Below are 57,671 nucleotides of genomic sequence, written 5' to 3'. Positions count from 1 at the left end.
CGGCAAGAGCGCTCACCGTGGAACAGGCCGAGGAAATATCGAAGAGACCATCCTCCCTGATGGCGACCACGGAAGGCCCGATGCCGGGGCGCCAGACGCGTCCGACAAGGGCCCCTTGGAACCCGTCGGCCGGCAGAATTCGGGCTATGTTCGTCGAAGACAGGTGGTCCATCGGCTGGCGCTCGCTTTCTGTTAAGGGCCGTTTCCGCCCTCTCCCCTTATGCGCCCTTGATATAGCGAGCGGGGCGTAAGGGGCTATAGGGAAAATGAGCACGACGGCCATGCACCGGGGAAACCTCGGAACAAAGCGGGTTCTTTCTCCATAACGAAGCGCAGTTACAAAACCTGCTGCCTCGAAGTCGGTCGAAAAGTCCACCTCATGGACCTTTGGAGGATCCGACCGGACCGACAGAGAGTTAACCCGGCCCTGAAAGTATGCTTTGTGCACAGCCGAGTTAAAGGAGTGCTCCTTATGAACGACGGCAAGCCATCGAACGCAGCAAGCCTCGCCTCTCCCTCCTATCGGCTGGCGGCGATGGATCAGGATTTCCTCCTGGGCGATTCCATGCGCGGGGTCCGATTCCAGCTGGAATATGCCAAAGCCGAAGAGTATCTGCGCACCTGGGGCGTGCGCTCCACCATCGTCGTGTTCGGCAGCGCCCGCGTGCGGGAGGATGGACCGGGAAAGCATCGTTTCTGGTACGAGCAGGCCCGCCTGTTTGGCGCCATTGCCTCAGAGCGCGGCGGTGCGATGACCATCACCAGCGGAACCCGGGACAACGTGATTGCGACCGGTGGTGGTCCCGGCATCATGGAGGCGGCCAACAGAGGCGCCTTCGATGTCGGCGCGCCCTCCATCGGCTTCAACATCACCCTGCCGCACGAACAGGAACCCAATGCCTATTCGACCCCTGACCTGACCTTCCGCTTTCACTACTTCGCCATGCGCAAGATGCATCTGGCGATGCGGGCCAATGCCCTCGTCGTATTCCCCGGCGGGTTCGGCACCCTGGATGAGTTGTTCGAGATCCTGACCCTGCGCCAGACCGGCAAAGCACCTCCTCTGCCGATCGTCCTCTTCGACAAGGCCTATTGGCAATCGGTCATCAAATTCGACGCCCTGCTCGACCATGGCATGGTGAGCGAACACGACCGCACGCTCTCCAACTTTGCCGACACGGCCGAGGATGTGTGGACCGCGCTCATCGAGAACGGTCTCGTGGTGCAGACCCTGGAACGCGATTCCGAGCAGGACTTCTGACCCTCCGATTTGATTTGACAAAGCCGAAGGGTTGAATTTTGATTTCCCTCATGGGGATTGCGATCTCCCCACGAGGCGACATGCCCAAGCATCGCATCCGCTCTGAACCTTTACGGATGCAACCATGTCGTCATTCAACACCATCTCCCCTGAAAAGCTCGCGCGCCTTATCGGCACGCCCAAGTGTCCTCTTCTCATCGATGTGCGCACCGATGAGGACTTTGTAAGCGATCCCCGCCTGATTCCCGGATCCAGGCGTCGACCCTTCGAGACCGTCGCGGACTGGGCGCAAGACCTCGATGGTCATTCCGTCGTCGTGATCTGTCAGAAAGGCTTGAAGCTCAGCCATGGGGTAGCCGCTTGGCTGCGCCATGCCGGATTGTCGGCCGATACTCTTGAGGGCGGAACATTGGCCTGGGCGCAAGCCGGTTTGCCCATGGTCCCAACCGAGCGGATTCCACCGCGTGACCCACAGGGACGGACGATCTGGGTCACGCGCTCGCGGCCCAAGATCGACCGGATCGCCTGCCCCTGGCTGATCCGCCGCTTCGTCGATCCCGATGCCGTTTTCCTGTTCGTCCCGACCTCGGAGGTCCAGGGTGTGGCGGAACGCTTTTCAGCCACGCCTTTCGACATCGAGGGCGATGATGTCTTCTGGAGTCATCGCGGCGAGCTGTGCACTTTCGACGTCATGGTCGAGGAGTTCGGGCTTTCCACCGAGCCCCTGAAGCATCTCGCCACCATCGTCAGGGGAGCCGATACCGCACGGCCCGACCTGGCGCCGGAAGTGCCCGGCTTGCTTGCTGCCTCGCTGGGACTGTCACGCATGTACGCGGACGACCTCGCGCAGCTCGGGGCCGGGCTTGTGCTCTACGATGCCTTCTATCGCTGGTGCCGCGATGCGACGGATGAAACGCACAATTGGCCTTCGAAGAAGCCAGGAACCTGACGTGAACGACACCTTGCAGAACTCGGACCTGCGCGGTGCTCAGGACACGCCCGACCATGGTGTCTCGTTGGGTGAGGCCTTTCGTGTCTGGCTGCGCATTGCAGCGCTCAGCTTCGGTGGGCCTGCGGGGCAGATCGCCGTGATGCATCGCATCCTGGTCGAGGAGAAGCGCTGGATTTCCGAGAGCCGGTTTCTCCACGCGCTCAACTACTGCATGCTGCTGCCGGGCCCGGAGGCCCAGCAGCTCGCCACCTATGTGGGCTGGCTGATGCACCGCACCCTCGGTGGCATCATGGCGGGCGGGCTGTTCATCCTGCCCGGCATCGTCGCCATCATGGGGTTGAGCTGGATCTATGCCCTCTATGGCAAGGTCGGCTTCGTTGCAGCGCTCTTCTTCGGCCTGAAGGCCGCCGTGCTCGCCATCGTGCTCGAAGCGGTGGTGCGGATCGGCAGGCGAGCGCTGAAGAATCGCATCCTCGTCGGGATCGCCGCGACAGCCTTCGTGGCGATCTTCTTTTTCGATGCACCGTTTCCGTTGATCGTTCTCGCAGCCGGACTGATCGGCTTTGTCGGCGGGCGCGCGGACCTGCCGCAATTCCAGACGGGCGGACATGGCGGCGATGCGCAGGACAATGACAACCTTCTGGGTGAGCATCTTCCTGCCCATGCTTCTCCAAACATGGGCCGCAGCATGCGAGTCGCCGCAATCTGGCTCGCGCTCTGGCTCGTGCCGGTTCTGGCTCTCCTGATGATCCTCGGTCGAGACGACGTCTTCAGCCAGATCGCGATCTTCTTCTCCAAGATGGCAATGGTGACCTTCGGCGGAGCCTATGCCGTCCTGGCCTATGTGGCGCAGCAGGCGGTGGAGACCTATGGCTGGCTGCAGCCCGGCGAGATGCTCGATGGCCTCGGCATGGCCGAGACGACGCCGGGCCCGCTGATCATGGTGCTGCAATTCGTGGGCTTCATGGCAGCCTTCCGGGAAGCCGGCGCGCTCAATCCGCTGCTGGCCGGAACGCTCGGCGGCCTTCTCGCCACATGGGTGACCTTTGCGCCCTGTTTTCTCTGGATTTTTCTCGGCGCACCCTACATCGAGACCTTACGCGGCAACCGGGCCTTGAGCGGAGCCCTCACCGCCATCACCGCAGCTGTCGTCGGCGTGATCCTGAACCTTGCGATCTGGTTCGGCATCCACACGATCTTCGGCAACGTTCAGACGGTCGAATGGGGCCCGTTCAGTTTCGATGCACCGGTATGGGATAGCGTCAATCTATGGGCGCTCCTGCTCTCGGGCGCGGCCATCGTCGCCATGTTCCGCTTGCATGTCGGGATGCTGCCGACGCTTGCCGCAACATCCGCGGCGGGAATCGTTCTTCATTGGGCGGGGATAATCGCTTGAACGGATGAGGTGAGACAACATCGCGTCTCACCTCTCCTTTTTGTCTTGCTTCAGGTCGAGGACGAGATCTGCCCGCCATCGACGCGCAGGATCCCGCCTGTCATGAAGGAGGCCTTCTCGCTGGCGAGGAAGACGGCCGCCGCCGCAAACTCTTCGATCTCGCCGTAACGGCCTGCCGGAATGCCGGCGCGGGCAGCCGTTGCCACATCTTCCACGGAACGACCGGTGCGCTCCGCATTGGCGGTGTCGAGCTGCTTCAGGCGATCGGTGGCGATGCGGCCCGGCGCGATGGCGTTCACGGTCACACCGGAGGACGCCACTTCACTTGCCAGCGTCTTGCCCCAGCCTACGAGCGCGGGCCGAATGGCGTTGGAAATCGCGAGGTTGGGAATCGGCTGGATCACGCCGGACGAGATCACGGAAATGATGCGACCGAACTTGCGCTCGATCATGCCGGGGAGAAGCTGATCGGCAATCCGCACGAGATTGACGAACATGGCGTCGAACGACTGGCGCCACTGGTCGGACGACACGCCCTGCGCCTTGCCGGGCGGCGGACCGCCGCTGTTGAGCACGAGAATGTCGACGCCACCGAGCGCTGCCGTCACATCCTTCACCAGAGCATCGACCTGATCGACCTTGCCGGTATCGCAGATGAACGGCAGGACGTCCTTGCCGATCCTGCCGGCGGCGGCATTCGAGCCTTCCATCGTGCGGCTGGCAATGGCGACACGGGCGCCCTCTTCCGCCAAGCCTTGCGCGATGCCGAACCCTAAGCCCTTGCTCGCGCCGAGAACGAGCGCGCGCTTTCCCTTCAATCCTGTTTCCATTCGTGAAAACTCCCCTTGCTATATTACGAGCGCTCGATGCGCTCCATCAGCCATTCGATCTCGGCAATGGTCTCCGGGCTCAGCTTCGGCCCCGGCTTGCGCAGCGTATCGGATGCGATGATGCCGCGCCGCTTCAGCACGTATTTGCGCACGGCGAGGCCGACACCGGGCTGCGTCTCGTAGCGCACCAGCGGCAGGTGACGGTCGAAGAGATCGTGCGCTTCCTTCCGCTTGCCCTGGTTGATGAGATTAACCACGCCGACCAGCATTTCGGGATAGGCGTAGCCGGTCATGGCGCCATCGGCCCCGCGCTCCATCTCGAAGGGCAGGAACATGCCGCCATTGCCGCAGAGAATGGACACGCGACGCACCTGACCGGCATCGCTGGCGCGGCGCAGAGTCGTGATCTTGTCGAGACCCGGCCAGTCTTCATGCTTGAGCATGACGCAGGAGGGGCTCTGCTCGATGATCCGCATGATCACCTTGGGCGTCATGATCACATTGGTGGTCAGCGGGTAATCCTGGATCACCCACGGCACATTCGAGCCGATGGCTTCGACCGCATCGGCGTAATAGGACACGATCTGGTCGTCGGTCTTCAGGGTCGAGGGCGGCGCGATCATGACGCCGGCGGCGCCCGCATCCATCACCTTGGACGACAGGCCCGACATGGCGGCGAAGCCCGCGGCCGACACACCGACGATGACGGGGATGCGGCCCGCCACCGTGGCAATGACCTGACGGGCGAAAACCAGCGCCTCATCCGCCGCCAGCTTGGGCGCCTCGCCCATGATGCCGAGAATCGTCAAGCCAGTGGCACCGGCTTTCAGATAGGCCTCGACCATACGGTCGGTCGAGGCAACGTCCACCCGCCCATCGCTCTCGAAGGGCGTGGGGCAGATGACATAGACGCCGGCGGCAGAACTCGTGAGCAAGGCTTCCTCCTGGACGAAGCGGGGTAAGAGAGATCGCGTCCCTCATACACCCGCTTTCCGCCCGGCGCACTACCTTAGCTGCGGCCGGCGATCCATCTTTAGCTACCCTTCTTGCCGCCGCCTTCCTGCTTGTTGACGGTGGCCCAGGCGCGCCGTTCGGCTTCCTTCTCGGAGACGCCACGGCTCTCGTAGGATTCCTCGATATGCTCGGCCTTGCGCTTCTGCTTGTCGGTATAGGCAGACTTGTCACCGCGAGGCATGGTGCTCTCCTTTCAATCGATGTCGCAGAGAGGCGCCAGGAGGCGCTTGCTCTCCCGGCGTCAACCGAACCGGAGAGGCCTGGTTCCGCAATCCTGTTGCGGGGAATTGGCGCATCGTGCGCGCCGAACGACGCGCCAACATAATGAAGAAGCATCGGATGGATCCCAAAAGCGGTGTCCACTTTTGGGTCCGATGCTCTAGCCGCTGTTGCGCAGCCCCGCAGCGATGCCGTTGATGGAGAGGTGGATGCCCTGGACGACCTGTTCGTCCGCATCGCCAGATCGGTGACGCTTCAACAATTCGATCTGCAGGTGATTCAGCGGATCGAGATAGGGAAAGCGGTTACGGATCGAACGGGCGAGGAGCGGGTTGCTGTCGAGCAGGGATTCCTGCTGCATGATGGAAAGCAGTTGCTTGATCGAATCCTCCCATTCATGGCGCAGGCGCGGGAAGATCCCATCGCGCAAGCTCTCGTCTGCGACGAGGTTTGCATAGCGCGAGGCGATGGCGATGTTGCTCTTCGCCAGCACCATGTCCATGTTCGAGAGCAGCGCCTGGAAGAACGGCCACTCGCGATACATCTCCTGCAGCAACGCCAAGCCGGTATCGGGCCGCTTTTCGAGCCATTCGTTGACGGCCGAGCCGAAGCCGTACCAGCCCGGCAGCATGAGGCGGCACTGCGCCCAGCCGAACACCCAAGGAATGGCGCGTAAGTCTTCGATGCGCCGCGAATTGGTGCGCGAAGCCGGCCGGCTGCCGATATTCAGGTTGGCGATCTCGCCGATCACCGTCGATTCCCAGAAATAGCGCTCGAACCCTTCGGTCTCGTAGACGAGCGCCCGATAGGCCTTGAAGGCGCTGTTCGAGAGCTCTTCCATGGCGTTCAGATATTCCTCGCGCGGCGCGGATTGCCCGGAATGCAGCAGCGAGGCTTCAAGGGTCGCGGAGGCGAGGATTTCGAGATTGCGCCGTCCGAGGTCCGGATTGGAGTATTTGCCCGCGATCACCTCGCCCTGCTCGGTGATGCGGATGGCGCCCTGCACGGCCCCGCCCGGCTGCGCCAGAATTGCCTGATAGCTCGGCCCGCCGCCACGGCCCACGGAACCGCCCCGGCCGTGGAAGAGGCGAAGCGCCACCTGATGGCGCTTGAACACCTCGACCAGCTCGATCTCCGCCTTGTAGAGTTCCCAGCCGGAGGTGAGGAAGCCGCCATCCTTGTTGCTGTCGGAATAGCCGAGCATCACCTCCTGCGCCTGACCGCGGCTGCGCAACAGGCGCATGTAATCGGGCAGCGCGAAGAGCGCATCCATCACGCCGCTGCAATGGCGAAGATCCGCGATGGTCTCGAAGAGCGGGATGATGTTCACATCCATCTCGCCATCGCGTGGACGCAACAGACCCGCTTCCTTCAGGAGCAGAGCCACTTCCAGAATATCGGACGGATCGCTCGCCTTGGAGATGACGTAGTTCGGCACGGCCGCGCGGCCGTAGCGGCGATGGGCCTCCGCCGCCTCATGCACGATGGCAAGCTCCGATGAGGTTTCCGGCGAATATTCGAGATAGGGCGATGTCAGAAGACGGGGCGTCCGGAGCTCTTCCAGGAGCAGAGCGACACGCTTGTCCTCCGGCAACCCTTCATAATCGGTGCCGGGATTTGCCTTCTCGAAGAGCTCGGCGACAACACGCTGATGAACATCGGAGTTCTGGCGCATGTCGAGGCTCGCCAGATGGTAGCCGAAGACATCGACGGCGCGGCGCAATTTGCGCAACCGGCCGCGCGTGAGGGACCCTGATCCGTTCGAGCGCAGGGAGCGATGCAGGATCGAGAGGTCGCCTTCGAACTCCTCGACGCTGTCATAGGCCGGCGCCTCGCCCACCGCGTGGCGGGCAACATCGCCGTGCCCCAATCGCGCCGCGGTTGCCGCAAGGCGCGCATAGATGCCCGTGATCGCCCGGCGGTAGGGCTCGTCCTGGCGATGGGGCGAGAGATCGGGAGAGGCCTTGGCGAGTTCCTGGACCTCGTCGGAAACGTTCACATAACGCCCGTCGAGGGACAACTCGGCGCCCAGGCAATGCAATTCTTCCAGATAGAAGCCGAGCGCATGCTTGCTCTGCAGCAACAGGGCCTGACGCAATGCATCCGCCGTCACGAAGGGATTGCCGTCGCGGTCGCCGCCGATCCAGCTCCCCATGCGCAGGAAGGACGGAACTTCCACCGTGCCCCAGGCGGGAACCATAGCCGCGAGCTGATCCTCCAGGGAGGCATAAACCTGCGGTAGCTCCTTGAAGAAGGTATTGTCGTAATAGGACAGGCCGTTCGTGACCTCGTCGATCACCTTCAGCCTGTTACGGCGGAGAATACTCGTCTGCCAGAGGGTGAGGATGGCACGCCGCAGGGATTCCTGGCACGCCGCCTCCTCCTCCGGAGTCAGGCGCTGACGGTCACGCCGTGCCAGAACCTGCGAGATCTCCATCTCCCGGTCGATGGTGCTCTTGCGGCGCACTTCGGTCGGATGCGCGGTCAGGACCGGACAGACGAGGGCTGAGGCAAAGAACGCCTGCAGCGCCGTGTGGCTGATGCCCGCCTCCTGGATCAGCTTGAGAGCCCGCCCCAAGGTTCCCTCGCGCGGCGCCGCAGCCTCCATAGCATGAGCGCCCGCCATCGCATGAGCCCGGGAGCGGCGGACATGGTGCTGGTCCTCGGCGAGATTCGCCAGATGCGAGAAATAACTGTAGGCGCGGATGATCTGGTTGGTGCGTCCGCGCGACAGGCTGTTCAGGATCGTCTCGAGCTCGCGGCGGGCAATCTCATCCTCATCGCGGTGGAAGCGGATCGAGGTCTGGCGGATGCGCTCGACGATCTCGAAGGTTGCCTCGCCCTCCTGCTCGCGAATCGTGTCGCCGAGGATACGTCCCAGAAGCCGGATGTCGTCACGAAGGGGGAAATCCTTCTCGGCCGTAACGTCGGGATTGATCAGGGACATGGGCGCGCTCGCTTCAGCCGCATTTTGCTGCACTGCGAAATAAAACCCTTTGCCACCACGCGGCAAGCGTAATTTTATTTTAAATTCAGCCTAATTCGTGACCGCCCAGCGCTCCGGCGCTTCCGTCTGGCCGATCAATGCCAGTCCATAGGCAATCGATTCGAACTGGTCGGCGGAGGTCAGGCGCGTTTCACCGAAGCGATCCACGAACAGGCGCCGGATGGCGGGGACGAAGGACGTGCCGCCCGTGAGGAAGACTCGCTCGATCTCGCCCGGCTTCACTCCGGCCCTGGACAGCGCCTCGTCGACCGTTCCTGCGATCCGATCAACATCCTCAGCAATCCATCCTTCGAAATCGGCACGTGTGATCTTGGCCTGAATATCGACGCCCTCACCCTGGAAGCGGAAATCCGTCTCCTCAGTGCTGGAAAGCGCTACCTTCGCCGAGGACACGGCGCGGTAGAGGGCAAAGCCGAGATCGTACTCGATGATGTCGATGAACTTTTCGAGCGGCTCAGGCTCGAGCGCTGTGCGGGCGAGCTCGCGCAGCTCCTTCAGATCTCCGCTGCCCTTCATCATCGCGAGCTGGTTCCAGCGCGCGAAATTCGCGTAGTAGTGGTTGGGGATCGACAGGATCTTGCCCATCGAGCGGTATTGCCCGCCCTTGCCGAGGCGGGGCGAGACGACCTTGTCGACGATGCGGTAATCGAAAGCGTCGCCGGCAAGGCCGATACCCGAATGGCCCAGTGGCTCGGCCCGCAGCACGCCGCCGGCCTTCGAAAATCGCATCACCGAAAAGTCGCTGGTGCCGCCGCCGAAATCCGCCACGAGCACCGTGGAATCGTGGTCGAGCTGCCGCGCATAGAAGAAAGCGGCCCCCACCGGCTCATAGACATAGCGGGCCTGCTCCGCTCCAAGACGGCCGAAGGCAGTCCGGTAGCGCTGCATGGCGAGATCGTCGTCCGGATTGTAGCCGGCGAACTGGACCGGCCGTCCGACGACGACGTTGCGGGCGCCCCAATCGAGGTGCGAGCCGCCATGGCGCATGAGCGTGCGCAGGAAAGCGCTCAGGAGATCCTCGAAGGCGTAGCGCTCGCGGAAAATCCGGGTTTCCTTGAAGGTCGCACTCGCCGCGAAGGTCTTGAAGGACTGGATGAAGCGGTGGGCGTGAAGCCCCTCCAGGAACTGGTCGATGGCCCAGGGTCCACCCTCGACCTGTGTCCTCAGGCCATTGCCGTGCCGCTCGTCCCAGAAGCAGAGCGCGGTGACATAGACCTTGAGCCGCTCGCTCCCGTGCTCGAAGGTCAGCGCCTCCACATGCCCGTCAGGGCCTGCGATGGCCACGACCGTGTTACTGGTGCCGAAATCGATGCCAATGGATAGATCGTGGGACGGGGGCATGGCGACCTCGGAGCACAGCTTGAAGGGCCGGACGGTCTATACGCCAAGGCCTGCCAAGCCAAGCGGAAATGTCGGATGGGCCGATATTCCCTATCGGCACTGCGACCCCGGCGCTGTGGACGAGCCGTTGACCGGGGGGCACCCCGCACCGTAGAAGCCGCGCCTTACGCCTTTTTCGGAGACTTTCATGCTATCCATCGGTCAGCGCATCGCGAACGAACTGAATGTTCAGGAATGGCAGGTCAAGGCAGCCGTCGATCTGCTCGACGGCGGTTCCACCGTTCCCTTCATCGCGCGCTACCGCAAGGAAGTCACCGGCACCCTGGACGATGCGCAGCTGCGCACCCTGGAGGAGCGCCTGCGCTACCTGCGCGAGCTGGAGGACCGCCGCAAGACGATCCTCGACAGCGTCCGCGAGCAGGGCAAGCTCACCGACGAGCTGGCACTTCAGATCAACACCGCCGACACCAAGGCGCGTCTCGAAGACCTCTACCTGCCCTACAAGCCCAAGCGCCGCACCAAGGCGCAGATCGCCAAGGAAGCGGGCCTGGAGCCCCTGGCCGACCTGCTCCTCGCCGAGCCGGCCCGCCAGCTGAAGGAGGCTGCCGCCGCCTTCGTGAACACGGAGAAAGAGGTCGCCACGCCCGAGGCCGCACTGGAGGGCGCACGGTCCATTCTGGTCGAGCGTTTCGCGGAAAATGCGGAACTCTTAGGCGCCTTGCGTGAAACCTATTGGGAGCGCGGCAGCCTGACCTCGAAGGTGCGCGACGGCAAGCAGAATGACGGCGCAAAATTCGCCGATTACTTCGACTTTGCTGAGCCGCTGACAAAGCTCCCCTCCCACCGCATCCTCGCGCTCTTCCGTGGCGAGAAGGAAGAGATTCTCGATCTGCGCATGGAGGAGGACAAGGATAGCGCCGAGCCGGGCTATATCAGCCGCTACGAAGGCCGCACCGCGCTCGCCTTCGGCATCGTCGATCAGGGCCGCCCGGGCGACAAGTGGCTTCTGGATACGGTGCGTTGGGCCTGGCGCACGAAGCTGCGCTTCTCAATCGAGCTCGACATGAAGATGAAGCTCTGGCAGCTCGCGGAAGACGAGGCGGTGAAGGTGTTCGCGGGCAACCTGCGCGACCTGCTGCTCGCCGCTCCCGCCGGTGCCCGACCGACCCTCGGCCTCGATCCGGGCTTCCGCACCGGCGTGAAGGTGGCCGTGGTCGATGCAACCGGAAAGGTTGTGGCAACCGATACCGTCTACCCGCACGAGCCGAAGCGCCAATGGGACGAATCCATCGCGACGCTGGCGCGTCTCTGCCGCGTGCATAAGGTCGAGCTCGTCGCCATCGGCAACGGCACGGCCTCGCGCGAGACCGACAAGCTCGCCGCCGAGCTGGTCTCGAAGCACCCGGATTTGAAGCTCACCAAGATCATGGTCTCGGAGGCCGGCGCCTCCGTTTATTCCGCTTCCGCCTTTGCGAGCCAGGAGCTGCCGGATCTCGACGTGTCCTTACGCGGCGCCGTCTCCATCGCGCGCCGCCTGCAGGATCCGCTGGCGGAACTCGTGAAGATCGACCCGAAATCCATCGGCGTCGGGCAGTACCAGCACGATCTTGCGGAATACAAGCTCTCCCGCTCCCTCGACGCGGTGGTGGAGGATTGCGTGAACGCGGTTGGCGTCGATCTCAACACCGCTTCGGCCCCGCTCCTCGCCCGCGTCTCGGGCCTCGGCGACTGGGTGGCGCAGAACATCGTCTCGCACCGCGATGCCAACGGTCCGTTCAAGACCCGCAAGGCCCTGACCAAGGTCTCGGGCCTCGGTCCGAAGACCTTCGAACAGGCGGCAGGCTTCCTGCGCATCCCGAACGGCGACGATCCGCTCGATGCCTCCGGCGTCCATCCGGAAGCCTATCCGGTCGTGCGCCACATTCTCGAAGCCACGAAGAGCGACATCAAGGTCGTGATCGGCAACGGCGCCGTTCTCAAGAAGCTCAACCCGCAAAACTTCACGGACGAGAAGTTCGGCGTGCCGACGGTGAAGGACATTTTGAGCGAGCTGGAGAAGCCCGGCCGCGATCCACGCCCGGAGTTCAAGACCGCCACCTTCATGGAAGGCGTGGAGAAGATCGGCGACCTGAAGCCTGGCATGATGCTGGAAGGCGTCGTCACCAACGTGGCGGCCTTCGGCGCCTTCGTCGATGTGGGCGTGCACCAGGACGGCCTCGTGCACATCTCGGCGCTGGCCGACACCTTCGTGAAGGATCCGCGCACCGTCGTGAAGCCCGGCGACATCGTGAAGGTGAAGGTGCTCGAGGTCGATGTTCCGAGAAAGCGCATCTCGCTCACCATGCGCATGAGCGACCCGGCCGAGAAGCGGCCTGCAGGGCGGCAGGACGACAATCGGGCGGCGTTCCAGAAGCACCGTCAGCAGAATGAGAGGAAGCCGGCCCAGCAGACGTCCTCCTCCGGTGGCGCTTTGGCCGATGCCCTGCGCCGGGCCGCAATGGCCAACGGCAAGGACAAGGGCAACCGGAAGTGATCCAAGGGGCGGCTTGTAGCCACCTCCGAAGTGATTTAGAAGCAAAGCGTCTCACGGGGAGCCTCACACGGGGCTGAGAGGTGGTCAGGCCACCGACCCGTCGAACCTGATCCGGGTCATGCCGGCGGAGGGAATGAGCATGCGACATCGCCATAAAAGCCATGCCCCGTGCAATCTGCGCCGCCCGTCCGGCCTGCCTCATGCATGGGAGCGCCAATAAAATGTTACGCAGATTGCTTCTCACCCTCGTATCGCTCGGGCTCGCCACCGGCCTCGCCCAGGCGCAGACCAAGCCGACACTCACCGTCTATACCTACAGCTCGTTTTCCGGAAAATACGGCCCCGGCAAGACCGTCAAGGAACGCTTCGAGGCGACCTGCGGCTGCGAACTCACTTGGGTTTCCGCCGAGGATGCGGGCAGCCTACTCGGACGGCTGCGGCTGGAGGGCGAGAACACCAAGGCCGATGCAGTCGTCGGTCTCGACATGAACCTCGTGGCGGAGGCGAAATCCCTCAACCTCTTTGCCCCTCATGGCGCTGAGGTAAAAGATCTGACACTTCCTATCAAATGGAACGATGAGGCCTTCATCCCCTTCGACTGGGGCTACTACGCCTTCGTCTACGATGCCAACAAGCTTCCCAATCCGCCGAAGAGCCTGAAGGAGCTGGTCGACAATCCCAATGGCCCGAAGGTGGTTCTGCAGGATCCTCGCACCAGCGCGCCGGGCCTCGGCCTGCTGCTCTGGATGCAGAAGGTCTATGGCGACAAGGCCGGCGAGGCCTGGGGCAAGCTCAAACCCCGCATCGTAACCTTCACCAAGGGCTGGTCGGAAGCCTATGGCCTGTTCCTGAAGGGCGAAGCCGACATGGTGATGTCCTACACCACCTCGCCTGCCTATCACGTGATTGCGGAGAAGAAGGACAACTACAAGGCCGCGGCCTTCACGGAGGGCCATTACCTTCACGTGGAACTCGCTGGCATGACCCGCACCACGAAGCAGCCGGAACTCGCCCAAAAATTCATGGCCTTCATCCTCAGCGAACCGTTCCAGTCGGCCATGCCCGAGGGCAATTGGATGATGCCTGCCAAGACGCCCGCCGCCGGCCTGCCGGCCGCCTTCAAGGATCTGGTGCAGCCGAGCCAGGCGCTGCTCTTCACCCCCGAGGAGGTGCAGCAGAACCGCCGCGCCTTCACCGATGCCTGGCTCAACGCCACGGCGCGCTGACCGCCCGGCATGATCGTGAGGCTGCCCCATCCCGGAAGCCTGGTGGCCCTGGCCATCGTGAGTCTGGTCGCGGGTGGCTTCATCGCTCTTGCCAGCTTCGATGGAGGGACACCGACGCTTCTCTCCATCGGCCCCTATCTCTGGCGTGTGCTCGCCTTCTCCGTCATCCAGGCAACGCTTTCCACCCTTCTGTCGCTGGCCCTCGGCATCGGCCTCGCGCTCGCGCTTGCACGCCGCAGATTTCCCGGCCGCGATGTCCTTCTGGCGATCCTGGGCTCTACGATGGTGATGCCCACCATCGTCGCCGTCTTCGCGGTCTTCGCCGTGTACGGGCGCAGTGGATGGCTCGCCGAACTTCTCGCATTTCTCGGATGGACCGAGGGCTTCAGCATCTTCGGCTATCCCGGCATTCTCATCGCCCATGTGTTCCTGAACGGCCCCTTCGTGGCGCGGATCACGCTCGACGGATTGAATCAGGTTCCCGCCGAGCACTGGCGCCTCGCCACCGCCTTCGGCTTCACGCCCTTCCAGATCTTCCGCCATCTCGACTGGCCGGTTCTGCGCGCGGAACTGCCCGGGGTCGCCGGGCTCATCTTCCTGATGTGCTTCAAGAGTTTTGCCATCGTGCTGGCGCTCGGCGGGGGGCCCAGTCGCTCCACGCTCGAAGTGGCGATTTTCGAGGCACTCAAGATCGATCTCGATTTCAGCCGCGTCGCCTGGCTCGCGCTGATCCAGCTCGCGATCTGCCTGTCGATGACGGCGCTTCTCCATTGGGCCTTCACGCGTCCGCCAGTCGGCCACACGATCCGCAGCCTCGTTTATCGCCCCGACGCCAAGAACGAGAAACTGAAGCTTCTCGATGCCGTCGTGCTGGTCGTCAGTGCTGTCTTCATCGCACCGCTCGCCTTCAGCGTGCTGACGGGCTTTCGCAATATGCTCGACGTGATCGATACCGATCTTCTTCGGGCTTTCGTCACGAGCCTGACGATTGCGACCGCTGCCGCCATTCTGGCCTGCGTCCTGGCCTTTGCGCTTGCTTCCGCGGCGCGACGGCGCCGGATCGTCCTGCGGTCACCACGGATTGCCGCCTTCTACGATTTCCTGCCCGACACGCTCCTCGCCGTTCCGCCCTTCGCCCTGACCGCAGGCCTGTTCCTGCTGATCCAGCGCTTCGGCGATCCCTCGACGGCAGGCCTCATCCTTCTCCCATTGATCAACGGGCTCGCTGCCGTGCCCTTCGCCTATCGCTATGTAGCGCCTCATCTCCTCACCACGGAGGAGCGCTATGGCCGCGTCGCAGCCTCCCTCGGTCTCGCCGGGTGGTCGAAGCTGACGATCATGGACTGGCCGGCGCTCAGGCGCCCACTCGCCGCAGGTTTTGTTCTTGCCATGGCCCTGTCATTCGGCGATTTCGGCATCATCGCTCTCTTCGGCGGCACGGAACTGGTCACCCTGCCCTATCTCCTCTATGAGCGTCTCGGCGCGTACCGGCTCGACGAGGCGGCAAGCATCGGTCTCGTCATCGTCCTCTTCGCCGTTCTACTCGCACACGCTTCAGGTCGATTGTCCCATGCTGGTGATTGAGAATTGCCGCCTGACCTGGCCGGATTTCACGGCCGATTACTCGCTCACGGTCGAGAAGGGAAATCTCTGTGCCATCATCGGCCCGTCGGGTGGCGGCAAGACGACTCTGCTTCACATGATCGCCGGCTTCGAAAAGCCTGAAAGCGGCACGCTCACCTTCAACGGACAGGATCTCTTGCCGCTCGAACCAGCCAAGCGCCCAGCCGCCACTGTGTTCCAGGATCACAACCTGTTTCCACACCTGAGCGCGGCGCAGAACGTAGCGCTGGGACTTCGCCCTTCCCTGCGGTTGAGCGCGGATGAGAAACGTCTCGTGGGCGACATGCTCGACTCGGTCGGCCTCAAAGGCTTCGATGACCGCAAACCCGGCGAGATGTCGGGAGGCCAGCGTCAGCGCGTGGCACTGGCACGCGCGCTCATCTCCGGCCGGCCGCTGATCCTACTCGACGAGCCGTTCAGCAGCCTCGATCCGTCCTTACGCCGCGACATGATCCTGCTCGTCGACGAGATGCGCCGCAAGCGCCCCGTCACGATTCTCATGACGATCCATACGCCGGAGGATGTGGCGGATGTCGCCGACCAGATGGCGTTTGTCGCGGATGGCAGGGTCGTGGCAACTGGACGTCCTGCCGACATTCTCACCAGTGCACTCGCGCCGAGGATCGCGGCGGCCGTGTCGGATTCGTGAGTGGCATCACCTCTACATGTCATCACCGGCCTTGTGCCGGTGATCTCGATGAAGAAAGGCGCGGCGCCTCACATGATCGGGATGGCCGGCACAAGGCCGGTGATGACATGGGGGTGTCACGCGCTGTCATTCCGGGGCCGCGCAGCGGAGCCCGGAATCCATAAACACGACGTGGAAGCTTGAAACATTGCGATAGCCGACGTGCCTTACTCTGCATTGTCAGCAGTTATGGATTCCGGGCTCGCCTTCGGCGCCCCGGAATGACAGCGCGGGTTGTCATCCCCGCTCAGCTAGAACCGACACACCCGAAGCATCGAAGACATGCAGCGCCCGGCGCGGCACATGGGCGGTGTAGGATCCGCCCGGCGCGGCATCGGTCTCTCCCGGCGCGCGGACGATCACGTCGTCGCCACTCGCGAGCTTCATGTAGACATAGCTCGACTCGCCGAGCTGCTCGACGGCGTCGATGGTGCCTCTGAGCGAAGCGGCATCGGCACCGCCCTCTTCCATGTGCTCGGGCCTGATGCCGACCGTGACCGCATCACCCGACTTCAGGTTGCCGGGCCTCACCGTCAAAGCGGCTTCCGTGCCTGCAAAGCCGATGGTGGCGCTGTCCCCCTCCATGCGCAGAACCTGCCCTTTGATGAAATTCATCCTCGGCGAGCCGATGAAGCCGGCAACGAAGAGATTGCGCGGAGAACGATAGAGCTCCAGCGGCGCTCCCACCTGCTCGATCCGGCCATGGTTCATCACCACGATCTTGGACGCGAGGGTCATGGCCTCGACCTGATCGTGGGTAACGTAGATCATCGTCGCCCCGAGATCCCGGTGCAACTTGGCGATCTCGAGGCGCGTGTTGACGCGAAGCGCTGCATCGAGGTTCGAGAGGGGTTCGTCGAACAGGAAAACGCTCGGGTTGCGCACGATGGCGCGGCCGATGGCGACGCGTTGCCTCTGTCCGCCTGACAATTCCCGCGGCTTGCGGTCGAGGAGCGGGGTAAGCTTCAGGATCTCCGCTGCCTGTCGCACGCGCCGGTCGACCTCCGCCTTGTTCGTCTTGGCGAATTTCAGGCCGAACGCCATGTTCTTGTAGACGTTCATATGCGGGTAGAGCGCATAGGACTGGAACACCATCGCGATCTTGCGATCCGCCGGCGGCAGCTCGTTCACGCGCCGGTCGTCGATCCTGATCTCGCCGCCGCTCACATTTTCCAGGCCTGCGATGATGCGGAGAAGCGTGGACTTGCCGCAGCCCGACGGGCCGACGAAGACGACGAACTCTCCATCCTTCACCGCGAGATTGATGTCGCGCAGGATCTCGGTCGTTCCGAAGGATTTGGCAACACCTTGAAGGGAAACGTCGGCCATGGCGGTCAATTCCTGGAATTTAGGACGTCACTTCACGGCACCGGCGGTGAGGCCACGCACGAGATAGCGCGAGAACAGAAGATAGAGGACGAGGACCGGGGCAATCGCCAGCGTCAGTGAGGCGAGCACCGCGTTCCAATCCGTCACGTATTGCCCGATGAATTGCTGCACGCCGAGCGTGATCGTCTGCTTGCCGTCGCCGGGCGCCAGGATCAGCGGGAACCAGAGATCGTTCCAGACCGGCACCATGGTGAAGACGGCGACCGTCGCGATGGCGGGGCTGATCAGAGGCAGGATGATGCTGAAAAAGATCCGGTACTCGCTCACCCCGTCACAGCGGGCGGCATCACGCAGATCCTTCGGGATCTGCTGGATGAACTCACCGAGGATGAGGATGGCGAGCGGCAGCCCTTGCGCCACGTAGACGAGAATGAGCGCGGTCAAGGTGTTGACGAGGTTCAACTCCACCATCATGCGCAGGATGCTGACGCTGCCGAGGCGGATCGGGACCATGATGCCGATGGCCAGATAGAGCGCGATCAGCGTGTTGCCTGGAAACTTGTACTCAGTCAGCGCCCAGGCGGCCATGGCGCCGATGAGGACGATCAGCACGAGAGAGATGATTGTCACCGTCAGGCTGTTGAAGAAGTAAAGCCCGAAATCCGCATTGGCGAAGACCCGGTCGAACCCGATGGTGGTGAAGGTCTGGCCGTTGGGAAGGCCGAGCGGATCGGCGAAGATCGCCCGCCTTGTCTTGAAGGCGTTGATGAGGATCAGAAAGATCGGACCGAGCGCCAGGATCGTGTAGAGGATCAGTGCGATATGGACGGCGATGCGGCTTGGCCGAACGGTTGTTCCCATAGCGCCCTCAGAACGTATGCCGCTGCAGCCGCCGCTGCACGCCGAAGAGATAGATCAGCACGCCCACCAGAATGATGATGAGCATGGCGGTCGCGACCGCTGCTCCCATTGTCGGGCTGCCGACCTGAAGCTGGAAGCCGAAGAAGGTGCGGTAGAAGAACGTGCCGAGGATGTCGGTGGAAAAATTCGGCCCTGCGAGCGCGCCTTTGATGGCATAGATCAGATCGAATGCGTTGAAATTGGCCACGAAAGTGAGGATCGAGACGACGCCAAGCGTCGGCAGGATCAGGGGCAGGCGCACGAACCAGAACACGCTGAAGGGTCCCGCCCCGTCGACGGTTGCGGCATCGAGCAGATCGTCGGGAATGTTCAACAAGGCGGCATAGATCAGCATCATGGGAATACCGACGAACTGCCAGACCGAGATGAGGGAGACAGTCAGCAGGGCCGTCGATTCCTGGCCGAGCCAGGGTCCGAAGAGGCTGCCGAGCCCCACGGCCTTCAAGAGGCTCGGCGCGATGCCCCAGAGCGGGTTGAGGATGAGTTGCCAGATGAAGCCGATGATGACCACGGACAGCATGGTCGGCAGGAAGATGAGCGTGCGATAAAGGCTGCCGCCGGTCAGCCGCGGCAGGCTGAGCAGCATGGCGAGCCCCAGGCCGATGCCGTTCTGCACCACCATGTGAATGGCGAAGAAGATCAGGTTGTTGGTGAACGCATTCCAGAACCGGCTCGACCAGTTGGGATCCGTCAGAAGAGTATGAAAATTCTGGAGGCCGGTGAAGCTGAGCGCGCCCGTCTCGTCACCGGCATAAAGGCTCAGGCGGATCGTATCGACGAGCGGGTAGATCGAGAACAGGGTGTAGATCGCGACCGCCGGCGCCAGGAACACGGCGATGTGGACAGGAAAGCGCGAGCGGGTGGGAACCACATCCGCCGGCTGGGCGCTTGAAGCCGTGAGATCCGTCATGCTGCTCCAGGCAGAAGGAGAATGGGATAACGGGCCACCCATGGGCGGCCCGCCTTGATGCTTTCAGCGCTTACTTCTTGTGCGGCTCGTACCAGCTCGCAAGACCGTCCTCGGCCTTCTTGGCCGCCTCCTCAGGCTTCATGCTGCCGTTCATCACCTGGGCGCTCACGTTCCAAAGCTCGGTCTCGAGGTCCGGCGTGCCGCGGGCCAGGATCTGGTAGGAGTTGCGGATCGAGCTTTCGCAGGTTCCGCGCCAGCCGACGAACTTGGCCGCGACCGGATCCTTCACCTCGACCTTGGCCTTCGAGAGCGGGAAGAAGCCCGGCAGCTCGTTGGCGTAGATCTCGGCGAATTCAGGCGAGGCCACCCAGGACAGGAAGGTCTTGGCCGCCTCGACATTCTTCGATTTGGCATTGATGCCGACCGCGATGTCCGTGTGGTCGCTGATATAGCACTTGTCGCCGGCCTTCGCGACGGGCGGTGGGAAGGCGTCAAACTCAAAATCAGCCTGCTTGCGGAAGATCGGCACGTCCCAGGAACCTGCCGGGTAGATCGCCGCGCGGCCCAAAGTGAATAGGTTCTGCGTGTCCGGATATTTCTGAGACTTGTAGCCGTCGCCCATGTAAGGCGCCCAGGTCGCCAGCTCCTTGAACACGTCCACGTAGGCCGGATCGGTGAACTTCTGCTTGCCCTCGATGAGCGCCTTGCGCCCTTCCTCACCCTTCCAGTAGTTCACGCCGATATTCTGGAAGCCCATGGTGGCGGCCTCCCACTGGTCGGCCGTGCCCATGGCAATCGGCGTGTACTTGCCGTCGGCCTTGATCTTGTCCAGCACCGCGTGGAACTCGGCGACCGTCTTCGGCGGCGTGAGCTTCAGCTCGTCGAAGATTTCCTTGTTGTAGACGAAGCCATGGATCACCGAGGCCATCGGCATGCAGAAGGTGGTCTTTCCATCATCGGTCGACCAGGCGCTCTTAGCCACGTCGGAAAAGTTCTCGATGCCCTTCACATCGTTGACGGAAACCAGGTTGCCTTTCTTGAACAGGTCGAGAGAGGCATCGAACGGGCGGCAGGTAATGAGGTCGCCTGCGGTGCCGCCGGCAAGGCGCGCGTTGAGGGCGGCATTGTATTCGGTCGGCGGATCGGCCTTGAACTGCACCTTGATGTTGGGGTGCGTCTTGTTGAAGGCCGGAATGATCTTGGTGTTCCAGACATCCGCATCATCGTTGCGCCAGCTCTCGATGGTGAGCGTCTGGGCCGAGGCGGCATTGGCGAAAGCAAGAGCTGCCGCGGCCACCGAGACGGTCGCGAGCAACTGTCCTGCGCGGCGCAGGACCGCTTTCGAATGGGGTTTCGTCATCGTCTTTTTCCTCCGTGACCGAGAGGCGTCTGGAAACGCCCCTGACAATGTGGCCCTCTGATTGTCCCGTGCCGATTTTATTGCATTCTTGCGCTTCCCAGCGGGCGAGCTTGACTGTTCCATCGGAAAGCGCTTTGGACAAGTGACCTCATATTGGTATCGGCAAAATTCAAAGACAACTCCTCTTTGACGGCACTCGCTGCAATTTGCCGGCTTCCTTTTTCCAACTCGTTGCTCTCTCTGCCATTGACGCCCACCCGGCCTGTTGACAACGCGCTTGGGTATTCCACGTCCATGCCTCTTCCCGAACTGGACATTAAGTGGCATGGTGCCTGTCCGTAAGATACTTCCCGAGATCCGTTTCGCATGACCGACCTTTTGTTCCTTGGCATTGACGGCGGCGGCACCAAGTGCCGGGCCCGGCTCCGCGATGCTCAAGGACATTTACTCGGGGAGGGAGCGGGCGGACCTTCCAACATCCGCCTCGATCCCGATCTGGTCTGGAACTCGATTCTGACAGCTTGCCGCGAAGCTCTCGCCCAAGCGGGGCTCCATGAGGGCGACCTGAAGCGAATCCATGCCGGCATGGGAGCTGCCGGCGCCGGGCAGACCAGCGCCGTCGAGCGTCTGCTGTCGCGTCATCATCCCTTCGCGTCCTTCGAGATCGAGACGGATGCACACACCGCCTGGCTCGGCGCCTTCAAGGGCGGCGACGGCGCCATCCTGATCGTCGGCACGGGCTCCTGCGGCTATGGCGGCACCAGCGGCCAATGCCATTATGTCGGCGGCTGGGGCTACGAAGTGTCCGACGAAGGCAGCGGCGGCGCCATCGGGCGCGAGCTCCTGCGCCGCTGCATCTGGGCTCATGATGGGCGCGCAGTCTCGACGCCGCTCTCGGATGCGGTTCTCGCCGAGTTCAACAACGATCTCGAAATTCTCGTGGACTGGGTCGGCAAGGCCCGCCCGGCGGATTATGGCCGCTATGCGCCGGTCGTTCTGCAGCATGCCGAGAAGCGCGATCCGCTCGGCATCGCGATCATCGAGGATGCGGTTGCCGGATTGGGGAGAATCGCCACGCGCCTGCTCGATCTCGGCGCTCCGTCGATCTGTCTGTTCGGAGGCTTGGCGGAGCCGCTTCGGCCCTGGCTTCCACCGCCCGTTCAGCGAACCATCGTCCCCCCTGCGGCGGACGCACTCGATGGCGCCATCCTCCTTGCCAGCATGGTCCTCCAGGGGAGGCGATCATGAACGAGCATTCCGGCGAGGCGCTGTCATTCCTTCCCCTGGACGAGGGCAATCCCACTCCTCTCTATCTGCAGCTTCAGCAGTCCATCGAGGAGGCTGTCCGCAAGGGCGCGCTCAAGGCCGATGCCGCATTGCCCGGCGAGCGCGATCTGGCCAAGCAGCTCGGCATTTCGCGCGTCACCGTCCGCAAGGCCATCACGGGCCTGGTGCAGAAGGGGGTTCTCGTCCAGCGCTGGGGATCGGGCACCTTCATCGCGCCGCAGATGCGGTTGGAACAGCCGCTCTCCCGGCTCTCGAGTTTCACCGACGACATGTCGGCCCGGGGCCTGAAATCCTCGGCCGTGATGCTGAGCCAATCAACGGGACCGGCCTCCACGGATGAGCTCATGGCGCTCGGCCTCTCGCCCGGCGACCTGGTGAGCCGCGTCAACCGCCTGCGCCTCGCCAACGGCATTCCCATGGCGATCGAGAATGCGGTCATTCCATCAAAAGTCCTGCCCGACCCTTCTCTCGTCAAGCAATCGCTCTATGCGGTGCTGCATGACCAGGGCTTCATGCCGACCCGCGCCTTGCAGAGACTGCATGCGGTTCTGCTCAATGAGGAACAGGCCTCGCTGCTCAGCGTTGCGCCTCAGAGTCCTGCCCTTTACATCGAACGCCGCTCGTTCACCGCTGCGGGCGAAGTTGTCGAGTTCACCTCGTCCTATTACCGGGGCGATGCCTATGATTTCGTGGCCGAACTGACCATCAGCCAGCCCGAACGGATGCACAACGATGATGCCTGATACCAATGCTTCTCCCCTGACGGCCATGCTGCGCGAGGCGCAGGAAGCGCCGCAGGTGGTCGCGCACCTGCTCAAGAGCAACGCGCCCCTGTGCCGCGAACTGGGCGAGCGTCTGCGCGCCTCCCCGCCGCCTTTTGCCGTGACCTGCGCGCGTGGCAGCTCCGACAATGCGGCAACCTTCGTCAAATATCTGCTCGAGATCCATTCCGGCCTCGTGACGGCTTCCGTCGGCCCTTCCGTGACCTCCGTCTATGAAGCTCGCCCACGCATGCGCGATGCTCTGTTCCTCGCCGTGTCGCAATCGGGCCGCAGCCCGGACATTCTCAACCTCGCCCAGGCCGGTCGGGACGATGGCGCGCTGACGGTGGCGCTCGTGAACGACACGACCTCGCCGCTCGCTTCCACCTGCGAAGTCGTGCTGCCGTTGCATGCGGGACCTGAGAAGAGCGTGGCTGCCACGAAGTCCTTTATCGCGGCGCTTGCTGCAGGGCTGCAGCTTGTGGCGCACTGGTCGCAGGACCGAGAGCTTCTCGACGCGCTCGACACCTTGCCTGACGTGCTTGCCAAGGCTTCTGCGACCGACTGGTCGGCTGCGCTTCCCATGCTGACAGAGGCCGATGATCTCTTCGTCGTCGGGCGAGGCGTCGGTTTCGCCGTCGCGCAGGAAGCCGCGCTCAAGCTCAAGGAGACCTCCGGTATTCACGCGGAAGCGATGAGCGCCGCCGAGCTGATGCACGGTCCCTGGACGCTTGCGGGCGATCACTTCCCGATCCTGGTTCTCAGCCAGCGGGATGAGACCCTGAGCGGCGTCAACGATCTCGTGACGAAGCTGAACGAACAGGGCGTTCCAGTCATCGTCGCGGGCGCCGCGGAAGGTCCCGCCTCCGTCGCGCTGCCGGGGATCGAGGATGCCCATCCCTATCTCGCGCCCATCGCGCTCATCCAGAGCTTCTATCCTCTCGTGGATGCCACAGCCCTGGCGCGCGGCCGCAATCCGGACAATCCTCCGCGCCTGCGCAAGGTGACGGAGACCGTCTGATGTCCATTGCTCTCGTTGGAGCCCGCGTTTTCGACGGCGCGCATATGCTCGACGGCCGCGCCGTCGTCATCGAGAACGGCCGTATCCTCGGCCTGCCACATGAACGCGATCTAGGTAGCGGCGTAGAGCGCCGCCGGATCGAGGGATTGCTGGCACCCGGTTTCATCGACGTGCAGGTCAATGGCGGCGGCGGCGTGCTCTACAACGACGTGCGCTCCGTCGAGGGCATCAAAACGATTGCCGAGGCTCACAGGACCTATGGCACGACAGGCCTTTTGCCGACCTTCATCACCGATACCCGCGAGACGATGGCGGAAGCCGTGGAGGCGATGCGCGCGGCGCTCGCTGCCCGCATTTCCGGCGTTCTCGGCATTCATCTCGAAGGCCCCTTCATCAGTCCGGAGCGGAAAGGCGTGCACAATCCCGCCTTCATGCGCCCGATGGAGGAGGAGGACATCGCGATCATGACCTCCCTGCGCGAGGGGCGCACGCTCGTGACGCTGGCGCCAGAGCGCAACAGCATGGAGGCGATTGCACGCCTTTCCGCTTCAGGCGTGCTGATCTGCGCCGGCCACACGGCCAGCGACTATGAGACGGTCATGGACGCCACCCGCCACGGCCTTCGCGGCTTCACGCATCTCTTCAACGCGATGCCGCCCATGGCCGGGCGTGATCCCGGTCCCGTGGGCGCAGCGCTCGACAGCAAGGATACGTGGTGCGGCCTCATCGTCGACGGGCATCATGTGAGCGATGCCGCCCTGCGCATTGCCATAGACGCCAAGGGTACGGAGCGGATGATGCTCGTGACCGATGCCATGTCGGTGACCGGCACGGATCTCACCAGCTTCGAGCTGCATGGCCGCACGATCTACCGCAAGGACGGCCGTCTCGCCACGGCGGACGGGACGCTTGCCGGTTCCGATCTCGACATGGCGAGCGCCGTGCGCAACAGCGTGGAGAGGCTAGGCCTTGCACTGCCGGACGTGCTGCGCATGGCATCGCTGATTCCGGCCCAGTTCCTGCGTCTCGATCACGAATTGGGCCGGATCGCACCTGGTTATCGCGCCGACCTCGTTCTGCTCGATGACGGCCTGCAGGTACGGCAGACTTGGATCGCCGGGGACAGCAACTGAGCGAGAGGCTTTCGATGGGCGCACAACGGGTTCTCGTGGTCGGGCTCGGCAACATGGGCCTGTCCCATGCCCTCGCCTATACGCGGATCGAGGGCTTCGAGATCGCAGGGCTCTGTACGCGCAACATCGAAAGCATGGAGCTTCCTGCCGCTTTGCAGGATCTCCCGCGCTTCACCGATTTCGAGGATGCCCTCGCCGCTTTGAGGCCGGATGTGGTGTCGATCAACACATGGTCCGACACGCACGCTCCCTATGCCATCCGTGCGATGGAAGCAGGCGCGCATGTCTTCGTGGAGAAGCCGCTCGCCGACACGGTGAAGGAAGCCGAGCGCGTGGTCGAAACGGCGATCCGGACGAAGCGCAAGCTCGTCATCGGCTATATCCTTCGCCACCATCCCTCCTGGATCAGGTTCATCGAGATCGCCAGGACCCTGGGTACGCCCCACGTCTTCCGCATGAATCTCAATCAGCAATCGAGCGGAGCGGCCTGGGAGGCGCACAAGCGCCTGCTACAATCGCTCTCGCCCATCGTCGATTGCGGCGTGCATTACGTCGATGTGATGTGCCAGATCACCCGTGCCAAACCGGTGCAGGTGCATGGGGTTGGCACGCGCCTGACGAATGACATGCCAGACGGTATGTACAATTACGGTCATCTGCATGTGACCTTCGATGACGGCTCGGTTGGGTGGTACGAGGCCGGGTGGGGGCCGATGATGAGCGAAACGGCCTATTTCGTGAAGGACGTGATCGGCCCGAAGGGCAGCGTGAGCATCGTCATGGCCGAGACCGCCGGTGACATCCGCTCGGACGACATCAACGCCCATACCAAGACCAATCAGATCCTGCTCCATCATGCCGCGCTTAAGGGGGACGGCACCTTCGCGAAGCCGGACGAGCGCATCAGCACCACGGACGAGCCGGACCATGATGCCCTCTGCGAGCGGGAGCAGCGCTTCCTCCTGCGGGCGATCCAGGAAGATGTGGACCTGACGGATCACATGAACGATGCGGTCCGCTCTCTGCGCATCGTGTTGGCTGCCGACGAGGCCGTGCGGACGGGCCGGGTCATTTCACTCTGAGTAACAGTCGACGGCATTGCACCGACAGACACCCCACGTCATGGCCGGGCTTGTCCCGGCCATCCCGATGCTGTGAAGCGAGACGCTCTTCTGATCGAGATCACCGGCACAAGGCCGGTGATGACGTCGGAGAGAGATCTATTCCCGGAACAGATCAACTCTTCCCATAAAGAACGAAGCTTCGGCGTCGTCCCGAGAACTCTCGCTCGTATTCCCGCGTCACCCGCCAGCCATGACGCTCGTAGAATCGGCGGGCGCTGTGATTGTCGCGGAAGCACTCGAGACTCTTCGCCCCCAATACTTCCGCCTGCCGCAAAAGAAGCGCCCCGCCCCCCTTGCCGCTGGCGGTGGGGTCCATGAAGAGCATGTCGATATGCCCGTCGGTCATGAGCAGAAAACCGATGGGAGTGTCGCCGGAGAGTGCGATCAGCATGCGTTCCCATGAGGCATTGAACCGCTCGGCAAAGAACGCCGCGCCCCGACCCACGAGCACGCTCTCTTCCAAAATATCCGCAAAGGCTGCCCGATAGGATCGCTCGGCGATTGCGGCCAGGGCCGGAATATCCTCGGCCCTGGCAGGTCGCACGATCACGGCTGCCCTCTCAGGCGTGGATCGAGCGTGTCGCGCAAGGCGTCGCCCAAGAGATTGAAGCCGAAGGACAGGAACAGGATGGCGAATCCCGCGAAGATGGCGCTCCACGGCGAGAGCATGAGGAAGTTGCGGCCCTCCGACAGCATCAGGCCAAGTGACGGCGTCGGCGGCTGCGTGCCGAGGCCGAGGAACGAGAGCGAGGCCTCGACCAGGATCGCGGCCGAGAGCAGCAGGCTCGTCTGGACCAGGATGACGGAGGCGAGGTTCGGCAGGATGTGCAGGAAGATGATGCGCGGATCCGAGGCGCCGATGGCCTTGGCACCCGCCACGTACTCGCTTTCGCACAAAACGAGCGCTGGGCCGCGCAGGAGCCGCGCGAAAATCGGCGTGTAGACCACCGCGATAGCGGCCGCCGCGCTGTAGGTGTGAGGCCCGAGAACGGCGATGGTTCCGATGGCGAGCAGCATCACCGGGAAGGCGAAGAGAACATCCATGACGCGCATGATGATGCGGTCAAGCCAACCGCGGTAGTAAGCCGCCACGAGGCCGAGCGCTCCACCGGCGAACAATGCAATGCCGACGGCCAGCAGGCAGGCGATGAGCGAGGTGCGATAGCCGTAGAGAATGCGGGTCAGCACATCGCGGCCGAGCTGATCGGTGCCGAACCAGTTCAGTTCGGATGGCGCGCGCAGGCGCCGCGCGACGCTCTGCGCCATGGGATCGTAGGGCGCGAAGAGCGGTGCGCCGATGGCGAGGATGAGTTGGATCGCCACCAGGACGACGGCGAAAGTCAGAAGCTTGTTCTTGGCCAGACGCGACACGGCTCAAGCCCTCACGCGAGGGTCGACGACGATGTAGAGAAAGTCGACCAGAAAGTTCACGAAAACGAAGCCCGCCGTCACCACGAGAATCGTGGCCTGGATCAGCGGATAGTTGCGCTCCGCAATGGCGCCGAGGATCAGGCGGCCGAGACCCGGAATAGCGAAGACCTGCTCGACCACGATGGCGCCGCCAAGAAGATAGCCGGTCATGATGCCGACGCTGGTGAGAAACGGGATCAACGCATTGCGCAGGGCATGCTTGTAGACGACGCGACGCTCCGGCAATCCCTTGGCGCGGGCCGTGCGGACATAATCCTGCCCCAGCGCGTCGAGCATGGCCGAACGCACGAGACGCGAGAGATTGGCCAGGATCGGCAACGCCAGCGCAAAGGCCGGCAGCACCATGCGCTGAAGATTGCCGACGGGATCTTCGGAGAAGGGCACATAGCCGAGCGAGGCAAAGCCCGGCGCCCAGTTGGAAAGGAGAAGGATCAGCACGATCCCGAGCCAGAAAGACGGAATCGTCAGGCCTGCGATCGCGCTCACACGCATGGTGACATCGGCCGCACCGCCACGCATCTGTGCCATCAGGCAGCCGACCGGCACGGCCAATACCGCACCGATGAAAAGCGAGAGAAAGGTGAGTTCCAGCGTCGGCCACAGATGCAGAAGGATCTCGGTCGAGACGGGACGGCCCGTCCAGAGAGAGGTGCCGAAATCGCCGCGAAGAGCCGATCCGGCCCAGACCAGATACTGCTCGATGATGGGACGGTCGAGTCCGACGCGGCGGTTGAGCTCCGCCATGCGCTCAGGAGTGATTTCGGTGTTCGCACCCAGCATGATCGCAACCGCATCGCCGGGGATCATCCGGATCATCAGGAACACGATGATCGATACGCCGAAAAGGACGATAACGAGATCGATGAGGCGCGCGAGCAGGACTCGGTTCATGCAAAAGGGCTCTTTGAAAAAAGCCCTGGCGCCGCGTGAATGCGGCGCCAGGGCGAAAGTTGCGAATTAGTAGGATGCGTTGCGCAGGGTCAGAAGCGACCGGTTCGGCATCGTGTCGAAACCCTGCAGCTTGCTGTTCATGGCCGAGAACAGGGTGCCATAGGTCAGGTGCGCCACGGGACCCGAGCAAGCGAGCTTCTGCTGCACCTTATCGTACGCCGCCTTACGCGCCGCCTGGTCCTGCAGGGTGCGGGCCTGATCGAGCAGTCCGTCGATCTCCGCATCCGAATATTTGAACACGTTGGTCGAACCACCCGTGCGGAAGGTGCGGTAGAAATAATCATCCGGATCGGGCTGGCCGGCATTGATCGAGGCGAACATGTCGAAGTTGCTGTTGCGCCAGTCCTGAATGAACTGACCCTGCTCCTGGTTGATCAGCTCCACCTTGAAGCCAGCCTTGTTCAGCTGCTCCTGCACCACCTGGGCGATGTCCTTGACGTCCTGGCGCGGCAGAACTTTCAGGGTGACGGCAACCGGCGTGGCAACGCCTGCTTCCTTCAGGAGCGCCTGCGCCTTGGCGGGATCGGGCTTGTAGCAGGCGAACTGGTTCACATCGAGCGCCCAGGATTTCAGGGCCGGCGACAGCGGTCCGCCGGGCACGCCGGCGCCGAAGAGAGCCGCATCGACGATCTCCTGGCGGTTGATGGCGTAGTTCACGGCCTCACGCACCTTCGGGTTGTCGAAAGGCGGCTTCGACACGTTCATGCCAATGAGCGTGTAGGCCAGATCCATGGTCTCGGAGAGCTTCACGTTCGGCTTGCCCTTGAGCTGCAGGGCGGTGGCCGCGTCGATATTGGGCAGAAGCGCGTATTGTGCGTTGCTCAGGCCCACCTGACGGGTGGCGGATTCAGGCACGATGTTGAATTTCAGCCCCGCGAGCTTCGGCATGCCCTTGTCCCAATAGGCATCGTTCTTGGCGAGCAGAATGAAGCCGTTCGGCTGCCATTCCTGGAACTTGTACGGGCCCGTGCCGACCGGCGCCTTCTGCAGGGCGTCCTTGTTCGCCTCCATGGCGCTCGGCACGATGGCGATGGTGGCAAGCGAGCTGAGGAGCGCCGCGGACGGCTCCTTGAGCTTCAGCTCCACGGTCGTGGCATCGACGGCATTGGCGCTGTCGATGGCCGACAGGCGGCTTGCCAGCGGCGAAGCGATATCCTTGCTCAGCACGCGCTTGATCGTGGACGCCACATCCTCGGCCTCCATGGCCGAGCCGTCATGGAATTTCACGCCCGAGCGCAGCTTGAAGGTGTAGGTCTTGCCGTCCGGCGAGGCAGTCCAGGACTCGGCGAGACCGGGGACGATCTTCAGATCCTTGTCGATGGCGGTGAGGCCCTCATAGATGTTGCCGTTCACCACCATGAAGCTCGGAAAAGCGGTGATGAGATGCGGATCGAGACCCGTGGGGCTGTTATCCGCCCCGATCTCCAGAACCTGAGCCGAGGCGGAGGCCATCGCCGCCACCATGAAACCTGCACCGATTGCGCTGCGCAGTGCTGACCTGACCATGCGTCTTTTCTCCCTTGGAAGCCGCAGGGGATTTATAGGCCATCGCCACGGACCTGTCATGGTCCAATATCATACCACTCTAGACCCATTCACCGCCTGTGCTATGGTCGGCTCCGAACAATGCCTCCCGGAGCAGCAGATGTCGCAACGCCCCCCCGTCAAAGCCATCGGCGCGATCAGCGGCACGTCCATGGACGGCATCGATGTCTCCATCGTGGAGACGGACGGCGACGCCGTCGTGCGGCCGGGACCGGGGCGGACCTTCTCCTATCCGGAGGATTTGCGGAAAACTCTCCAGGCGCTGATCGCCGAGCCAGAGCGGGCGCAGAGCGAACCGCTGCAGGATCTCGAACAGGCGGTGACGGACGCGCATATCGCGGCGATCCGGCGCTTCATGACGGAAACGGGGATTCCGGCCGCTGATGTGAGCCTGATCGGCTTTCACGGCCAGACGGTCTATCACCGGCCGGAGGTCCGCTTCACGCGCCAGCTCGGCCTCGGCGACCGTGTCGCCGCGGCGCTCGGCATCGATACGGTCTATCGCTTCCGCCACGCCGATGTGGCCTCGGGCGGCGAAGGCGCGCCCTTCGTTCCGCTCTATCACCGCGCGCTCGCGAGCAAACTCCCCCAACCCGTCATGATCCTCAATCTCGGCGGTGTCGGGAACGTCACCTATATCGACGGCGATACGGTGATTGCCTTCGACACCGGCCCGGCAAGCGCGCTGCTCGACGATTTCATCCTGCGCCGCCGCGGCCTCAGCTTCGACGAGAACGGACAGCTTGCCGCTTCCGGCAGGGCGGATGCCAAGCTCGTCATGGACTTCATGCTCAATCCGTTCTTCGACCGTCCCGCGCCGAAATCCCTCGATCGCCAGGACTTCCATGCCCGCGCCAAGGGCGTCGAGGCCCTGCCCGATGCTGATGGCGCCGCGACCCTGGCAGAGTTCACGATCCAATCCGTCATCGCCTCCCTGCGCCACGTTCCGCGCGCGCCGCAGCGCTGGCTCGTCACTGGCGGCGGACGGCGCAATGCGCATTTCATGAAGCGTCTGCACGAGGAACTGACTGTGGCCGTCGACCCGGTCGAGGCGGTCGGTTGGGATGGCGACTTCCTGGAGGCCCAGGCCTTCGGCTATCTCGCCGTGCGCTCCACGCTCGGATTGCCGCTGAGCCTTCCCACGACGACCGGCGTACCGCATCCGATGCCCGGCGGCGAACTGCATCGCGCCGCCTGAGCCCGCCATGCCTCTCAAGACCTTGATCGAACAGGCCTTCGCGCCCGCTGCCGCGTCCGTTCGCGACGGCAACATTCCCGGTGCCGTGCTCGGCATCGTCACCGCCGATGGCGAGCGTGCCGTGCAATGGGCAGGCCACGCGCAGATCGAGCCGGAGCGCGAGCCAATTTCCCGTGAAACATGGTTCGATCTCGCGTCTCTCACCAAGGTCATCTTCACGACGACGCGCATCCTGCAATTGGTGGAAGCGGGAAAAATTTCGCTCGACGACCCTCTCGTGAAGGTGATTCCGGATCTGCGCCAATACGACATGAACGCGGCGGAGCGGCGCCTCACCTTCCGCCAGTGCCTCGCGCATCAGACGCATCTGCCGGCCGTCGAACCGCTCTATACCTATGGCCAGGATCCCGAGACGCTGCGCGCCTTCATCCTGCAGCGCGTCTGGCAACCCAGTCCGCCGGTCTATTCCGACATCAACTTCAAGATGCTCGGCATCGCCATCGAGCGCATCACCGGGCAGAAGCTGATCGATCAGCCGTTGCCTGAACAATTCTCCTTCCGGCCCGACCCGAAGCTCTGCGCGGCAACGGAGCGCTGCACATGGCGCGGGCGCGTGATCCGCGGCGAGGTGCATGACGAGAACGCCTATGCGCTCGGCGGCGCCTCGGGTCATGCGGGCTTGTTCGGCACTATCGACGGCGTGCTCGATTTCGCCCATTCGCTTCTCGACGGCTCCGGCCTTTCGCCCGAGTCCATCAAGGCCATCCGCACGCGCGAATCGGAAAAGCGTACGGTGGGCTGGGAAGGCTTCTATCCCGGCTGGCATGGAGGCGATGCCTGCTCACCAGATACCATCGGTCATACGGGATTCACGGGCACCGGGCTATGGCTCGATTTCGAGCGCGGTCTTGCCTGGTCGCTGCTCACCAACCGCGTCCATCCGAGCCGGCACAAGGACAGCGGAATCCTGAGCTTGCGCCGTGCAACGGGCGAGCAGGTGATCGCGTTGATCGACCGGCGGCAGCCGCTTTAAGGATGCCAACAGAAAGTTGGTCGCTGCCCTCGTCCGGTTCTCTGCAGGCCATTGTTAGGGTTCTCAACTGGTCCTATACTGGTCTGGAAGAAAGTTGGCACAATGGCGACAGAACATTTCAGTACCCGCTACCAGGATCTCGATACCTGGCCGAGCCTCGACGTCCTCTCGGCCTTCTATGAAGGTCAGCTCGCGGCAGTGGCCGCCGTCCGGCCCTCCCTTCCCGCCATCGCGGCGGCGGCGGAAGAGGCGGTGAAGCGCCTGCGCCGGGGCGGGCGGCTCGTCTATGCGGGCGCCGGCACCTCGGGCCGCATCGGCGTCCAGGACGGCACGGAACTGCCGCCGACCTTCAACTGGCCGGACGACCGGGTGGTTTATCTGATCGCCGGCGGCACGGGCGCCATCATGCAGGCGGTCGAAAACGCCGAGGATTCGGTCGAGGAAGGCATCGCCGGCATCCGCAACAACAATGTCGGTCCCGATGACGTCGTGATCGGCGTCGCTGCCAGCGGCCGAACGCCCTTCACCATCGCGGCCCTGAAGGAAGCAGCCTCCCGCGGGGCGCAGACCATCGGCATCTCCAACAATCCCGACGCGCCGATTCTCGTCGCCTGCTCCCACCCGATTCTCGCCGATACCGGCGAGGAGGTGATCGCCGGCTCGACCCGCATGAAGGCCGGCACGGCGCAGAAGATCATCCTCAATCTGCTCTCGACGCTGATCATGGTGCGCCTCGACCGGGTCTATCGCGGCCTGATGGTCAACATGCGCGCGACGAACGCCAAGCTGCGCCGCCGCAGCGAGATCATGGTCTCGCAAATCACCGATTGCGACGACGCCACTGCCATCGAGGCCATCCGGCAATCGGACGGCGACCTGAAAACCGCCGTTCTCATCGCGCTCGGCGCTAGCCCGGCGGAAGCACGCGGCGCGCTCGAGCGAAATGGTGGCAATCTGCGCAAAGCCCTGGCAGACTTTTCCAAATCTCCCTAACAAGGAAGACGTCATAACAAAGCCGGCGGCATCGCTGGCAGGAAGAAGGCGAAGGGTCATGGGGCTGGGGCTTGGCATCGACGCGGGCGGCACCGCCACGCGCTGGCGGCTGGCGGATGCGAGCGGCCAATGCATCGCTCAAGGCTCCGTCGCTCCGCTGACCGGCCACCTCTTCTCCGCCGCCGCCGAGGAGCGCGCGCGGCAGATCGTTCTCGACATGGCCCAGGCCGTCATGAAGACGGGGCGGCCTCTCGGCATCATCGCCGGCATCACGGGTCTGACCCGCGATACGCCGGCGGAAGCCACCATGCGCTCCCTGTTCGCTGAGACCTTCGAGCTCGCGCCCGACAAGGTCTTCGTCGCAGAGGACATGTGGATCGCCTACCTGTCCTACTTTGCGCTTGGCGAAGGTATCCTGGTCTATAGCGGCACCGGCTCCATCGGCTATTACCTATCGGAGAACAAGGAAGTGATCCGGGTCGGCGGGCGCGGCAACCTGATCGACGATGGCGGTTCCGGCTTCTGGATCGCCCGCGAGGCTCTGAAGTCGACCCTTCGGACCGAAGAGGAAAGCCCCGGCCAGGGCTGGACCACGACGCTCGGCACCTGCCTCGCCAAGGCGCTCGGCGGCACGGACTGGAACATCGTCCGCTCCTTCGTCTATGGCGGCGACCGCGGCAAGATCGGCTCGCTCGCCCGCGCCGTGGGCGAAGCGGCCCAGGCCGGCGACAAGACCGCACTCCGCATCCTGAAAGAAGCCGGCGAGGAGCTCGCCCGCCTCGCCAATGCCCTCATCAAGCGACTCGGCCCGAGGCCGGTGGCCCTGGTGGGTGGCTCGGCGCGGCTCCATCCCGTCCTGTCCGATGCCTTCCGGAAGCAGCTGGTGGCGCCCGTCGAGTTCATCGCCACCGATCTCGACGCCGCGCTGACAGCCGCGCGGCTGGCGGCTACGCTCAACAAGGTGTGACGAGCGGTCAAGGCTGGCAGACCCTCAGCGCATCGTGCGGAAAAGTGGTCCCGGTTTTCCGCACCCGACGATGCGCCGCTTAAGAGATTGAGCATCGGACCCAAAAGTGCAATCCACTTTTGGGTCCGATGCTCTAGCGGGACCGGAAGACCTTGCCTAATCGGCCCCGCTCGTCCAAGACTTCAGCGGCGAAATCAGATCCAAGACGAATTTTCCGATGCATGCTCTCTTCGTGGGCCAGACCTATATCGACGTGACCTTCCTGGCGGACGAGCTTCCGACGGGAGACGAGAAGACCGTGGCACGGGATTATGCGATCTCGTTCGGCGGCAATGCGGTCACGGCCGCCTTCGCCTGCGCCAAGCTTGGACTAGCGCCCGATCTCCTGACCTCGATCGCCGATGATTGGCTCGGCCGCATGTTCATCGACATGGCGGCGAAATACGGCATCTCGGTTCACCACCGGAAGGTCCACGAATCGTCCCTGTCCTTCATCATGCCGCGTGGCGGCAAGCGTGCCATCGTCCGTTGCCGTGACGACCATTACCTGCATCCGGTGCCGCCGCTGAACCTCCAGGGCTGCAAGGCCCTGCATCTCGACGGCCACCAGGCCGATGCGGCCATGCATTACGCCAAGATCTGCCGCGAATCCGGCATCCTCACCTCGCTCGATGGCGGCGGCCTGCGCTCCAACACGCACGAGCTTCTGGAATTCATCGACGTCGCCATCGTGGCCGAACGCCTCTGCGAGCAGATGGACCTGACGCCGGCCGGCATGCTGGGCTATCTCAAGAGCCGCGGCTGCAAGATCGGCGGCGTGACCCTGGGCGAGCGCGGCCTCGTCTGGTACGACGAGACCGGTCAGGAAAGCGTGCTACCGGCCCTGAACGTCCCGAGCGAGGCGGTGGTCGACACCAACGGCGCCGGCGACATCTTCCACGGCGCCTATGTCTATTCCGCCATGGCCCGACCCGATCTGCCCTGGCGCGAGCATTTCATCTTCGCCCGCGCAGCATCCGCTCATGCCATCCAGCATCTCGGCAACGAGGCGAGCCTGCCGACCATCGGGGACATTGCGCAGGTGCAGGAGCGCTATATCGAGCGCAAGCTGGCGGCCTAGGAGCAAGCGCTCCTACCCCCCTCACGTCATCACCGGCCTTGTGCCGGTGATCTCGATTGGAAAGGCGCGGCGTTTCAAACAATCGGGATGGCCGGGACAAGCCCGGCCATGACGTCGCAATCCTCAAATCCGGCGGCCGCAGGCCCGGAGCGACAAGGTGGCTGTTAAGCCGCCTTCTTCTGATAATCCTTCACGTCGGAGAACTGGATCGCCTTGTAGCGATCGACTTCGTATTGAAGGTTGAACATGTTCGGCGCCATGAAGACCGGCGCATCGTCGAGATCGCGCGCCATCGACGACAGGTGGCTATCGATGAACTTGTCGAGCTCTTTCTGATCGCCCGCCGTGATCCAGCGGCAGATGGAAAAGCGCGTCGGCTCGTAATCGATCGGCAAGCCGTATTCGGCGCCCAATCGCTCTTTCAGCACATCGAGCTGCAGCGCCCCAACGACACCGACGATGGCGCCGGAACCGTCCTGCGGCACGAAGAGCTGCACCACGCCCTCTTCCGCCATCTGCTGCAGGGCCTCGCGCAGCTTCTTCGCCTTCATGGCATCCTGCAGCTTGATGCGGCGCAGGATTTCCGGCGCGAAGCTCGGCACACCGCGGAAGATGATGTCCTCACCTTCTGTCAGCGTATCGCCGATGCGCAATGTTCCGTGGTTGGGAATACCGACCACATCGCCGGCCCAGGCCTCGTCCGCGATGGCGCGGTCCTGGGCGAAGAAGAATTGCGGCGAGTTCAGGCTCATGGGCTTGCCCGTGCGCACGAGCTTCGCCTTCATGCCGCGCTGGAGTTTTCCCGAGCAGATGCGCATGAACGCGATGCGGTCGCGGTGGTTCGGATCCATGTTGGCCTGGATCTTGAACACGAAGCCCGACATCTTGGGCTCGCCTGCCTCGACCAGACGCTTGTCGGCCTCCTGGCCGCGGGGCGGCGGCGCGTAGGCAGCCAGCGCATCGATCAGGTCGCGCACGCCGAAATTGCGCAGCGCGCTGCCGAAGAACACCGGCGTGAGATGGCCTTCGCGGAAGGCCTGAAGGTCGAAGGGCTTGCAGGCCTCCTGCGCGAGCATCACCTCTTCCTGCCACGCATCCGCCTCTTCCGGCGGCAGCAGGCTCAAAAGCTTCGGATCGTCAGGACCGGAGACGGGCGTCGGCTCATCGTCCGTGTCGATGCGACGGACCATGTTGCGGTGCAGGTCGAAGGTGCCGGCAAAGCTCTTGCCCTGGCTGATCGGCCAGGTGACGGGCGATGTGTCGAGCGCCAGCGTCTTCTCGATCTCGTCGAGCAGGTCGAAGGGATTGCGCGCCTCGCGGTCCATCTTGTTGATGAAGGTCACAATCGGGATGTCGCGCATGCGGCACACCTCGAAGAGCTTGCGGGTGCGCGCCTCGATGCCCTTCGCAGCGTCGATCACCATGATGGCGGAATCGACCGCGGTCAGCGTCCGGTAAGTATCCTCCGAGAAGTCCTCGTGGCCCGGCGTGTCGAGCAGGTTGAAGACGCAGCCGCCATATTCGAAGGTCATGACCGAGGTCACCACCGAGATGCCGCGCTCCTTCTCGATGCCCATCCAGTCGGACCGGGTCGAGACGCGGTTCTTCTTCGCCTTCACCTCACCGGCAAGCTGGATCGCGCCTCCGAAGAGCAGGAGCTTCTCGGTCAGCGTGGTCTTACCCGCGTCCGGGTGGGAGATGATCGCAAAGGTTCGGCGGCGGCCCACGGGGGCCGGAAGGTCGGTCATGGCGCTTTTAAAATTCTCTGGGAACGAAGGTGGGGACAGAACGCCGCAGCGCCCCGTCCTTTTGCTGGGCTCTTCTCACCCCATATGGGGGTTTCCCGTCAACAGTGAAAGGAGGTGATCCAGTGTCTCATTGTCATACCCTACGGTCCCCGGTTGCCGTGACCTGGATCTTGGCCTCTGCCGAGATTGGTGCGTAACGCACGTCAAGGAGCGGCTCCTCAAGGGCCGTGGAACCGACAATGGAAAGGCCGCCTCGCAAGGGCGGCCTTTCTTTTTGTTTTCAAAGGATTTTATGCCCCCAGCAGCTTGCCCGTCCGCTTGGCCGTGGTGCCGGCGACCTTGGCGATCCGCATGCCCTGGGTGACGAAGCGCACGGCGACCCGGGCGAACATTGTACCGTCGGATGGGGCCTCGGCCAGCCTCACTGCGCCGGTCAGCGGATCGATCACTTCGGCAATCACCTCGCCTGCCTTCACTTTCGCGCCCACCTCGGTCCTGAACACCAGGATGCCGTTGGCTGGAGCCTGGACCGGCTCGGAGGCCGCTAATGGGGTTGCATAGCAGAAAGCCTCAGGGATCTGGGGAGCCTCGCCGGCTATCGCGCCGCGCAGGATCATGTAATCGATCATCGCCGCCGCATCGGCTCGTCCCGTCTCATGCGTCACGTCCTGCTCGCCACGGAACTCCAGCGTCGTCGAATGACAGCCGAACGGGATCGGATAATCCGGAAATCGGTCGGCCAGCTCCGCCCAGGGACGGCTGCAGGCCTCATCGAAAGGCTCGTCGCCCGATTCGTCGGCCAGCAGATAGGCATGGGAGCCGATGAGCGCGGAGAGGGCTGAGAATTCCTCCGCCGAGCGGGTATGGGTGTAGAGATGGACCACGGCCTCGGAATCGCAGTGCAGGTCGAGCACGATGTCCGCCTCCTGGGCCAAGCCCAGCAGGGCCTTCTTCATGACCTCGGCTGCGTTCGAGGGCTTCCAGGCTTCGAGCTCGGCTCGCAGGGCTTCGCGGATCAGGCGGACATTCGCCTCTCCGTCCTTCGTGAGCTTGCCCTCGATCCGCTCGGCGACCTTCGGCACGAGGTGAGGATAGCCGCGGTTGAAGTTGACCCCGTCGGCGAGATGGAAGCGCCCGATATGGTCTCCCATCACCCGCTGAGCGAGGCCGATGGGATTGGCGGAGGGCACGAGGATGATCTCGCCCTTGATCTTGCCCTCGGCCTCAAGAGCCGTCAGGCGCTCGCGCAGGTGATGGGCCGCGATCATGCCTGGGATCTCGTCGGCATGGAGCGAGGCCTGGACATAGATGCGCGGACGGGCACCTTCCGCGCCGAAGCGCTGAACCGTCAGCGACAGGTTCGCTCCGGGGGCGAGAGGCGAAAGGGCGATCGTTTCTGTTCTCATGTTCCGTCAATCAAGGTTTTGGAGCTGTTTCCACCGACGTGGAATCAGCTCTCTTCTTTATTTCTCCGCATTTTTTGACGGCGAACCGGATCCACTTCGCCGAAAAATGCTCCAGGCAGGACCTGTCAGGTAGCCTGCCACCCTTGAGATTGGAAGACGAAACGCTGCAGGCTCGAGACGATGGCGGCAAGCCCCTGCAGGGCCGGTTCCGGATTGACGATAGCGTAAACCGGCACCTTCCTGGCCCAGGCATCGTGCGGCGCCTTGCGGTCGAAAGCGTTCCGAAAGTCGCCGGCCTGCAGGATGTCGACCATGCGGGGCGCGATGCCGCCGGCGATGAAGACGCCGCCGGAGGATTCGAAGGTCAGCGCCAGATCGCCGGCGAAGCGTCCGAGGAAGCGCGCGAAATGCGTCAGCGAATCCATCGCCAGTTCATCGCCCTCGCGAGCAGCCGCCAGGACGTCGTTGGGGATCGTGAAGGGACAATCGACACAGCGATGCGCCGCGAGCGCCTTGGCGATGCGGAACAGGCCGGGGCCGGAGAGCACGACCTCTCCCGAGATCCGCCCGCCCACCCGCTCCAGGTGCGGCCAGATGGCGGTTTCTTCGTCATTCGTCGGCCCGAACTCCATGTGACCTGCCTCGGTCGCGAGGATCGCCAGGCGATCCTCGACCGGCACGAGCGCCCCTGCTCCAAGGCCTGTTCCGGGTCCGAGCACGACACGCGCGCCGGGCCTGGCTGGCGGAAACGTGCCGATGGGGGCGAGATCGCCCTTGGCCTCGTCGAGCACCGTCACCGAAGCGGCAACCGGCGTGTAGTCGTTGACGAGGGTCACGCGCTCGAGTTTCAGCGCTGTGCCGATGGCCTCGGCATCGACCACCCAATGAGCGTTGGTGAGGCGGATCGCGGGAGCATCCACCCGGGTCGCCACCGCGATGATGGCGGAACGGGGTGCCGGTCCCTCATAGGCTTCGAGCGCAATCCTGATGGCTCCGACCGGATCGGGCGTCTGCGCCGTCAGCGTGCGCGGCAACAGCTGAACCGGTGCACCGGGCGCGGGCAATACGGCGAAGCGGGCATTGGTCCCGCCGATATCCCCGAGCAGAACAGGAAATGCGAACATCGAAACCTATCGTCCTTTCAGCCACCCAAGCCGAACACTCATCTCAGAACGCTTCCTCCCAGCTCCGGCTCAGGCGCACGGCGGAGTTGATGAGACCGACCATGGAATAGGTCTGGGGGAAATTGCCCCACAATTCCCCGGTCGTGTAATCCGCATCCTCGGAGAAGAGCCCGAAGGAATTGCGCAAGCTCAGGATGTGCTCGAACAGCTCCTTCGCCTCGTCCTTGCGCCCGATGACGTTCAGGGCATCCACGTACCAGAAGCCGCAGATCATGAAAGCCGTATGCATGAGGCCGAAATCGTCTTCCACATCATAACGCAGAAGAAGGTCGCCGCGCCGCAGAGCCTTGCCGCAAGCCTCCACGGTCGCGATGAAGCGCGGATCGTCGGCCTTCGCGAAATCGAGCTCCGCCAGGAGAAGGAGCGTCGCATCCAGATGCTCGCCGTCGAAGGAAGAGACGAAGGTGCCGAGCTCCGGATTGTACGCACGCTCGTTGATGACCCTGTGCATGCGGTCGGCATTCTCGCGCCAGAAGGCGGCGCGATCCTCGCGCCCCATGGCCTCGGCGATCTTGACGAGACGGTCGCACGCCGCCCAGCACATCACGCTCGGAAAAGTATGCACGGCCGCCTTGGTGCGCAGCTCCCACGGGCCGGCATCCGGCTGGTCGAAGACCTCGATGGCCCTGTGCCCCAGCTTTTCCAGATGCGCGAACAACGCCTTGTTGCCGGTGCGGATCAGGCGCCTGTCCAGGAAGGCGTGAACGGAGGCCAGGACGACACTGCCATAGGCGTCGTTCTGGATCTGCGTATAGGCCGCGTTACCGACGCGCACGGGGCCCATGCCGCGATAGCCCGCCAGAGCGGTGGCCTCCCGCTCCTCGAGGTAAGGCGATCGTGTGATGCTGAAGAGCGGCGGCATGTCCTTCTGGTCGGGAATGGCCTCCATGTCGTCGACGATGTTCGTGATGTAGGTAAGATATTCCTCCATCGTCTTGGTGGTGCCGAGACGGTTGAGGGCCTGGATCACGAAATAGGCGTCACGCAGCCAGCAATAGCGGTAGTCCCAGTTGCGCTGCGTGTGGGGCGCTTCCGGCACCGAGGTGGTGAGCGCCGCCACGATGGCGCCGGTCTCCTCGTAATTACACAGCTTGAGCGTGATGGCTGCGCGGATCACCGCCTCCTGCCAGTCGAAAGGAATGGACAGGGAGCGCACCCAGTCGCGCCAGAAATCGACCGTGCTGTCAAGGAAGGCCCGGGCCGTGGAGTCCGTCTCGGACCGGAGCGGCTCGTCCTCGCCAAAGAAGAACGACAAGGGCCGGTCGACGACAAAAGGCCGCTCCTCCTGCACGTAGGACACGGACGCATCGGTGGTGAGTCGCAATGAGTAGGCAGGGCCGACGAAGCGCAGGTGGTTGCTGCCGCGGGTCAGGTTCGGCGTGTAGCCGCCCCAGTCGTAATGAGGCCGTAAGCGGACGCGGATGCGCGGACGGCCCTTCACGGGAGAGACGCGACGGATCAGCATCGGCGGGCGGAAGGTGCGGTCGTAATGCTTGAAGCGCGGTGCGAAATCCGTGATCTCGAGGATATTGCCGAAGGAATCCGTCATGCGCGAGACGAGGACCGCCGTGTTCTCGAGATAGGTCTGTTCGCAAGAGACTATGCCGACCATGTCGATGGCGAAGATGCCCTTCTGATCCGCGTCACTCCGCCCTTCGGGGCTGTCGAGCAGGGCGGAGAAGACCGGGTCGGCATCGAACCGCGGGAAGCAGCTCCAGATGATCTGGGCCCGGCGGTCCACCAGCGCCGAGATCGTGCAATTGCCGATGACGGCAAGGTCTAATGAACTCATGTCAGCAATTATCCCCTTTGAAAGGCAATACCCCTTCGAAAGCCCATGCGGACAGGCAATGTCGCAGCTCCGCGGGCGTTCCAAGGCGAACCTTGGCAATGGTTTCTCCCGCGCCAATGCGGACGGACAGGCCGCCATGTGCATTCACGGTCTTGAAACCGTTCTCGTCGGTGAGATCGTCGCCGACGAAGATCGGTCGCCGTCCCTTGTAGGGAGATTCGTGGAGAAATCTCTCGATCACTTTCCCCTTCCCCGCCGCCGAAGGAAGGATTTCTGCCACAGCTTTCCCGTGTTGAACACGGTAATCCGCGCCCAGCGCTTCGACTGCCGCATGAGCCATGGCCAGGGCGAAATCCTTCTCGTGGGGGGCAAGGCGCCAGTGAATGGCAACGGAGCATCCCTTGTCCTCGATCAGGACGCCCTCTTTGCCGGCAACGGTCCTGGACAGGCATTCGACCATCTCGCGCAGAGCGGGATGCTCGTCCTGATCACACATGGAGAGCTGTCCTGCGATGCGGTGCTCGAGCCCATGAAGCCCCGCCATATCGAAAACATGGGGCACGAAACGCCCATCGAGAAAATCGACGGGACGTCCGCTGATGATCGCGAGCGCACCGCCAAGCCGCTCCTGCAACCTGGTGAGGACATCCGGCAGGGCCGGGTCCACTGCAACCGCATCGGGACGCTCGACGATGTCGACGAGAGTTCCGTCGAAATCGAGAAAGAGAGCGTAATCCTCATTCACGTCAGCCATCGGACTCTGTCCTGCAGGAGCTTCACGCATTGGCCGGCGCAAGCCTCCGTCCCCTGGCGATCAACCGCCTGATCCTCTGCTGCTTGCGCAGGCGCGAGGCTGCCAGCAGCATCTGCCCGGCCCAGCGATAAACATTGCGTTCCTTGACCTGATCGCGCATCAGCCGCATCCGCTCGCGCTGTTCGGGCTGCGGCATGGTGAGCGCGCGATTGATGGCCTCGCCCATGGCATGGGCATTGTAAGGGTTTACGATCAGTGCCTCCGACAACTCGCGGGAAGCGCCGGCGAATGCCGACAGAATGAGCACGCCCTGCTCGTCGTCCCGCGCGGCCACGAATTCCTTGGCCACGAGATTCATGCCGTCGTGCAGGCTCGACACGATGCACAGATCCGCCGCACGGAAAAGCTCAAACACTTCGTGGGGCTCATGATGGCGAATGAGGAGCTTGATGGGCTCGTATCCATTGCCGCCATGTTTCTCGTTGATGTCGCGCGCCAAGGCCTCGGCCTCTTCCTGGAGCTGGCGATAATTGGAAAGCTTGCTTCTGGTAGGCGCTGCCACCTGAACGAAAGCAAAATTGCCCCGCCATTCCGGATGCTCGGCCAAGAGCGTATCAATGGCCTGCATGCGGTCGATAATGCCTTTCGTGTAGTCGAACCGTTCGATGCCGACGCCGATGCGCATGGTCAGGGGCAGTCCCAGACGCTCACGTACGATCCTGCGGCATTCCTCCACAGGTCTCTGGCCTTCCATGGCGGTGGGCGGCCACTCGATGGAGATCGGATAGGGGCGGATCAGGGTTTCCTCGCCGCCGAAGATCACCGAATCCCGCTCTCGGTCGATGCGGCTTTCCACGTAGGAATCGACGGAGTCGAGAAAATTGTTGCAATGGGCCTGGGTGTGGAAGCCGAGGATCGAGGACCCCAGGAGCCCGTCGATGACCTCCTCCCGCCAGGGGCAGATCCCAAAGATTTCGGCATTCGGCCAAGGGATGTGCCAGAAGGTGACGATGGTCGCCCGGGGCAGCCTGTCGCGGATCATGCGCGGCAGTAGCGCAAAGTGATAATCCTGCACCAGGATGATCGGATCCTCGCGCTTGGCCTCGGCGACCACCGCCTCGGCGAACTTCTCGTTGACGGACCGGTAGAGCTGCCAATCCGTTTCGCGAAAGACCGGCCGGACGAAGGCAATATGGCACAGGGGCCAGAGACCCTCATTGGCCGCCCCGTAATAGTATCCATCCTGCTCCTCCTCCGAGAGCCAGACGCGGCGCAGGGTGTATGAGGGATGATTCGGAGGCACGGGCACCCGATCATAGGCATCGACCGTGTCCCGATCCGCCGTGCCACTGCCATGGGCCACCCAGGTGCCGCCGCAGGCGCGCACCACCGGCTCCAGGGCAGAGACGAGGCCGCTGGCGGGGATCTGCAGGGAAATCTCACCGCCCTCGGTGCGGTTGTGGATATAGGGCTCGCGGTTCGAGACCACGATCACCTCCGAGCCCGACAGCTCGTTGGACAAGGCCGCCCGCAGTGTCTCCGGGCTCCAATCCGTATGCGCCGCATCGATGGTCCGCCTTGAGGCTTCAAGCTCCTGGAGCACATCGCGGATTTCCTGGCCGAGCGGAATGATGTTCTCCTCCGGGGGCGGATTGGCATTCCCGGCGCGGGCGCTCTCAAGCGCCTGCCGGATGGAGGCCAGCCATCGGCGCATGATGATGGCCGCGATCATGGCCGCAAGCGCTGCAGCTCCGAAGGCGACGCCGGCAAGCGCCAGGAAGAGATAGTTTCTTGCCTCCCCGCCGCGCTGGTCGGCATAGCTCAGGTCGTGCAGCACCACGAGGTGCCCTCGTCGGCCTCCTGCGTTCAGAGGGAAGGAGCTGACCAGGATGTTGCGATCCTGACTCCTGACAACCGAAAAACTTTCCGCATCGGACCGGGAAGCCTCGGAGCAGGAGAAGGACGGGGGCATGTTGCTGGTGGGGAAGCGCAGTTCCTGCCCGTCGCAATAGCCGATGGCGAGCACACGCTCGTCGGTGGCGATGCGCTCGAACAGGATGCCGGCCTGCTGAGCGTCGTTGCGGGCCAGAAGTCCGCTGACCTGATCCCGGACGGAATTGAACACGAGGCGGGATCGCAGCTCGACATCACGGCGCGACCATTGTTCCACGAAGGATGTAGCAAAGGGCAGTACGGCCAGGATGACGATGGCCGCCACGAGCATTGCGATACCGCCAAAGCGGAAGATGATCCTCAAAACGCTAAGTTCCTCAAGAAAAATCAACACTTTCATCGAAGCGGGCGCAACGGGCCTTGCGGCCAGACGTCAGAGTTCAACTTCGATGGAAAGCGACCGGGAAAGGTAGCCTTCGCCCCTGTTATGGGCTTGTGCGTCGAACTTTCCAGGCTTGACCGGACTCGAGAGGGCATCGGGGAGGATTCAAATGAAAACCGCGACCGGTGCAGTCAGCACCGGCCGCGGCTCTCGGTCGTTCAAGGAGAAAAGATCAGTGCTCGCGGAAGGCGCGGGCGATCTGCTCCTGCATGGGCTTGAAGAAGTATTCGAACGGCGTGCGTTCATTGACCTGGACGAACACCTCGGCCTGCATACCGGCGATCAGATGCAGGTTTTCAAGCTTCTTGAGCTCTTCCTGAGGCAGTTCGATGCGGATCGTGTAGAAGGTCGTGCCGGTCTGCTGGTCGCGCGACACGTCCGCCGAGATCCGGCTCACCGAGCCGTGCAGATCGGGCATCATGCGCGCATTGGAGGCATGGACCTTCACCGTCGCCTTCTGGCCGATCTTCACCTGATCGATCTCGTTGGGCAGTACCTTGGCCTCGAGCTCGAGCTTGTCGTTGACCGGAACGATGTTCATCACCGGCTCCGCGGGAGAGATGACGCCGCCGATCGTGTGGACGTTGAGCTGGTGGACATAACCGTCGCTGGGCGCACGGATGTCGATCCGCTTCAGCTGATCCTCGGCCGCCACGCGGCGCTCGGTGTATTCCGCGACCTTGCCCTGGATCTCGCGCAGTTCCTGCATCGCCTCGGCGCGCATCTGCTCGTCGATCTGGATGATCTGGAACTGGGTCTCGGCGATGCGGCTCTCGGCCTGAGCGACGGCAGCGATGAGCTGGCCGCGCTGACCCTCGATGCTGGCGGCATCGCGCTCGAGCGCGTTCAACCGCGTGATCGGAACCAGGTTCTTCTCATAGAGGTCGCGAACGCCCTTCAGCTCAGCCACGATCAGCTCGGCCTCGCGGGTCTTCGCTGTCTGCTGAGCCTTCAATCCCACGATCTCGTCCTGGGACTGGGCGATGCGCTTCTTGAGCTGGTCCTTCTGCGCATCGCGGGAGGCGGCACGTGCGATGAACAGGGTGCGCTCCGAGGACACGATCTTCTGAACGGCCGGCTCATTGAGACGAGCAGCGAACTCCGCCGGCATCTCGATCGTGGAAATACCGTCGCGCTCCGCCTCCAGGCGAGCCTGGCGGCCGATATATTCATCGAGCTGCTTCGACACCACGTGAAGGTTCGCACGGGTGACCGTCTCGTCGAGGCGGACCAGAAGATCGCCCTGGGCGACACGGTCGCCCTCCTTGACCTTCAGCTCGCCGACGATGCCGCCGGTGGAGTGCTGGACCTTCTTGACGCTGGTATCGACCACGAACTGACCGCCGGCGACGACGGCGCCCGACAGGGTCGAGGTGGCCGCCCAGAGGCCGATCGTGCCTCCGAAGAGGGCGATCATGGCCACACCGCCGATGGTCGACTGGCGCAGGATCCGCTGGTGGACGGAGGGTTTCTTCGGGGGAGCTTGAACGACCAACATTTAACCAACCTCTCGCAGGTTCGTAGCCGGAGCTGCCGGCGCCTGCTGCGGCCGCACCTGTGCCGGTGCTGGCGTCGCATTGCGTTTCATGACGGACTGCAGAACCTCGTCGCGCGGTCCCATGGCCTTGATTCGACCCTCTTCCACGATGGCGACCTGATCGACCTGGCCGAGAGCAGCCGGGCGGTGCGTGATGACGACGACGATGCCACCGCGCTTGCGGACCGACAGGATGGCCTGGTTCAGGGCCTCGTCGCCGGCACCGTCGAGGCTGGCATTCGGCTCGTCGAGCACGACCAGGAACGGGTTGCCATAGAGGGCGCGGGCGAGAGCCACGCGCTGGCGCTGACCACCCGACAGGGAGGCTCCGCCCTCGCCGATGCGGGTATCATAGCCTTCCGGCAGGTTGAGGACGAGCTCATGGGCGCCGGCCGTCTGAGCAGCGGCGATGATGTCGTCCGGCTTGGCGTCCGGCTGGAAGCGGGAGATGTTCTCGGCAATGGTGCCTTCGAACAGCTCCACATCCTGCGGCAGGTAGCCGATGTGACGGCCGAGCGAATCCGACTCCCACTGATCGAGGGCCGCGCCGTCGAGGCGGATTTCGCCGCGCAGGGTCGGCCAGACGCCGACGAGGGCACGGGCGAGGGTCGACTTGCCTGAGGCACTGGGACCGATGAGGCCGAGGCCTTGGCCAGCCTGAAGCTGGAGAGAGGCGGCCTGGACGATCGGCATCGAAACGCCCGGAGCGCCGATATAGACGTCTTCCACCGCCAGAGCGGCCTTCGGCGCAGGCAGCGGCATGCGCTGGCCCTGAGCCGGCACGAGCGACATGATGTGCTGCAGACGGCGATAGGCCTGACGGGAGGCGGTGAAGCCCTTCCAGTGAGCAACCGCGATCTCGATCGGAGCGAGCGCACGGGACATGAGGATCGAGCCGGCAATCATCAGGCCGCCCGACATCTGCCCCTGGATCACGTAATAGGCGCCGAGGCCGAGAATGGCCGACTGGAGCACCATGCGGAAGACCTTGGCGAAGGCGCTGATGCCGGCCGAGGATTCGCTGGCGAGCAGGCCGTCATTGACGTGGCGGACATGCACCTCGTCATAGCGCTTGGAGAGGAAGCCCAGCATGCCGTTGGCGCGAATGGCTTCCGCGTTGCGGCGGCTGGTCTCGGCAATGGCGTGGCGCTCGGCACCACTCTTGGTCACCTCGTAGGAGGGACCCTTGCTCTTGGCGTCCGTGTAGAGCGTCAGGAGGATGATGACCACGCCACCGACCACCGACATGACGCCGATGCCGGGGTGGATCATGAAGCAGCCGATGAGGAAGATCGGCATGAACGGCATGTCGAACAGGGCCGTGGGACCCAGGCTCGAGAGAAACCCGCGGATCGTATCGAGATCCCGGACCGGCTGCATGCTTTCGGCCTGCTTGGCGCCCTTGAGCGGCATCGTGGCCACGAGGTCGAAGACCCGGTGCGACAGCAGCTCGTCGAAGCGGGCGCCGATGCGCGCCAGCATCCGACCGCGCAACATGTCGAGGCCGCCCGAGAGGGCATAGGCTGCGAGCACGATCAGGGACAGACCGATCAGGGTGGGAATGCTCCGGCTCGACAACACCCGGTCATAGACCTGGAGCATGTAGATGGAGCCCGTGAGAGCCAGGAGGTTGACCACCGCCGAAAATACGGCAACCCCGGTAAAGGAGGGAAGGCAGGACTTCAGAGCGTCTTGGACCTCTGTGCTTTCTTCCCGATTTCTCGATGCCTGCTTCATATCTTCTTTCCATAGGCCGACCAGTCACCCGGCGCCGTCGTGGTTGTAGAGCCGTTGCGAAAGGTTATACCTTATCACAACGTTTGCCATCTGGCGATGGCGCGATGTCGGGGATGGCCCCACAAGAGTATCTCGTTATAGTTAGGCCTGCGAGCCCAAGTTTATCAGCACTCTTATGGGTATCGAGATGCCCCTAAGGTGGTCGCTTTCCGTTACGCCACCTTTTGTAACCCTATTATATGTAACTATGTCAACAAAAAGTTCTTGCTGTATGTGCGCAATGTTACATGTCCCCTCTATTTGAGCGGACATGTAACGTAAGCACTTAACATTAAAGATAACGCTTTGGTAAACTTTTAGGGTTAACTGTCTCTGACCTGAAAATGAGGTCGGAATATGGACATCAACATACGTTCTCAGGATCGCAGCGAAGCGGCGAAACAGGCTGGCGCATCATCCGCCGGCAATGTCCAGATCGACCCCATGGCCAGCGCAGCCCTGGAAGAGGCCATCAAAAGTGCGAAGCTTGGCCTCAAGCCTACCTCCCCTGATGTGGCGATGAATAACGGCATTGCAACCCGCGGCCGAACTTTTCCCACCAAGCTCCTGAGCCAGGCCGCCATGGCCCTGCTCCTCGTCGGAGCCGGCTGGTCGGCCTCCTATATGGGAACCCTGGCCAACCAGGATGCCATTCGACGCCTGGAAACCGAGACGGCTCGCAGCCAGGAGATCCTTGCCCGGCTGAGCACCGATCTGGATGCGCTGCGAGAGACGGTTGTCGCCTTCAAGGATATCGAGCACACCGCGTCCACATCGTCTGCGTCGGAACGGACGATGCTCACCGAAAAGATCGAACGCCTCGCTATCAGCCTCGATGAGCCCGGTAAGAAGCTCTCCGCTCTTGAAGGCCGGCTCGACCGGATGGAGAGCCAGATCCTGACCACCCTGGCGGGACTGAACACGAGGCCTGCAACTCCGGTCGCGCCTCCGGCCACCGAGGCTGCCGCGCGCGAGGAGGCCCCGGCTCCCAAGCCGGTCAAGAGCGAACCCGTCGACGGATGGGTGCTGCGCGAGGTCTATGACGGTGCAGCTCTCGTCGAGAACCGGAACCGGCGCCTCTACGAGGTCATGCCCGGCGGCGTGCTCCCGGGTGTCGGCCGTATCGAGGCCATCGAGCGCCGCGGCGCCCGCTGGGTGGTGGTGACCGACAAAGGCTTTATCGGCACCTATCGTTAATGGGGAATGATGCCTCTCAAGCCATAGACCAGCGCGGCGAAGATCGCGAGGCTTGCGACATACAGGAACACGAACCAGAGCAGGCGTTTCGAGCGTCGTTCCGGCGGAGGATGCGTTTCTGCTTGCATCAGTGATACCCGTAGCCGCCGCCTGAGATCTCGTCTGCCACCTTGCCGCGGAAGACGTAATAGGAATAGGCCGTGTAGGCGAAGATGATCGGCAGCACGATGGCGAAGCCAACAAGCGCGAAGAGCTGAGAATTCACAGTGTTCGCCGTGTCCCAGATCGTGAGGTTCGGCGGCACGATGAATGGGAAGAGGCTGACGCCCAGGCCGAGATAGCCGAGCAGGAACAGGGCGATTGCCAGGAAGAACGGGCGGTAATGGCGTCCCTCATCGAGATCGCGAAACAGCCTGTAGGCCACATACGCGGTCACCAATGGAATCGGCGCGAGAAACGCAATGTTGGGCCAGGAGAACCAGCGCGTCTCGATCTGCCTTCCTAGGAACGGCACCCACACCGACACGATGGCCATGGCAAGGACGGTGGCGAGGAGAAAGCGCACCGCCATCCGCCGCGCCCAGATCTCCAGTTCGCCCGTGGTCTTCATCACGCACCAGGTCGCGCCGAGAAGGCCATAACCGAAGATCAGGCTGATGCCCGTGAGCACGCTGAACGGGGTGAGGAAATCGAAGGTGCCGCCGGTGAACTGACGTCCGTCGGTGGCAAAGCCCTGCACGAAGGCGCCGAGCACCATGCCCTGGAAGAAGGTCGCGAGCAGCGAGCCGAAGAAGAAGGCATTGTCCCACAGGAATTTCGACCGCTCCGCCTTGAAGCGGAACTCGAAGGCGACACCGCGAAAGATGAGGGCGACGAGCATGAAGATGATCGGCAGATACAATGCCGGCATGAGAACCGCGTAGGCGATGTGAAACACGGCGAAGAGACCGCCACCGCCGAGGACGAGCCAGGTCTCGTTGCCGTCCCAGATGGGAGCGACGGAAAACATCATCCGATCGCGCCAGTTCTCGCTGCCAGCCGCCTTGAAGAGAATGCCGACGCCGAGATCGAAACCGTCGGCGATCACGTACATGGCCACCGCCACCGCAATCAGCCCAGCCCAGATCAGCGGCAGCCAGAAGGCCAGTCCTTCGTATTCCATTCCGAAGCCGAACATGATCTTCAAGCTCCTAGCGTATTGGCAGCGCCTTGTGCCCCGGCTCGCCTTCGAGCCCTTCGTCCGGCACCGAGAATGGGCGCTTCGGCTTCTTGCCGAGATCGTCTTCGCGGATGTCCTCGACGGGATCGGGCCCGCGCCGCAGGAGCTTGGCGAGATAATAGGAGCCGAAGCCGAACACGAAGGCATAGACGACAATGAAGGTCAGAAGCGATGTGGTCACGGCTCCGGTCGAGATGGGAGACACCGCATCCGCCGTGCGCAGATGTCCGTACACCACGTAAGGCTGACGGCCGATCTCGGCGACGAACCAGCCGAAGAGAACCGCGCCAAAGCCCGAGGGCGTCATGATCATGGCAGCGGTGAGAAACATCCTGTTGGTGAAGAGCGTGCCCTTCCAGCGTAGGTAAAGACTCCACAGGCCGATACCGAGCATTGCGAGACCGATGCCGACCATGAAGCGGAAGGAGAAGAAGACGGGCCAGACCGGCGGGCGTTCGTCCGGCGGCACATCCTTCAATCCGGGCACGACTCCGTCGTAGGCATGGGTCAAAATCCAGCTCCCGATCTTCGGAATACTGATCTCGTAGTGGTTCGTTTCCGCCACTTCGTCCGGAATGGCGAAGAAGCGCAGGGGCATGTTGTCCATGCGATCCCAGTTGCCCTCGATGGCGGCGAGCTTGGTCGGCTGATATTTGAGCACGCCGAGACCGTGCAGATCGCCGATGAGGATCTGAACCGGCACGAAGATGGTGGCGAACCACAAGGCCATCGACATGGAGCGCCGCGATCCGGCGAGCTTCGCCGCCGGCGCGTCATGCGGATGGCGAAGCAGCATCCAGGCGGACATGCCTGCTACCGCGAAAGCCGTCGTCAGGTAGCAGCCCAGCACCATATGCGCGTAGCGTAAGGGGAAGGACGGATTGAAGACGACCTTGAACCAGTCGACCGGCACCGCCTTGCCGTTCTCGATGGCAAAACCATCGGGCGTCTGCATCCAGGAATTGGCGGACAGAATCCAGAATGCGGAAATCAGCGTGCCCAAGGCCACCATGCAGGTGGCGAAGAAGTGCAGCCGGTCGCCAACCTTTTCCCAGCCGAAGAGCATGATGCCGAGGAAGGCCGCTTCCAGGAAGAAGGCCGTGAACACCTCGTAGGCGATGACGGGCCCCAAAACATTGCCGGTGAATTCGGAGTAGCGCGACCAGTTCGTGCCGAACTGGTAGCTCATGACGATACCGGACACGACGCCGAGGCCGAAGGAAACCGCAAACACCTTCACCCAGAAACGGAAGAGATTGCGGTAGAGCGGATTGCCCGTGCGCAGCCAGTTGAATTCCAGCGCCGCAAGCCAGCTGGCGAGGCCGATGGTGAAGGCCGGGAAGATGATGTGAAAGGCAATCGTGAATGCGAATTGGATGCGTGAGAGCATCAGGGCATCGAATTCCATATCCGCTTCCCCATCATCGACCTACCAGCTTTGCTTTTAGGGCGGAACGGAGGCCTGGACCAGTGGCCTGGGATCCTGGTGGGGTTGCGTGACAAGAATATATTCTGAACGACGCGGGTGCCATCGCGTGCTGAGGCGCTGCGCGAGAGCCTACAAGCCTTCAGATTACCTGCGGCAGGCGAAAGGCGGAAAGGTGCTTGCCGTTCCCGCATTCATGGCCGCGACCACCATCATGTTGGCGAGGTCGAGCTCCTCTGCGGAGCGAGGACAGACATCGCCTTGCGTGGTGCAGCCCGATGCGATGAAGGCTTCATGACGGTCGAGAAATTCCTGGCCCAACCCTTTCGTCCCGCGATGCGCGAGGGCGTCCGACCACGCCTTCTTGTAGCGAGCGCATTTCACCTCGGGCCAGCTCTGAGATTGAGGGGTTTGCGCCATAGTGGGTGCAACACTGCTGGCCAGCAATGTTGCAATGGCGATGACGGATGTCAGTAAACGTCGCATCTCACATGGGTCCTGTTTGGAGCGGATGCGATGGACCATGAGAGAGGGTTGGGTCAAGCGGCTCTCAATGCAGGCTGTCATCCCGGACGAAGCGGAGCGAAGATCCGGGATCGTTGGACGAGTAAAGCACTGTCATCCCGGGGCCGCGTAAGCTGCGCCCGGGATCCATAATCACGACCTTCAATCAGTCCGGCACCGTCAGCGGCTATGGATTCCCGCCTTCGGGAATGACAGTGTTGAGGTTCAAGCGCCTTGTTTGCACGCGATCCCGGATCGGCTGCGCCGTCCGGGATGACCGTGTGTCTTCAAACCCGCATCTCAGGCGGAGCCTTCTCCCGCCTCCTGCCCGACGACACGCGGCGCTTTTTCGCCGGCTTCTTCTCCGCCTGCTTTTCCACCTCGCGGGAGAGGCGCTGCTCCAGCAGCGCGAGAACGGCGGCCTCCTCGGGCTTGAGGCTGGACAGATCCTCACGCAGCTCCGTCTCGACCTGTTCCTTGATGTCGAGAAGCAGGCCTCCGTCGAGATAGCAGGCGAAGACTTCCGGATGCACATAGCATTTGCGGCAGATGCTCGGCGTGTTGCCGAGCCGTGAAGCGACCGTCTCGATGGCGGCGCGGATGTTCCTCTTGGCCTTGGCCTCGCTGTCGAATTCCTCGAATTCGGAGAGCGCCAATGCCGCCAGCACCGTTCCGGCCCAGGTGCGGAAATCCTTCGCGGTGATCTCGCTTCCGGTGATTTCCTTCAGGTAGGCGTTCACATCGGCCGAGGTGATCGATTGCTGCTCGCCATTCTCGTCGAGATACTGGAACAGATCCTGCCCGGGCAGATCCTGGCAGGCCTTCACGATCTTGGCGATGCGCCGATCCTTGACTTGCAGGCGCCAGGTCTTGCCGCTCTTGCCCTTGAACTGAAAGCGCAGCTCGCCGCCATCCACCTTCACATGCGGATCGCGCAATGTCGTGAGGCCGTAGCTCCTGTTCTGCTTGACGTAGTCGGAATTACCGACGCGGATGAGCGTGCTCTCGAGCAGATTGACCACCGTCGCCAGCACCTTTTCGCGCGGCAGGCCGCGCAGGCTCATATGCTCGTCGATGATCTTGCGGATCGCCGGCAACCCGCGGGCGAATTCGAGCATGTGCTCGTATTTCGTGCTCTCGCGGACCTCGCGGAAGGCCGGATGATAGCGATACTGCTTGCGCCCCTTGGCATCGCGACCTGTCGCCTGGATATGGCCGTTCGCCTTGGTGCAGATCCAGACATCCGTATAGGCAGGCGGGATCGCCAGCGACTTGATGCGCTCAAGCGTCGCCTTGTCGGCCACCTTCTTGCCGTCAGGTCCCGTGTAGGTGAAGCCCTTGCCGGATTTCTTGCGCCGGATGCCGGGCTCCTCGTCGGAGACGTAGCGCAGGCCCGCCGTCTCGGCGGCATCGCGCGGATCGATGATATTCTCGGCAGTGGAGTTCGTGTCCAGCATGAGCGGCCTTTGACAAAGCAAGACGTCAACCGGGCCGCGCCATCCCGGGTTCCCTGGGAGAGTCTCCCATGCTTCAGGACGACGGCAACGGGTCGCGATTGAGGGAGTTCCCTTTCTCCCCATGCCGAGGTTACAAGAGCGCAACCATTCCACCCGGATGATCCCTTGTCTTCCTTGTCCCTGCCTGACGTCCAAGGCCGCAAGCTCGTTTTCGTGATTACCGAAGACTGGTTCTTCGCCTCCCATTTCCTGCCCATGGCCAGGGCCGCCCGCGAGCTCGGGCTTGAAGTCACGGTCGTGTGCCGCGTGCGCTCGCACCGGGAGGTCATCGAGGCCACGGGCGCCAGAGTGATTCCGCTTGAGGCCGAGCGGCGCAGCCTGAATCCCATGGCGGCCGGCTATGCCGCTGGACAACTCGCGGCGATCCTCAAGGCTGAGAAGGCGGATCTCGTCCATTGCATCGCCCTCAAGGGCATCCTGGTTGGGGGCTTCGCGGCCGCCATGGCGGGCATCGGGCGCCGGGTCTATGCCCTGACCGGCTCAGGCTTCCTGGGTGCCCGGACGGATCCGATCGCACGCCTGTCGCAGCGGGCCGTGCGCCTGCTCGTGCGCGGCCTGGACACCCGCCAGACCCGCTATGTCTTCGAGAATACGGACGATCCCAAGCTCCTCGGCCTCGACCCCACAAGCGACCGCATCACCATTCTCGGCGGCGCCGGCATCGATCCGGACACTCTCAAGCCTGCGCCCCTGCCCCACCAGCCGCCGCTCAAGGTCGCGGTGGTGGCCCGCATGCTGTGGTCCAAGGGCATCGATCTGGCGGTGGAGGCGGTGAAGGCAGCGAGGGCCCGGGGTGCTGCCATCGAACTGTCCCTCTACGGCGCCCCTGACCCGTCGAATCCGAAGACGATTCCGGAAGAGACTTTGAAAGCCTGGAGCGCCGAGCCTGGCATCTCCTGGCATGGCGCGACACGGGATGTTGCCGCCGTCTGGCACGCGCATCACGTGGCCTGCCTGCCCTCACGCGGGGGCGAGGGTCTGCCGCGGACGCTTCTCGAAGCTGCCGCCTGCGGCCGCGCCATCGTTACGACCGATGTTCCCGGCTGCCGCACCCTGGTGCGGGAGGGCATCGAGGGACGCCTCGTCCCGGCCAACGATTCGGCGAGCCTCGCCGAGGCACTCCTGGCCTTGTCCCGCCAGCCGGACGAGGTGGCCCGCATGGGCGAGGCGGCTCGCGCCCGCGTTCTCGACGGTTTCACGGAACGGGACGTGATCGAGAGCGTCAAACAGCTGTACCGCTCCCTTTTGGCCTCATGATTCCCGACCCCGCCGCCTTCGTCCAATCCGAGACCCGGCTTCGCCCCGTGCCCCATGCGCCGGAGATCTCCTTGCACGTGGCGGACGAAGCCACGGAGCTCTGGCAGAAGACCGAGGAGGAACTGGGTGAGATCGGCCTGCCGCCTCCCTTCTGGGCCTTCGCCTGGGCGGGCGGTCAGGCGCTCGCCCGCTACATTCTCGACCATCCGGAAACGGTGCGGGGCCGGCGCGTGCTGGATTTTGCCTCGGGCTCAGGTCTCGTCGCCATCGCGGCGATGAAGGCCGGAGCCTCGGAGGTGGTCGCCTGCGATATCGATTCGTTCGCCATCGCGGCCATCGGCCTCAATGCCGAGGCCAACGGCGTCTCGATCACTCCGCTCCAGGCCGACATCGTCGGGCAGGGCGGGGGCTGGGACACGGTGCTCGCCGGGGACATCTGCTATGAGCGCGATCTCGCCGACAGAGTCATCCATTGGCTGTTCGACCTGAGCGAAAGGGGCGCCACGGTCCTGATCGGCGATCCGGGCCGCAGCTATCTGCCGAAGGATCGCTTGGAAAACCTGGCCGTCTACGAAGTGCCCGTCACCCGGACGCTCGAGGATTCGGACATCAAGAAATCCAGCGTCTGGCGCTTCCGGCCCTCTTGAGCCACCGACTCCTCTGCAAATCTGCATCGATTTCCTGCAGCCCCTTGCAATTTTTTCCCTCTTCAAATATGTAGCGTTATAACCTACATAAACGAAGTGGATTCGCGCCGTGCATGCCGGACGCGAAGACGACGGGGGCACAAGAAGCAGCTTAACCGAGGAGTGATCCGATGGCTCATACACCGTCTCTTCAGCACAGACTTCCCAACGAGGGCGCCCTGATCCGCGCTCCCAGAGCCTCTGAGAAGACGGAACAGGCTATTGCCCAGTCGGAGGCCCTCTGCCGGGCCAAGGGAGCACGTCTGACTCCCATCCGCCGCCGCGTGCTCGAAGTGCTCCATGGCTTCGACAAGCCGCTCGGCGCCTACGATCTGGTGGATCTGCTCGGCTCGCAGGGGAGGCGCATGGCGCCGATCACCGTCTATCGTGCCCTGGACTTCCTCATCGAGCAGGGTCTGGTGCATCGGCTCGCCAGCCGGAACGCCTATATCGCCAGTTCCAATGTCTCGAGCAGCCGCAAGACCACGGCCTTCCTGATCTGCGAGGGCTGCGGCGACGTGAACGAGATCACGTCCCCGGATGTGGCTGATACGGTGCTCAAGGTCCTGCAGGAGCAGGGTTATCAGCCGCGCACAAGAATTCTGGAGATCACCGGCCGTTGCGCCCATTGCCGGGACGTTCACTGACCGCCCCCAACTTCGTTCCATTAAGCCGCGCTTGACGACGAGGGCTTTTGGCATCAGCTAAACGGCGGCAGCCCTGAGCTGCCGTCGTGGATTGCAGCATGTCCTTCACTTCGCCTTCCGAGATCGCTCCCACCTTCGAGGACCTCGCCGGCCCCGCCGCGCGCCATCGGACAGTGGGCGTGCGCGTCGGATCCGTCATGGTCGGCGGCGGCGCTCCGATCGTGGTCCAGTCGATGACCAACACGGACACGGCGGATGTGGACGCGACCGTGCAACAGGTCGCGGCGCTTGCCCGGGCAGGCTCTGAGATCGTGCGCATCACCGTCGACCGCGACGAGGCCGCCGCCGCCGTGCCAAAGATCCGCGAGCGCCTCGACCGGCTGGGCGTCGAGGTGCCGCTCGTCGGCGACTTCCACTATATCGGCCACCAGCTCCTCGCCGATCATCCGGCCTGCGCCGAGGCGCTGGCCAAGTACCGCATCAATCCCGGCAACGTGGGCTTCAAGGAAAAGAAGGACCGGCAGTTCGGCGCCATCGTCGAGCAGGCGATCCGGCACGGCAAGGCGGTGCGCATCGGCGCCAATTGGGGCTCGCTCGACCAGGAGCTCCTGACCCACCTGATGAACGAGAACGCAGCCTCGGCCCATCCGCGCGACATGCGCTGGGTCACCCGCGAGGCCATGATCCAGTCGGCGCTTCTCTCCGCCGGCCGCGCCGAGGAGATCGGCTTGGGCAAAGACCGTATCATTCTCTCGGCTAAGGTTTCCGCAGTTCAGGACCTGATCGCCGTCTATCAGGACCTCGCCCGCCGCTCCGACTATGCCATCCATCTCGGTCTCACCGAGGCCGGCATGGGCACGAAGGGCATCGTGGCCTCATCCGCCGCCATCGGCATCCTGCTCCAGCAGGGCATTGGCGACACGATCCGCTATTCCCTGACTCCGGAGCCCGGAGGCGACCGGACGCTCGAGGTCAAGACGGCCCAGGAACTGCTCCAGACCATGGGCTTTCGCACCTTCGTGCCGCTGGTGGCTGCCTGCCCCGGCTGCGGACGCACCACCTCCTCCGTATTCCAGGAGCTGGCACGGGATATCCAGAGCTGGATCTCCACCTCCATGCCCGAGTGGCGCCGCACCCATCCGGGCGTCGAGAACCTGAATGTGGCGGTGATGGGCTGCATCGTGAACGGTCCGGGCGAGTCGAAGCACGCCAATATCGGCATCTCGCTGCCCGGCACCGGCGAGCAGCCGGCGGCCCCCGTCTTCATCGACGGAAAGAAGGCCATGACCCTGCGCGGCCCGACGCTGGCCCAGGACTTCCAGAAGATCGTCCTCGACTATATCGACAAGAACTATAGCCAGCCCGGACGCGATGCCGCCGAATGAGGCTGCAAGCGTGACCATGGAACCCCAAGCGAAATTCCGTTTTTAAGCTAAAGCGCGATGTGCTAGAGAGCCCGCCGCGCCGGCGATGACGGCCGCTGCGCTCTTGAAGAAGGGGCGGAGAAGAAGC

48 protein-coding genes, 1 pseudogene and 1 riboswitch (1 of these 50 running past the window's edge) are annotated in these 57,671 nt (G+C 63.3%); of the genes and pseudogenes, 22 read left to right on the top strand and 27 right to left on the bottom strand.

Annotation, left to right across the window (positions count from 1 at the left end; all coding sequences use genetic code 11):
- A protein-coding gene (locus JO965_RS03515) for a fumarylacetoacetate hydrolase family protein (RefSeq protein ID WP_203442332.1) crosses the window boundary here: on the bottom strand, window positions 1–172 show its 5' end (the start). The gene continues 1,025 nt to the left of window position 1, outside the view; only the first 172 of its 1,197 coding nucleotides appear in the window; its start codon is at window positions 170–172; the stop codon falls past the left edge of the window.
- 300 nt (window positions 173–472) lie between these two features.
- Here JO965_RS03515 and JO965_RS03510 point away from each other — a divergent pair, with 300 nt between their 5' ends.
- From JO965_RS03510 to chrA, 3 genes are all read left to right on the top strand, one after another.
- Window positions 473–1,261, top strand: a complete 789-nt coding sequence (locus JO965_RS03510) for an LOG family protein (protein WP_203442331.1) — start codon at window positions 473–475, stop codon at window positions 1,259–1,261.
- Window positions 1,262–1,385: 124 nt separating this feature from the next.
- A complete protein-coding gene (locus tag JO965_RS03505) occupies window positions 1,386–2,210 on the top strand; it encodes a sulfurtransferase/chromate resistance protein (protein WP_203442330.1) in 825 nt (274 codons plus the stop codon).
- A 1-nt stretch (window position 2,211) separates the two neighbouring features.
- Window positions 2,212–3,609 carry a chromate efflux transporter gene (gene chrA, locus JO965_RS03500; protein ID WP_246776734.1) on the top strand — a complete coding sequence of 466 codons (1,398 nt, stop codon included), beginning with the start codon at window positions 2,212–2,214 and terminating at the stop codon, window positions 3,607–3,609.
- A 50-nt stretch (window positions 3,610–3,659) separates the two neighbouring features.
- Here chrA and JO965_RS03495 read toward each other — a convergent pair whose 3' ends face one another.
- The 5 genes and pseudogenes from JO965_RS03495 to JO965_RS03475 all read right to left on the bottom strand — a co-directional run bounded on the left by JO965_RS03495 (window position 3,660) and on the right by JO965_RS03475 (window position 10,020).
- Entirely contained in the window at window positions 3,660–4,439 is a 780-nt protein-coding gene (locus tag JO965_RS03495) for an SDR family oxidoreductase (RefSeq protein WP_203442328.1), read from the bottom strand.
- 23 nt (window positions 4,440–4,462) lie between these two features.
- Entirely contained in the window at window positions 4,463–5,374 is a 912-nt protein-coding gene (locus tag JO965_RS03490; RefSeq protein ID WP_203442327.1) for a dihydrodipicolinate synthase family protein, read from the bottom strand.
- Window positions 5,375–5,481: 107 nt separating this feature from the next.
- Window positions 5,482–5,634 (bottom strand): annotated as a pseudogene (locus JO965_RS03485) (plasmid stabilization protein); the annotation flags it as partial.
- Window positions 5,635–5,832: 198 nt separating this feature from the next.
- Entirely contained in the window at window positions 5,833–8,619 is a 2,787-nt protein-coding gene (gene ppc, locus JO965_RS03480; protein WP_203442325.1) for a phosphoenolpyruvate carboxylase, read from the bottom strand.
- 90 nt (window positions 8,620–8,709) lie between these two features.
- Window positions 8,710–10,020, bottom strand: a complete 1,311-nt coding sequence (locus JO965_RS03475) for an Hsp70 family protein (protein ID WP_203442324.1) — start codon at window positions 10,018–10,020, stop codon at window positions 8,710–8,712.
- A gap of 187 nt (window positions 10,021–10,207) precedes the next feature.
- On the opposite strand from JO965_RS03475, the gene JO965_RS03470 reads away from it, so the two are divergent.
- The 4 genes from JO965_RS03470 to JO965_RS03455 all read left to right on the top strand — a co-directional run bounded on the left by JO965_RS03470 (window position 10,208) and on the right by JO965_RS03455 (window position 16,051).
- The gene (locus tag JO965_RS03470) at window positions 10,208–12,553 is read left to right on the top strand and encodes a Tex family protein (protein WP_203442323.1); all 2,346 of its coding nucleotides are present in this window, start codon (window positions 10,208–10,210) and stop codon (window positions 12,551–12,553) included.
- A gap of 44 nt (window positions 12,554–12,597) precedes the next feature.
- A riboswitch (TPP riboswitch) is annotated at window positions 12,598–12,704 on the top strand.
- Between the two features lie 70 nt (window positions 12,705–12,774).
- A complete protein-coding gene (thiB, locus tag JO965_RS03465) occupies window positions 12,775–13,779 on the top strand; it encodes a thiamine ABC transporter substrate binding subunit (protein ID WP_203442322.1) in 1,005 nt (334 codons plus the stop codon).
- A gap of 9 nt (window positions 13,780–13,788) precedes the next feature.
- Window positions 13,789–15,363 carry an ABC transporter permease subunit gene (locus tag JO965_RS03460; RefSeq protein ID WP_203442321.1) on the top strand — a complete coding sequence of 525 codons (1,575 nt, stop codon included), beginning with the start codon at window positions 13,789–13,791 and terminating at the stop codon, window positions 15,361–15,363.
- Window positions 15,350–16,051: an ATP-binding cassette domain-containing protein gene (locus JO965_RS03455; protein WP_203442320.1), complete on the top strand. Its 702-nt coding sequence runs from the start codon at window positions 15,350–15,352 to the stop codon at window positions 16,049–16,051. The genes JO965_RS03460 and JO965_RS03455 overlap by 14 nt, the downstream gene beginning before the upstream one ends.
- A gap of 276 nt (window positions 16,052–16,327) precedes the next feature.
- Here JO965_RS03455 and JO965_RS03450 read toward each other — a convergent pair whose 3' ends face one another.
- The 4 genes from JO965_RS03450 to JO965_RS03435 all read right to left on the bottom strand — a co-directional run bounded on the left by JO965_RS03450 (window position 16,328) and on the right by JO965_RS03435 (window position 20,610).
- Window positions 16,328–17,419, bottom strand: a complete 1,092-nt coding sequence (locus JO965_RS03450; RefSeq protein ID WP_203442319.1) for an ABC transporter ATP-binding protein — start codon at window positions 17,417–17,419, stop codon at window positions 16,328–16,330.
- 27 nt (window positions 17,420–17,446) lie between these two features.
- Window positions 17,447–18,280 (bottom strand): carbohydrate ABC transporter permease, encoded by an 834-nt coding sequence (locus JO965_RS03445; protein ID WP_203442318.1) that lies wholly within the window; start codon window positions 18,278–18,280, stop codon window positions 17,447–17,449.
- A 7-nt stretch (window positions 18,281–18,287) separates the two neighbouring features.
- Complete coding sequence (locus JO965_RS03440; RefSeq protein ID WP_203442317.1) at window positions 18,288–19,250, bottom strand: carbohydrate ABC transporter permease; 963 nt, start codon at window positions 19,248–19,250, stop codon at window positions 18,288–18,290.
- Between the two features lie 70 nt (window positions 19,251–19,320).
- Window positions 19,321–20,610 (bottom strand): ABC transporter substrate-binding protein, encoded by a 1,290-nt coding sequence (locus JO965_RS03435; RefSeq protein WP_203442316.1) that lies wholly within the window; start codon window positions 20,608–20,610, stop codon window positions 19,321–19,323.
- Window positions 20,611–20,976: 366 nt separating this feature from the next.
- Between JO965_RS03435 and JO965_RS03430 the strand changes: the two genes are divergently transcribed.
- From JO965_RS03430 to JO965_RS03410, 5 genes are read left to right on the top strand one after another with little or no spacing between them, the layout of a single operon-like run.
- Window positions 20,977–21,858, top strand: coding sequence for a BadF/BadG/BcrA/BcrD ATPase family protein (locus tag JO965_RS03430; RefSeq protein WP_203442315.1), 882 nt, complete (start codon window positions 20,977–20,979; stop codon window positions 21,856–21,858).
- Window positions 21,855–22,640, top strand: a complete 786-nt coding sequence (locus JO965_RS03425) for a GntR family transcriptional regulator (RefSeq protein WP_203442314.1) — start codon at window positions 21,855–21,857, stop codon at window positions 22,638–22,640. Before JO965_RS03430 ends, JO965_RS03425 begins: the two co-directional genes overlap by 4 nt.
- On the top strand, window positions 22,630–23,679 hold the full coding sequence (locus tag JO965_RS03420) for an SIS domain-containing protein (protein WP_203442313.1): 1,050 nt from the start codon (window positions 22,630–22,632) through the stop codon (window positions 23,677–23,679). The genes JO965_RS03425 and JO965_RS03420 overlap by 11 nt, the downstream gene beginning before the upstream one ends.
- A complete protein-coding gene (nagA, locus tag JO965_RS03415; RefSeq protein ID WP_203442312.1) occupies window positions 23,679–24,812 on the top strand; it encodes an N-acetylglucosamine-6-phosphate deacetylase in 1,134 nt (377 codons plus the stop codon). Before JO965_RS03420 ends, nagA begins: the two co-directional genes overlap by 1 nt.
- A 14-nt stretch (window positions 24,813–24,826) precedes the next feature.
- The gene (locus tag JO965_RS03410; RefSeq protein ID WP_203442311.1) at window positions 24,827–25,894 is read left to right on the top strand and encodes a Gfo/Idh/MocA family protein; all 1,068 of its coding nucleotides are present in this window, start codon (window positions 24,827–24,829) and stop codon (window positions 25,892–25,894) included.
- 154 nt (window positions 25,895–26,048) lie between these two features.
- Here JO965_RS03410 and JO965_RS03405 read toward each other — a convergent pair whose 3' ends face one another.
- From JO965_RS03405 to JO965_RS03390, 4 genes are all read right to left on the bottom strand, one after another.
- A complete protein-coding gene (locus JO965_RS03405; protein ID WP_203442310.1) occupies window positions 26,049–26,486 on the bottom strand; it encodes a GNAT family N-acetyltransferase in 438 nt (145 codons plus the stop codon).
- On the bottom strand, window positions 26,483–27,307 hold the full coding sequence (locus JO965_RS03400) for an ABC transporter permease (RefSeq protein ID WP_203442309.1): 825 nt from the start codon (window positions 27,305–27,307) through the stop codon (window positions 26,483–26,485). Before JO965_RS03400 ends, JO965_RS03405 begins: the two co-directional genes overlap by 4 nt.
- A gap of 3 nt (window positions 27,308–27,310) precedes the next feature.
- Window positions 27,311–28,258: an ABC transporter permease gene (locus tag JO965_RS03395; RefSeq protein ID WP_203442308.1), complete on the bottom strand. Its 948-nt coding sequence runs from the start codon at window positions 28,256–28,258 to the stop codon at window positions 27,311–27,313.
- Window positions 28,259–28,324: 66 nt separating this feature from the next.
- Window positions 28,325–29,824, bottom strand: a complete 1,500-nt coding sequence (locus JO965_RS03390; protein WP_203442307.1) for an ABC transporter substrate-binding protein — start codon at window positions 29,822–29,824, stop codon at window positions 28,325–28,327.
- Between the two features lie 139 nt (window positions 29,825–29,963).
- Between JO965_RS03390 and JO965_RS03385 the strand changes: the two genes are divergently transcribed.
- The 5 genes from JO965_RS03385 to JO965_RS03365 all read left to right on the top strand — a co-directional run bounded on the left by JO965_RS03385 (window position 29,964) and on the right by JO965_RS03365 (window position 35,174).
- Complete coding sequence (locus tag JO965_RS03385) at window positions 29,964–31,061, top strand: anhydro-N-acetylmuramic acid kinase (RefSeq protein ID WP_203442306.1); 1,098 nt, start codon at window positions 29,964–29,966, stop codon at window positions 31,059–31,061.
- Between the two features lie 7 nt (window positions 31,062–31,068).
- Window positions 31,069–32,094, top strand: a complete 1,026-nt coding sequence (locus JO965_RS03380) for a serine hydrolase (protein ID WP_203442305.1) — start codon at window positions 31,069–31,071, stop codon at window positions 32,092–32,094.
- Window positions 32,095–32,196: 102 nt separating this feature from the next.
- A complete protein-coding gene (locus JO965_RS03375) occupies window positions 32,197–33,087 on the top strand; it encodes an N-acetylmuramic acid 6-phosphate etherase (protein ID WP_203442304.1) in 891 nt (296 codons plus the stop codon).
- A 58-nt stretch (window positions 33,088–33,145) separates the two neighbouring features.
- A complete protein-coding gene (locus JO965_RS03370; RefSeq protein ID WP_203442303.1) occupies window positions 33,146–34,054 on the top strand; it encodes an N-acetylglucosamine kinase in 909 nt (302 codons plus the stop codon).
- Window positions 34,055–34,271: 217 nt separating this feature from the next.
- Window positions 34,272–35,174, top strand: coding sequence for a sugar kinase (locus tag JO965_RS03365; RefSeq protein ID WP_203442302.1), 903 nt, complete (start codon window positions 34,272–34,274; stop codon window positions 35,172–35,174).
- 164 nt (window positions 35,175–35,338) lie between these two features.
- On the opposite strand, the gene JO965_RS03360 is transcribed toward JO965_RS03365, so the two are convergent.
- From JO965_RS03360 to JO965_RS03325, 8 genes are all read right to left on the bottom strand, one after another.
- A complete protein-coding gene (locus JO965_RS03360) occupies window positions 35,339–36,922 on the bottom strand; it encodes a peptide chain release factor 3 (protein WP_203442301.1) in 1,584 nt (527 codons plus the stop codon).
- Window positions 36,923–37,212: 290 nt separating this feature from the next.
- Window positions 37,213–38,328, bottom strand: a complete 1,116-nt coding sequence (locus tag JO965_RS03355; RefSeq protein WP_203442300.1) for a succinylglutamate desuccinylase/aspartoacylase family protein — start codon at window positions 38,326–38,328, stop codon at window positions 37,213–37,215.
- Between the two features lie 125 nt (window positions 38,329–38,453).
- Window positions 38,454–39,392, bottom strand: coding sequence for a glucokinase (locus JO965_RS03350; protein WP_371826901.1), 939 nt, complete (start codon window positions 39,390–39,392; stop codon window positions 38,454–38,456).
- A gap of 103 nt (window positions 39,393–39,495) precedes the next feature.
- The gene (locus JO965_RS03345; protein WP_203442298.1) at window positions 39,496–41,304 is read right to left on the bottom strand and encodes a glycoside hydrolase family 15 protein; all 1,809 of its coding nucleotides are present in this window, start codon (window positions 41,302–41,304) and stop codon (window positions 39,496–39,498) included.
- A gap of 1 nt (window position 41,305) precedes the next feature.
- Window positions 41,306–42,058 (bottom strand): trehalose-phosphatase, encoded by a 753-nt coding sequence (otsB, locus tag JO965_RS03340; RefSeq protein ID WP_203442297.1) that lies wholly within the window; start codon window positions 42,056–42,058, stop codon window positions 41,306–41,308.
- Window positions 42,059–42,080: 22 nt separating this feature from the next.
- Window positions 42,081–44,351 carry a trehalose-6-phosphate synthase gene (locus JO965_RS03335; RefSeq protein WP_246776733.1) on the bottom strand — a complete coding sequence of 757 codons (2,271 nt, stop codon included), beginning with the start codon at window positions 44,349–44,351 and terminating at the stop codon, window positions 42,081–42,083.
- Window positions 44,352–44,565: 214 nt separating this feature from the next.
- Window positions 44,566–45,891, bottom strand: a complete 1,326-nt coding sequence (locus JO965_RS03330) for an HlyD family type I secretion periplasmic adaptor subunit (RefSeq protein WP_203442295.1) — start codon at window positions 45,889–45,891, stop codon at window positions 44,566–44,568.
- Window positions 45,892–47,667, bottom strand: coding sequence for a type I secretion system permease/ATPase (locus JO965_RS03325; protein ID WP_203442294.1), 1,776 nt, complete (start codon window positions 47,665–47,667; stop codon window positions 45,892–45,894).
- A gap of 396 nt (window positions 47,668–48,063) precedes the next feature.
- On the opposite strand from JO965_RS03325, the gene JO965_RS03320 reads away from it, so the two are divergent.
- Entirely contained in the window at window positions 48,064–48,903 is an 840-nt protein-coding gene (locus JO965_RS03320) for a hypothetical protein (protein ID WP_203442293.1), read from the top strand.
- Here JO965_RS03320 and JO965_RS48895 read toward each other — a convergent pair.
- The 5 genes from JO965_RS48895 to JO965_RS03300 all read right to left on the bottom strand — a co-directional run bounded on the left by JO965_RS48895 (window position 48,900) and on the right by JO965_RS03300 (window position 53,509).
- Window positions 48,900–49,031, bottom strand: coding sequence for a hypothetical protein (locus JO965_RS48895; protein WP_256451907.1), 132 nt, complete (start codon window positions 49,029–49,031; stop codon window positions 48,900–48,902). The two genes, JO965_RS03320 and JO965_RS48895, sit on opposite strands and share 4 nt — an antisense overlap.
- Complete coding sequence (gene cydB, locus JO965_RS03315) at window positions 49,031–50,080, bottom strand: cytochrome d ubiquinol oxidase subunit II (RefSeq protein ID WP_203442292.1); 1,050 nt, start codon at window positions 50,078–50,080, stop codon at window positions 49,031–49,033. The genes JO965_RS48895 and cydB overlap by 1 nt, the downstream gene beginning before the upstream one ends.
- A gap of 13 nt (window positions 50,081–50,093) precedes the next feature.
- Window positions 50,094–51,530 carry a cytochrome ubiquinol oxidase subunit I gene (locus tag JO965_RS03310; protein ID WP_203442291.1) on the bottom strand — a complete coding sequence of 479 codons (1,437 nt, stop codon included), beginning with the start codon at window positions 51,528–51,530 and terminating at the stop codon, window positions 50,094–50,096.
- Between the two features lie 165 nt (window positions 51,531–51,695).
- Window positions 51,696–52,034, bottom strand: a complete 339-nt coding sequence (locus JO965_RS03305; RefSeq protein WP_203442290.1) for a hypothetical protein — start codon at window positions 52,032–52,034, stop codon at window positions 51,696–51,698.
- A 305-nt stretch (window positions 52,035–52,339) separates the two neighbouring features.
- Window positions 52,340–53,509 carry a DNA topoisomerase IB gene (locus tag JO965_RS03300; protein ID WP_203442289.1) on the bottom strand — a complete coding sequence of 390 codons (1,170 nt, stop codon included), beginning with the start codon at window positions 53,507–53,509 and terminating at the stop codon, window positions 52,340–52,342.
- A 165-nt stretch (window positions 53,510–53,674) separates the two neighbouring features.
- Between JO965_RS03300 and JO965_RS03295 the strand changes: the two genes are divergently transcribed.
- From JO965_RS03295 to ispG, 4 genes are all read left to right on the top strand, one after another.
- Window positions 53,675–54,826 carry a glycosyltransferase family 4 protein gene (locus tag JO965_RS03295; RefSeq protein WP_203442288.1) on the top strand — a complete coding sequence of 384 codons (1,152 nt, stop codon included), beginning with the start codon at window positions 53,675–53,677 and terminating at the stop codon, window positions 54,824–54,826.
- Window positions 54,823–55,473, top strand: a complete 651-nt coding sequence (locus JO965_RS03290; RefSeq protein ID WP_203442287.1) for a methyltransferase — start codon at window positions 54,823–54,825, stop codon at window positions 55,471–55,473. Before JO965_RS03295 ends, JO965_RS03290 begins: the two co-directional genes overlap by 4 nt.
- Window positions 55,474–55,643: 170 nt before the next feature.
- Complete coding sequence (locus tag JO965_RS03285) at window positions 55,644–56,159, top strand: Fur family transcriptional regulator (RefSeq protein WP_203442286.1); 516 nt, start codon at window positions 55,644–55,646, stop codon at window positions 56,157–56,159.
- 98 nt (window positions 56,160–56,257) lie between these two features.
- On the top strand, window positions 56,258–57,544 hold the full coding sequence (ispG, locus tag JO965_RS03280; protein WP_203442285.1) for a flavodoxin-dependent (E)-4-hydroxy-3-methylbut-2-enyl-diphosphate synthase: 1,287 nt from the start codon (window positions 56,258–56,260) through the stop codon (window positions 57,542–57,544).
- The last annotated feature ends 127 nt before the right edge of the window (window positions 57,545–57,671 follow it).

The organism is Microvirga sp. VF16, assembly GCF_016864375.1.
GTDB lineage: Bacteria > Pseudomonadota > Alphaproteobacteria > Rhizobiales > Beijerinckiaceae > Microvirga.
This window is presented reverse-complemented; position numbering and strand designations above follow the sequence as displayed.

What these genes read in the sequence shown, in the direction of transcription:
- JO965_RS03510 (WP_203442331.1), top strand. Translation starts at nt 473, where the DNA reads ATGAACGACGGCAAGCCATCGAACGCAGCAAGCCTCGCCTCTCCCTCC.
- JO965_RS03505 (WP_203442330.1), top strand. Translation starts at nt 1,386, where the DNA reads ATGTCGTCATTCAACACCATCTCCCCTGAAAAGCTCGCGCGCCTTATC.
- JO965_RS03495 (WP_203442328.1), bottom strand. Translation starts at nt 4,439, where the DNA reads ATGGAAACAGGATTGAAGGGAAAGCGCGCGCTCGTTCTCGGCGCGAGC.
- ppc (WP_203442325.1), bottom strand. Translation starts at nt 8,619, where the DNA reads ATGTCCCTGATCAATCCCGACGTTACGGCCGAGAAGGATTTCCCCCTT.
- JO965_RS03475 (WP_203442324.1), bottom strand. Translation starts at nt 10,020, where the DNA reads ATGCCCCCGTCCCACGATCTATCCATTGGCATCGATTTCGGCACCAGT.
- JO965_RS03470 (WP_203442323.1), top strand. Translation starts at nt 10,208, where the DNA reads ATGCTATCCATCGGTCAGCGCATCGCGAACGAACTGAATGTTCAGGAA.
- thiB (WP_203442322.1), top strand. Translation starts at nt 12,775, where the DNA reads ATGTTACGCAGATTGCTTCTCACCCTCGTATCGCTCGGGCTCGCCACC.
- JO965_RS03460 (WP_203442321.1), top strand. Translation starts at nt 13,789, where the DNA reads ATGATCGTGAGGCTGCCCCATCCCGGAAGCCTGGTGGCCCTGGCCATC.
- JO965_RS03455 (WP_203442320.1), top strand. Translation starts at nt 15,350, where the DNA reads ATGCTGGTGATTGAGAATTGCCGCCTGACCTGGCCGGATTTCACGGCC.
- JO965_RS03450 (WP_203442319.1), bottom strand. Translation starts at nt 17,419, where the DNA reads ATGGCCGACGTTTCCCTTCAAGGTGTTGCCAAATCCTTCGGAACGACC.
- JO965_RS03445 (WP_203442318.1), bottom strand. Translation starts at nt 18,280, where the DNA reads ATGGGAACAACCGTTCGGCCAAGCCGCATCGCCGTCCATATCGCACTG.
- JO965_RS03440 (WP_203442317.1), bottom strand. Translation starts at nt 19,250, where the DNA reads ATGACGGATCTCACGGCTTCAAGCGCCCAGCCGGCGGATGTGGTTCCC.
- JO965_RS03435 (WP_203442316.1), bottom strand. Translation starts at nt 20,610, where the DNA reads ATGACGAAACCCCATTCGAAAGCGGTCCTGCGCCGCGCAGGACAGTTG.
- JO965_RS03430 (WP_203442315.1), top strand. Translation starts at nt 20,977, where the DNA reads ATGACCGACCTTTTGTTCCTTGGCATTGACGGCGGCGGCACCAAGTGC.
- JO965_RS03425 (WP_203442314.1), top strand. Translation starts at nt 21,855, where the DNA reads ATGAACGAGCATTCCGGCGAGGCGCTGTCATTCCTTCCCCTGGACGAG.
- JO965_RS03420 (WP_203442313.1), top strand. Translation starts at nt 22,630, where the DNA reads ATGATGCCTGATACCAATGCTTCTCCCCTGACGGCCATGCTGCGCGAG.
- nagA (WP_203442312.1), top strand. Translation starts at nt 23,679, where the DNA reads ATGTCCATTGCTCTCGTTGGAGCCCGCGTTTTCGACGGCGCGCATATG.
- JO965_RS03410 (WP_203442311.1), top strand. Translation starts at nt 24,827, where the DNA reads ATGGGCGCACAACGGGTTCTCGTGGTCGGGCTCGGCAACATGGGCCTG.
- JO965_RS03395 (WP_203442308.1), bottom strand. Translation starts at nt 28,258, where the DNA reads ATGAACCGAGTCCTGCTCGCGCGCCTCATCGATCTCGTTATCGTCCTT.
- JO965_RS03390 (WP_203442307.1), bottom strand. Translation starts at nt 29,824, where the DNA reads ATGGTCAGGTCAGCACTGCGCAGCGCAATCGGTGCAGGTTTCATGGTG.
- JO965_RS03385 (WP_203442306.1), top strand. Translation starts at nt 29,964, where the DNA reads ATGTCGCAACGCCCCCCCGTCAAAGCCATCGGCGCGATCAGCGGCACG.
- JO965_RS03380 (WP_203442305.1), top strand. Translation starts at nt 31,069, where the DNA reads ATGCCTCTCAAGACCTTGATCGAACAGGCCTTCGCGCCCGCTGCCGCG.
- JO965_RS03375 (WP_203442304.1), top strand. Translation starts at nt 32,197, where the DNA reads ATGGCGACAGAACATTTCAGTACCCGCTACCAGGATCTCGATACCTGG.
- JO965_RS03370 (WP_203442303.1), top strand. Translation starts at nt 33,146, where the DNA reads ATGGGGCTGGGGCTTGGCATCGACGCGGGCGGCACCGCCACGCGCTGG.
- JO965_RS03365 (WP_203442302.1), top strand. Translation starts at nt 34,272, where the DNA reads ATGCATGCTCTCTTCGTGGGCCAGACCTATATCGACGTGACCTTCCTG.
- JO965_RS03360 (WP_203442301.1), bottom strand. Translation starts at nt 36,922, where the DNA reads ATGACCGACCTTCCGGCCCCCGTGGGCCGCCGCCGAACCTTTGCGATC.
- JO965_RS03355 (WP_203442300.1), bottom strand. Translation starts at nt 38,328, where the DNA reads ATGAGAACAGAAACGATCGCCCTTTCGCCTCTCGCCCCCGGAGCGAAC.
- JO965_RS03345 (WP_203442298.1), bottom strand. Translation starts at nt 41,304, where the DNA reads ATGAGTTCATTAGACCTTGCCGTCATCGGCAATTGCACGATCTCGGCG.
- otsB (WP_203442297.1), bottom strand. Translation starts at nt 42,058, where the DNA reads ATGGCTGACGTGAATGAGGATTACGCTCTCTTTCTCGATTTCGACGGA.
- JO965_RS03335 (WP_246776733.1), bottom strand. Translation starts at nt 44,351, where the DNA reads ATGAAAGTGTTGATTTTTCTTGAGGAACTTAGCGTTTTGAGGATCATC.
- JO965_RS03330 (WP_203442295.1), bottom strand. Translation starts at nt 45,891, where the DNA reads ATGTTGGTCGTTCAAGCTCCCCCGAAGAAACCCTCCGTCCACCAGCGG.
- JO965_RS03325 (WP_203442294.1), bottom strand. Translation starts at nt 47,667, where the DNA reads ATGAAGCAGGCATCGAGAAATCGGGAAGAAAGCACAGAGGTCCAAGAC.
- JO965_RS03320 (WP_203442293.1), top strand. Translation starts at nt 48,064, where the DNA reads ATGGACATCAACATACGTTCTCAGGATCGCAGCGAAGCGGCGAAACAG.
- JO965_RS48895 (WP_256451907.1), bottom strand. Translation starts at nt 49,031, where the DNA reads ATGCAAGCAGAAACGCATCCTCCGCCGGAACGACGCTCGAAACGCCTG.
- cydB (WP_203442292.1), bottom strand. Translation starts at nt 50,080, where the DNA reads ATGTTCGGCTTCGGAATGGAATACGAAGGACTGGCCTTCTGGCTGCCG.
- JO965_RS03310 (WP_203442291.1), bottom strand. Translation starts at nt 51,530, where the DNA reads ATGGAATTCGATGCCCTGATGCTCTCACGCATCCAATTCGCATTCACG.
- JO965_RS03305 (WP_203442290.1), bottom strand. Translation starts at nt 52,034, where the DNA reads ATGCGACGTTTACTGACATCCGTCATCGCCATTGCAACATTGCTGGCC.
- JO965_RS03300 (WP_203442289.1), bottom strand. Translation starts at nt 53,509, where the DNA reads ATGCTGGACACGAACTCCACTGCCGAGAATATCATCGATCCGCGCGAT.
- JO965_RS03290 (WP_203442287.1), top strand. Translation starts at nt 54,823, where the DNA reads ATGATTCCCGACCCCGCCGCCTTCGTCCAATCCGAGACCCGGCTTCGC.
- JO965_RS03285 (WP_203442286.1), top strand. Translation starts at nt 55,644, where the DNA reads ATGGCTCATACACCGTCTCTTCAGCACAGACTTCCCAACGAGGGCGCC.
- ispG (WP_203442285.1), top strand. Translation starts at nt 56,258, where the DNA reads ATGTCCTTCACTTCGCCTTCCGAGATCGCTCCCACCTTCGAGGACCTC.